58 protein-coding genes and 1 tRNA gene (2 of these 59 running past the window's edge) are annotated in these 55169 nt (G+C 57.2%); 25 read left to right on the top strand and 34 right to left on the bottom strand.

Going from position 1 to position 55169, the window contains the following annotated elements:
* From ACR0AY_RS13865 to ACR0AY_RS13850, 4 genes are all read right to left on the bottom strand, one after another.
* A protein-coding gene (locus ACR0AY_RS13865) for an amidohydrolase family protein (RefSeq protein WP_170514103.1) crosses the window boundary here: on the bottom strand, nucleotides 1-1491 show its 5' portion. 384 nt of this gene lie to the left of the window's left edge; only the first 1491 of its 1875 coding nucleotides appear in the window; it begins with the start codon at nucleotides 1489-1491; its stop codon lies off the left edge, out of view.
* Nucleotides 1492-1561: 70 nt separating this feature from the next.
* Complete coding sequence (locus tag ACR0AY_RS13860) at nucleotides 1562-2740, bottom strand: carbohydrate porin (RefSeq protein WP_170514100.1); 1179 nt, start codon at nucleotides 2738-2740, stop codon at nucleotides 1562-1564.
* Nucleotides 2737-3441: a DUF3299 domain-containing protein gene (locus tag ACR0AY_RS13855; RefSeq protein WP_480454288.1), complete on the bottom strand. Its 705-nt coding sequence runs from the start codon at nucleotides 3439-3441 to the stop codon at nucleotides 2737-2739. Before ACR0AY_RS13855 ends, ACR0AY_RS13860 begins: the two co-directional genes overlap by 4 nt.
* 86 nt (nucleotides 3442-3527) lie before the next feature.
* On the bottom strand, nucleotides 3528-4940 hold the full coding sequence (locus ACR0AY_RS13850; protein ID WP_480439322.1) for an amidohydrolase family protein: 1413 nt from the start codon (nucleotides 4938-4940) through the stop codon (nucleotides 3528-3530).
* A gap of 124 nt (nucleotides 4941-5064) precedes the next feature.
* On the opposite strand from ACR0AY_RS13850, the gene ACR0AY_RS13845 reads away from it, so the two are divergent.
* Nucleotides 5065-6069, top strand: coding sequence for an AraC family transcriptional regulator (locus tag ACR0AY_RS13845; protein ID WP_170395978.1), 1005 nt, complete (start codon nucleotides 5065-5067; stop codon nucleotides 6067-6069).
* A 111-nt stretch (nucleotides 6070-6180) separates the two neighbouring features.
* On the opposite strand, the gene ACR0AY_RS13840 is transcribed toward ACR0AY_RS13845, so the two are convergent.
* Nucleotides 6181-6516: a hypothetical protein gene (locus ACR0AY_RS13840; RefSeq protein WP_170514092.1), complete on the bottom strand. Its 336-nt coding sequence runs from the start codon at nucleotides 6514-6516 to the stop codon at nucleotides 6181-6183.
* A 440-nt stretch (nucleotides 6517-6956) separates the two neighbouring features.
* On the opposite strand from ACR0AY_RS13840, the gene ACR0AY_RS13835 reads away from it, so the two are divergent.
* Nucleotides 6957-7199 carry a zf-TFIIB domain-containing protein gene (locus ACR0AY_RS13835; RefSeq protein ID WP_170395975.1) on the top strand — a complete coding sequence of 81 codons (243 nt, stop codon included), beginning with the start codon at nucleotides 6957-6959 and terminating at the stop codon, nucleotides 7197-7199.
* A gap of 62 nt (nucleotides 7200-7261) precedes the next feature.
* Complete coding sequence (locus tag ACR0AY_RS13830) at nucleotides 7262-7513, top strand: hypothetical protein (RefSeq protein ID WP_480454286.1); 252 nt, start codon at nucleotides 7262-7264, stop codon at nucleotides 7511-7513.
* Nucleotides 7514-7621: 108 nt separating this feature from the next.
* On the opposite strand, the gene ACR0AY_RS13825 is transcribed toward ACR0AY_RS13830, so the two are convergent.
* From ACR0AY_RS13825 to ACR0AY_RS13810, 4 genes are all read right to left on the bottom strand, one after another.
* A complete protein-coding gene (locus ACR0AY_RS13825; RefSeq protein WP_170514086.1) occupies nucleotides 7622-7960 on the bottom strand; it encodes an abortive infection family protein in 339 nt (112 codons plus the stop codon).
* Between the two features lie 111 nt (nucleotides 7961-8071).
* Nucleotides 8072-8536, bottom strand: coding sequence for a hypothetical protein (locus tag ACR0AY_RS13820; protein ID WP_170514083.1), 465 nt, complete (start codon nucleotides 8534-8536; stop codon nucleotides 8072-8074).
* A 9-nt stretch (nucleotides 8537-8545) separates the two neighbouring features.
* Nucleotides 8546-10732, bottom strand: a complete 2187-nt coding sequence (uvrB, locus tag ACR0AY_RS13815) for an excinuclease ABC subunit UvrB (RefSeq protein WP_480454284.1) — start codon at nucleotides 10730-10732, stop codon at nucleotides 8546-8548.
* 77 nt (nucleotides 10733-10809) lie between these two features.
* Nucleotides 10810-11280, bottom strand: a complete 471-nt coding sequence (locus ACR0AY_RS13810) for an SRPBCC family protein (RefSeq protein ID WP_170514077.1) — start codon at nucleotides 11278-11280, stop codon at nucleotides 10810-10812.
* Between the two features lie 153 nt (nucleotides 11281-11433).
* Between ACR0AY_RS13810 and ACR0AY_RS13805 the strand changes: the two genes are divergently transcribed.
* Both ACR0AY_RS13805 and ACR0AY_RS13800 read left to right on the top strand, forming a co-directional pair.
* On the top strand, nucleotides 11434-11745 hold the full coding sequence (locus ACR0AY_RS13805; protein ID WP_010442452.1) for an ETC complex I subunit: 312 nt from the start codon (nucleotides 11434-11436) through the stop codon (nucleotides 11743-11745).
* Nucleotides 11746-11758: 13 nt separating this feature from the next.
* The gene (locus ACR0AY_RS13800; RefSeq protein WP_480454282.1) at nucleotides 11759-12241 is read left to right on the top strand and encodes a GNAT family N-acetyltransferase; all 483 of its coding nucleotides are present in this window, start codon (nucleotides 11759-11761) and stop codon (nucleotides 12239-12241) included.
* A 102-nt stretch (nucleotides 12242-12343) separates the two neighbouring features.
* On the opposite strand, the gene ACR0AY_RS13795 is transcribed toward ACR0AY_RS13800, so the two are convergent.
* Nucleotides 12344-12421: transfer RNA gene (locus ACR0AY_RS13795), tRNA-Arg, on the bottom strand.
* Between the two features lie 214 nt (nucleotides 12422-12635).
* On the opposite strand from ACR0AY_RS13795, the gene ACR0AY_RS13790 reads away from it, so the two are divergent.
* A complete protein-coding gene (locus ACR0AY_RS13790) occupies nucleotides 12636-13343 on the top strand; it encodes an ORF6N domain-containing protein (protein ID WP_170514072.1) in 708 nt (235 codons plus the stop codon).
* Between the two features lie 5 nt (nucleotides 13344-13348).
* Here the strand turns inward: ACR0AY_RS13790 and ACR0AY_RS13785 are convergent, their stop codons facing one another.
* The 5 genes from ACR0AY_RS13785 to ACR0AY_RS13765 form a co-directional block, all read right to left on the bottom strand.
* Nucleotides 13349-13702: an MmcQ/YjbR family DNA-binding protein gene (locus ACR0AY_RS13785; RefSeq protein ID WP_170514068.1), complete on the bottom strand. Its 354-nt coding sequence runs from the start codon at nucleotides 13700-13702 to the stop codon at nucleotides 13349-13351.
* 148 nt (nucleotides 13703-13850) lie between these two features.
* Nucleotides 13851-14066, bottom strand: a complete 216-nt coding sequence (locus tag ACR0AY_RS13780; protein ID WP_170514064.1) for a hypothetical protein — start codon at nucleotides 14064-14066, stop codon at nucleotides 13851-13853.
* A gap of 33 nt (nucleotides 14067-14099) precedes the next feature.
* Nucleotides 14100-14579, bottom strand: coding sequence for an excalibur calcium-binding domain-containing protein (locus ACR0AY_RS13775; RefSeq protein WP_480454280.1), 480 nt, complete (start codon nucleotides 14577-14579; stop codon nucleotides 14100-14102).
* Nucleotides 14580-14615: 36 nt separating this feature from the next.
* Nucleotides 14616-15023, bottom strand: a complete 408-nt coding sequence (locus tag ACR0AY_RS13770; RefSeq protein ID WP_170395959.1) for a universal stress protein — start codon at nucleotides 15021-15023, stop codon at nucleotides 14616-14618.
* Between the two features lie 65 nt (nucleotides 15024-15088).
* Nucleotides 15089-15415 carry an antibiotic biosynthesis monooxygenase family protein gene (locus tag ACR0AY_RS13765; RefSeq protein WP_170395957.1) on the bottom strand — a complete coding sequence of 109 codons (327 nt, stop codon included), beginning with the start codon at nucleotides 15413-15415 and terminating at the stop codon, nucleotides 15089-15091.
* 134 nt (nucleotides 15416-15549) lie between these two features.
* Here ACR0AY_RS13765 and ACR0AY_RS13760 point away from each other — a divergent pair, with 134 nt between their 5' ends.
* Nucleotides 15550-16233, top strand: a complete 684-nt coding sequence (locus ACR0AY_RS13760) for a hypothetical protein (RefSeq protein WP_480439317.1) — start codon at nucleotides 15550-15552, stop codon at nucleotides 16231-16233.
* 38 nt (nucleotides 16234-16271) lie between these two features.
* Here ACR0AY_RS13760 and ACR0AY_RS13755 read toward each other — a convergent pair whose 3' ends face one another.
* The 4 genes from ACR0AY_RS13755 to ACR0AY_RS13740 all read right to left on the bottom strand — a co-directional run bounded on the left by ACR0AY_RS13755 (nucleotide 16272) and on the right by ACR0AY_RS13740 (nucleotide 21545).
* Nucleotides 16272-18557, bottom strand: a complete 2286-nt coding sequence (locus ACR0AY_RS13755) for a glycosyl hydrolase family 28-related protein (RefSeq protein WP_480454278.1) — start codon at nucleotides 18555-18557, stop codon at nucleotides 16272-16274.
* 136 nt (nucleotides 18558-18693) lie between these two features.
* Nucleotides 18694-19095 carry a DUF4864 domain-containing protein gene (locus ACR0AY_RS13750; protein ID WP_170514055.1) on the bottom strand — a complete coding sequence of 134 codons (402 nt, stop codon included), beginning with the start codon at nucleotides 19093-19095 and terminating at the stop codon, nucleotides 18694-18696.
* An 81-nt stretch (nucleotides 19096-19176) separates the two neighbouring features.
* The gene (locus ACR0AY_RS13745; protein ID WP_170514052.1) at nucleotides 19177-20799 is read right to left on the bottom strand and encodes a lysine--tRNA ligase; all 1623 of its coding nucleotides are present in this window, start codon (nucleotides 20797-20799) and stop codon (nucleotides 19177-19179) included.
* 251 nt (nucleotides 20800-21050) lie between these two features.
* Nucleotides 21051-21545: a hypothetical protein gene (locus ACR0AY_RS13740; RefSeq protein WP_170514049.1), complete on the bottom strand. Its 495-nt coding sequence runs from the start codon at nucleotides 21543-21545 to the stop codon at nucleotides 21051-21053.
* Nucleotides 21546-21801: 256 nt separating this feature from the next.
* Here ACR0AY_RS13740 and ACR0AY_RS13735 point away from each other — a divergent pair, with 256 nt between their 5' ends.
* A complete protein-coding gene (locus tag ACR0AY_RS13735; protein ID WP_170395941.1) occupies nucleotides 21802-22224 on the top strand; it encodes a tellurite resistance TerB family protein in 423 nt (140 codons plus the stop codon).
* On the opposite strand, the gene dacB is transcribed toward ACR0AY_RS13735, so the two are convergent.
* The 3 genes from dacB to ACR0AY_RS13720 form a co-directional block, all read right to left on the bottom strand.
* Entirely contained in the window at nucleotides 22221-23699 is a 1479-nt protein-coding gene (gene dacB / locus ACR0AY_RS13730; protein WP_170514047.1) for a D-alanyl-D-alanine carboxypeptidase/D-alanyl-D-alanine endopeptidase, read from the bottom strand. The genes ACR0AY_RS13735 and dacB overlap by 4 nt on opposite strands.
* A 67-nt stretch (nucleotides 23700-23766) precedes the next feature.
* Nucleotides 23767-24387, bottom strand: a complete 621-nt coding sequence (locus ACR0AY_RS13725; protein WP_480454276.1) for a nicotinate-nucleotide adenylyltransferase — start codon at nucleotides 24385-24387, stop codon at nucleotides 23767-23769.
* A gap of 32 nt (nucleotides 24388-24419) precedes the next feature.
* On the bottom strand, nucleotides 24420-24890 hold the full coding sequence (locus tag ACR0AY_RS13720; RefSeq protein ID WP_170514041.1) for an MOSC domain-containing protein: 471 nt from the start codon (nucleotides 24888-24890) through the stop codon (nucleotides 24420-24422).
* Nucleotides 24891-25028: 138 nt separating this feature from the next.
* On the opposite strand from ACR0AY_RS13720, the gene ettA reads away from it, so the two are divergent.
* Nucleotides 25029-26696 (top strand): energy-dependent translational throttle protein EttA, encoded by a 1668-nt coding sequence (ettA, locus tag ACR0AY_RS13715; protein WP_170514038.1) that lies wholly within the window; start codon nucleotides 25029-25031, stop codon nucleotides 26694-26696.
* A 52-nt stretch (nucleotides 26697-26748) separates the two neighbouring features.
* Complete coding sequence (locus ACR0AY_RS13710; protein WP_170514035.1) at nucleotides 26749-27285, top strand: hypothetical protein; 537 nt, start codon at nucleotides 26749-26751, stop codon at nucleotides 27283-27285.
* Nucleotides 27286-27607: 322 nt separating this feature from the next.
* Here ACR0AY_RS13710 and ACR0AY_RS13705 read toward each other — a convergent pair whose 3' ends face one another.
* Complete coding sequence (locus tag ACR0AY_RS13705) at nucleotides 27608-28156, bottom strand: REP-associated tyrosine transposase (RefSeq protein WP_170514033.1); 549 nt, start codon at nucleotides 28154-28156, stop codon at nucleotides 27608-27610.
* A gap of 327 nt (nucleotides 28157-28483) precedes the next feature.
* Here ACR0AY_RS13705 and ACR0AY_RS13700 point away from each other — a divergent pair, with 327 nt between their 5' ends.
* Together ACR0AY_RS13700 and ACR0AY_RS13695 are read left to right on the top strand one after the other, a co-directional pair.
* A complete protein-coding gene (locus ACR0AY_RS13700; protein ID WP_010442474.1) occupies nucleotides 28484-28690 on the top strand; it encodes a cold-shock protein in 207 nt (68 codons plus the stop codon).
* Nucleotides 28691-28857: 167 nt separating this feature from the next.
* A complete protein-coding gene (locus ACR0AY_RS13695) occupies nucleotides 28858-29412 on the top strand; it encodes a L,D-transpeptidase (RefSeq protein WP_170408281.1) in 555 nt (184 codons plus the stop codon).
* On the opposite strand, the gene ACR0AY_RS13690 is transcribed toward ACR0AY_RS13695, so the two are convergent.
* Both ACR0AY_RS13690 and ACR0AY_RS13685 read right to left on the bottom strand, forming a co-directional pair.
* On the bottom strand, nucleotides 29409-30023 hold the full coding sequence (locus ACR0AY_RS13690) for an SOS response-associated peptidase (protein ID WP_170514030.1): 615 nt from the start codon (nucleotides 30021-30023) through the stop codon (nucleotides 29409-29411). The two genes, ACR0AY_RS13695 and ACR0AY_RS13690, sit on opposite strands and share 4 nt — an antisense overlap.
* A gap of 9 nt (nucleotides 30024-30032) precedes the next feature.
* Entirely contained in the window at nucleotides 30033-30653 is a 621-nt protein-coding gene (locus ACR0AY_RS13685; RefSeq protein WP_170423816.1) for an arylesterase, read from the bottom strand.
* Between the two features lie 69 nt (nucleotides 30654-30722).
* Here ACR0AY_RS13685 and ACR0AY_RS13680 point away from each other — a divergent pair, with 69 nt between their 5' ends.
* The gene (locus ACR0AY_RS13680) at nucleotides 30723-31418 is read left to right on the top strand and encodes an ATP-binding cassette domain-containing protein (RefSeq protein WP_170395925.1); all 696 of its coding nucleotides are present in this window, start codon (nucleotides 30723-30725) and stop codon (nucleotides 31416-31418) included.
* Nucleotides 31415-33943 carry an FtsX-like permease family protein gene (locus ACR0AY_RS13675; RefSeq protein WP_170514027.1) on the top strand — a complete coding sequence of 843 codons (2529 nt, stop codon included), beginning with the start codon at nucleotides 31415-31417 and terminating at the stop codon, nucleotides 33941-33943. Before ACR0AY_RS13680 ends, ACR0AY_RS13675 begins: the two co-directional genes overlap by 4 nt.
* Nucleotides 33944-33945: 2 nt before the next feature.
* Here ACR0AY_RS13675 and ACR0AY_RS13670 read toward each other — a convergent pair whose 3' ends face one another.
* Nucleotides 33946-34392, bottom strand: a complete 447-nt coding sequence (locus ACR0AY_RS13670) for an RrF2 family transcriptional regulator (protein ID WP_170395922.1) — start codon at nucleotides 34390-34392, stop codon at nucleotides 33946-33948.
* 94 nt (nucleotides 34393-34486) lie between these two features.
* Here ACR0AY_RS13670 and ACR0AY_RS13665 point away from each other — a divergent pair, with 94 nt between their 5' ends.
* Entirely contained in the window at nucleotides 34487-35098 is a 612-nt protein-coding gene (locus ACR0AY_RS13665) for a gamma-glutamylcyclotransferase family protein (protein ID WP_170514025.1), read from the top strand.
* Between the two features lie 15 nt (nucleotides 35099-35113).
* On the opposite strand, the gene gltX is transcribed toward ACR0AY_RS13665, so the two are convergent.
* Both gltX and ACR0AY_RS13655 read right to left on the bottom strand, forming a co-directional pair.
* Nucleotides 35114-36439, bottom strand: a complete 1326-nt coding sequence (gene gltX / locus ACR0AY_RS13660) for a glutamate--tRNA ligase (protein ID WP_170395918.1) — start codon at nucleotides 36437-36439, stop codon at nucleotides 35114-35116.
* Nucleotides 36440-36499: 60 nt separating this feature from the next.
* Nucleotides 36500-36934, bottom strand: a complete 435-nt coding sequence (locus ACR0AY_RS13655; RefSeq protein ID WP_170514021.1) for a DUF1801 domain-containing protein — start codon at nucleotides 36932-36934, stop codon at nucleotides 36500-36502.
* Nucleotides 36935-37050: 116 nt separating this feature from the next.
* Between ACR0AY_RS13655 and ACR0AY_RS13650 the strand changes: the two genes are divergently transcribed.
* On the top strand, nucleotides 37051-37983 hold the full coding sequence (locus ACR0AY_RS13650) for an MBL fold metallo-hydrolase (RefSeq protein ID WP_170395914.1): 933 nt from the start codon (nucleotides 37051-37053) through the stop codon (nucleotides 37981-37983).
* A 3-nt stretch (nucleotides 37984-37986) separates the two neighbouring features.
* Here ACR0AY_RS13650 and ACR0AY_RS13645 read toward each other — a convergent pair whose 3' ends face one another.
* The 3 genes from ACR0AY_RS13645 to ACR0AY_RS13635 form a co-directional block, all read right to left on the bottom strand.
* Nucleotides 37987-39318, bottom strand: a complete 1332-nt coding sequence (locus tag ACR0AY_RS13645) for an NAD(P)/FAD-dependent oxidoreductase (RefSeq protein ID WP_170566385.1) — start codon at nucleotides 39316-39318, stop codon at nucleotides 37987-37989.
* Nucleotides 39319-39467: 149 nt separating this feature from the next.
* Nucleotides 39468-39809 carry a hypothetical protein gene (locus ACR0AY_RS13640; protein ID WP_170514012.1) on the bottom strand — a complete coding sequence of 114 codons (342 nt, stop codon included), beginning with the start codon at nucleotides 39807-39809 and terminating at the stop codon, nucleotides 39468-39470.
* Between the two features lie 218 nt (nucleotides 39810-40027).
* On the bottom strand, nucleotides 40028-41686 hold the full coding sequence (locus tag ACR0AY_RS13635; protein ID WP_170514009.1) for an NAD+ synthase: 1659 nt from the start codon (nucleotides 41684-41686) through the stop codon (nucleotides 40028-40030).
* A gap of 141 nt (nucleotides 41687-41827) precedes the next feature.
* Between ACR0AY_RS13635 and ACR0AY_RS13630 the strand changes: the two genes are divergently transcribed.
* Nucleotides 41828-43333 (top strand): 2-isopropylmalate synthase, encoded by a 1506-nt coding sequence (locus ACR0AY_RS13630; RefSeq protein WP_170514006.1) that lies wholly within the window; start codon nucleotides 41828-41830, stop codon nucleotides 43331-43333.
* Between the two features lie 7 nt (nucleotides 43334-43340).
* Here the strand turns inward: ACR0AY_RS13630 and ACR0AY_RS13625 are convergent, their stop codons facing one another.
* On the bottom strand, nucleotides 43341-44006 hold the full coding sequence (locus tag ACR0AY_RS13625; RefSeq protein ID WP_170514164.1) for an SDR family NAD(P)-dependent oxidoreductase: 666 nt from the start codon (nucleotides 44004-44006) through the stop codon (nucleotides 43341-43343).
* Here ACR0AY_RS13625 and ACR0AY_RS13620 point away from each other — a divergent pair.
* Both ACR0AY_RS13620 and ACR0AY_RS13615 read left to right on the top strand, forming a co-directional pair.
* Nucleotides 43987-44202: a hypothetical protein gene (locus tag ACR0AY_RS13620; protein WP_170423793.1), complete on the top strand. Its 216-nt coding sequence runs from the start codon at nucleotides 43987-43989 to the stop codon at nucleotides 44200-44202. The two genes, ACR0AY_RS13625 and ACR0AY_RS13620, sit on opposite strands and share 20 nt — an antisense overlap.
* Nucleotides 44203-44282: 80 nt before the next feature.
* Entirely contained in the window at nucleotides 44283-45854 is a 1572-nt protein-coding gene (locus ACR0AY_RS13615) for a 2-isopropylmalate synthase (protein WP_170514003.1), read from the top strand.
* A 172-nt stretch (nucleotides 45855-46026) separates the two neighbouring features.
* Here ACR0AY_RS13615 and ACR0AY_RS13610 read toward each other — a convergent pair whose 3' ends face one another.
* Complete coding sequence (locus ACR0AY_RS13610) at nucleotides 46027-46812, bottom strand: 23S rRNA (adenine(2030)-N(6))-methyltransferase RlmJ (protein WP_170514000.1); 786 nt, start codon at nucleotides 46810-46812, stop codon at nucleotides 46027-46029.
* A gap of 154 nt (nucleotides 46813-46966) precedes the next feature.
* Between ACR0AY_RS13610 and ACR0AY_RS13605 the strand changes: the two genes are divergently transcribed.
* The 6 genes from ACR0AY_RS13605 to ACR0AY_RS13580 are packed head-to-tail and all read left to right on the top strand — an operon-like array spanning nucleotide 46967 to nucleotide 53526.
* Nucleotides 46967-48013, top strand: a complete 1047-nt coding sequence (locus ACR0AY_RS13605) for a rod shape-determining protein (RefSeq protein WP_039523195.1) — start codon at nucleotides 46967-46969, stop codon at nucleotides 48011-48013.
* A gap of 56 nt (nucleotides 48014-48069) precedes the next feature.
* Nucleotides 48070-48972 (top strand): rod shape-determining protein MreC, encoded by a 903-nt coding sequence (mreC, locus tag ACR0AY_RS13600; protein ID WP_480454271.1) that lies wholly within the window; start codon nucleotides 48070-48072, stop codon nucleotides 48970-48972.
* Nucleotides 48965-49501, top strand: a complete 537-nt coding sequence (locus tag ACR0AY_RS13595) for a rod shape-determining protein MreD (RefSeq protein WP_480454269.1) — start codon at nucleotides 48965-48967, stop codon at nucleotides 49499-49501. The genes mreC and ACR0AY_RS13595 overlap by 8 nt, the downstream gene beginning before the upstream one ends.
* Complete coding sequence (gene mrdA / locus ACR0AY_RS13590) at nucleotides 49498-51447, top strand: penicillin-binding protein 2 (RefSeq protein WP_480454267.1); 1950 nt, start codon at nucleotides 49498-49500, stop codon at nucleotides 51445-51447. The genes ACR0AY_RS13595 and mrdA overlap by 4 nt, the downstream gene beginning before the upstream one ends.
* Nucleotides 51444-52583 carry a rod shape-determining protein RodA gene (gene rodA / locus ACR0AY_RS13585; RefSeq protein WP_170395892.1) on the top strand — a complete coding sequence of 380 codons (1140 nt, stop codon included), beginning with the start codon at nucleotides 51444-51446 and terminating at the stop codon, nucleotides 52581-52583. The genes mrdA and rodA overlap by 4 nt, the downstream gene beginning before the upstream one ends.
* 10 nt (nucleotides 52584-52593) lie before the next feature.
* Nucleotides 52594-53526, top strand: coding sequence for a 2-hydroxyacid dehydrogenase (locus tag ACR0AY_RS13580; protein ID WP_170513991.1), 933 nt, complete (start codon nucleotides 52594-52596; stop codon nucleotides 53524-53526).
* Here ACR0AY_RS13580 and ACR0AY_RS13575 read toward each other — a convergent pair.
* Nucleotides 53523-55169 carry the 3' portion of a M3 family metallopeptidase gene (locus ACR0AY_RS13575; RefSeq protein ID WP_170513988.1) on the bottom strand. 369 nt of this gene lie beyond the right edge of the window, so only the last 1647 of its 2016 coding nucleotides appear in the window; the start codon falls outside the window, past its right edge; the stop codon is at nucleotides 53523-53525. The two genes, ACR0AY_RS13580 and ACR0AY_RS13575, sit on opposite strands and share 4 nt — an antisense overlap.

The raw sequence follows: 55169 nt of genomic DNA, 5'->3' as shown, positions 1-55169 counted from the left end.
ACTGTTGTTAACAACAAGGGTTCCGTTAACGAGCACGTACGGAAAGCCTTCTGACGGAAGACCTTGCTGACCGAGAGTATAGTTCGCCTTTTCGGTCACAGATTCCGGGTCGAAAATCGTGATGTCCGCGACCATGCCTTCCTGCATACGCCCACGCACCTGCATTGCTCGCAAACCTGAGTCACCTAATCGCTTCGCATGGATGTAACTTAGCTGAGTGAGTGTGAGCATAAGCGGCACATTCGCTTCGCGAGCCAGTCTCAAGACAAGCGCGTGGCTGCCTGCTGACCGAGGATGCCCGGCATAATCTTCGTAGGGAGCATCCCAATTCATCAAGTTGCCCTCGATGTCTAGCCCGGCCATACCGTCGCCCGAGATGCCATAGCCTGCGATAGTAATCCAATCATTCAGCCATTGCTCCCTTGGCGGGCTAAAAACAATTGCCGTCCGTCCCGGTTCATTCTCAGCGAAGCTCAAAAACTCGTCTTTTGTAACGAAGCGATCGAGTTGGGGATCAAAGATGGTGTCTTCGTATTTGTACCCCATCGAACCTTCCCAATTTTCGGGGGCGATGATCGAGGCTCCGTAGTTTCCCGATCCGGCGGTCCAGGGATAGTAGCTGGACCAGACGTTGTAGCCTTGGTCGCGGGCCATCTGGAGCTTTTCCTGATTTTCCCACCACCCATAATCATTGTCATGATGAATGTGCAGCGGGGCACCAAGCACCATCGCATTGACCAAGATTTCATTTACACCCGTCTGTGTTTCTGTCGGCGTCGAAGCACTGGGATGAAATCGGTGATGGACGGAAGTCAGTCTACCGTAACGCGCCGCAGCCCGCTGTGCTTCGAACATCTCATAGGTGGTAATACCTTCGCGGGCGTAACCGATGGTCGATCCCACACCGAGTGCTCCAAGACGTAGTCCCTCATCCAGCTGGGCAGTGATTTCGTTCATCTGCTCACGGTTGCTTGGTACAGAAGACCACCCCTCGACGCCGTCTTCCACAGATTGTGCCCTCAGTGCGAAGAAGTTCCGGAAGTCTATATCTCCACCTTCAAGCACGAGCCCGTCATGGACCCGCATCCGTGCGAATTCTTGTCCAACCACCGTGCCATAATTTGCCTGCGTTGAGCCCTCTCGTGCTTCATACCATTCATCAATGTTAGCGGCTCCGACCTCAAAATCCATTTGAGTTGTGACGCCATCCCTAAGGTTTACTTTAATACCCCAAGGGTCCAACCCGTGTTGCTCAAGGTCGATAAATCCGGGTGCCACAACGTGCCCTGTCGCATCGATGGACTGGCTGCCGTTAATATCTTCGTCGGTGATCGCAGTGATCCATCCGTTGCTTATTCCAACGTTAGCAATCTGGTCGAACCCGGTTTCCGGGTCCATGACCCGACCGTTGAGAATGACGATGTCGTAAGTCTGCGCGGCGCCTAGTGTCGAAAAAACAGACAACGTGCCCGCCAGAAACAAGGTACGCATGGATGGATCCTCCCTTTTTATCGACAAAACTGAATGTTTTGTTATTTTTGGAGTCTGCTTTCGCCCCACCTCAGAAAACGATCCGAGTTCTTAGACCGAACAGCATAATGCTATCCTGCGTGGGGTTCAGCAGCGGGTCAGAAATGAACTGCAGTGATGGCGTGATCTGCAACTCGGGTGATATTGAAAAACGATAGAATGCTTCGAGCGTGAACTGATCACCGTCTATGCCCCTTGCCTCGGCCCAGTTCAGTCCCAGCCCGGCCAGATCGGTATTACGACCGTAATATCCCAGACCTGCAGAAACGGACCGATCATAAAGCGCCGCTGTCCCTTTTGAGGCCCCTGCCCTGAAGAATGGCATCCATTTATTGCCAACAAACCAAGCCGCTGAGAAGGCAGCCCCATAATCTTCAGGGCGGCTACCATCGTCGGCTGCATCCGCATGCCAAAGGGTCAAATGGATATTGTCAAAGTAGATGCGATCAAAGCCGGAGGTGTAACCAAGCTCGAGTGACTTGAAGAGATTGCCATCGCTAAACACATCAAAGTTTGGATCAGACGGGTCGGCGTTTGCGTCTGAGATGCTCGCAACAGCGTAGAAGTTTTCGCTCAGCTTTACCCCACCGGCAATGCCAAGGCCTTGATTGGGTGTGTTAATAGTCGGATTGGTATTGAAAGACAGGTTCTGGAAACCGCTGTATGGGCTGACCAACCCATAAATGTCCACAAAGTCCGTTACATCAATCTGCCCGACTTGCAGTGTCCACGCGCCGTTCTCGGCCCTTTGCGTCCAGAACAGATTGGTCAGCAGCAAACCATTATCGTTGAAGGCTGTCCCAGTGATCGAAAGTGCTCCGCCATCCAGCCCAAGAAACTGTGGTGCAACATCAGTGTAACTGTGCCGATCTTCGATCTTGAATGTCAAAGAGCCGCGTTCAGTTGCCTGCCAACTACCGTAAAAACGCGCAATTCCGCTTGCCGCTTCGCCGGTTCCAAGATCAGCATTCGTGGATTGGCCCAATGCCAGGTAATCAATATTGAAGCGAAAACCGTCCTCGGCCAGTCGGTCTTTCCACTGAAACCAACCTGGTGCGATATTGCGTGGAAAATCGGAACGGTATTGCGGATCGGTTAGCCCATCTCCGGGCTCTAGATCAGCTTCAACCGAAGATGGCCCGGACAGTCCCTGAGCCGACGCTGCGCCAGCAAAGGCAATACTCAATGCGGCAAACAGAAGTCTTATCATTCAGACGCCCTTGCCCCTCCGGTCTTGCGATCTCCTGCCGCCCGGATGCGATCGGCGGCGCGCTGCTTCCATTCCAGCCTGTCTGCTTCAGTTTCCAGAGTTTCGACGCGTTCCGTCTCTAACTGGAAAGTCGCATTCATAGGCATGAGGCCGTCCACAACCATCATATTCTGAACAGAAGGATCGATAGTCAGCGTGCCCGTCAGCCGAACGGGTTCGTGGAAATAGCTGGGCGTCCAGTCGCCGTTCAGCCGTACACGGATCATTTGGTTGGGCGGAGGTGGAGGCATGTGACTGCACATCCCGCGTTCCGGCACCAGATAGGCGACAGGTCGCCCATCCGGATCGCTCGGGGCGGGAATGGCAAAGCCCACGAGGGTGATTGTTTGACCGTCGAATTGCGGATTTCCATTTGTACCGGCTTTTCTTCGACGTTCCGTTACGACCTCTCGCTGATCCAGCAGCCAGTCGACATCAATACCATCTGCCGCCAAGGCATCCTCAGTCTCGGTCAGAAGCTCTTGCCATTTCTGCCTTTCTTCATTGCTACCAGATTCCCGCTGCAATCTGCCGCGCAGCCTTACGACGTAAAGAACATCGTCGAACTGTTCAGCGCTAAGTTCGCGATAGGGGTCTTCAAAGACCTGCGCGGACGGGTCAGGCAGGTCAGACCAGTCTAACGCGGTTCCTGGCGTCGCCATGACAGGATGAGCACACCAAACCAACCCTGCGAATACTATGGAGCGGAAGCAATGTCGCATAAATACTCTCCGGCTGTTCAGACAGGTCAATCCAGCGTGTTTTTGTAGATGACGCCGTCCTTCATGATCAGGCGGATCGTATCTGGGCTTTCAGGCCTCGGGTCGGCACCGAACCATTGATCTCCCGTGCCAACAACCGAGAAGTCTTCAAGTGGGTTACCATCGATGAGCAGGATATCCGCATAAGCTCCTTCCTCGATAACGCCCAGTTTTCCGGCGGTATACGGGTTCATAAAGTCACCTGACAAAGCGACCACCTCACCACCCGTCGATGTCAACGTCACCATCGACGTGTAGGGTCCAAAAAACTCATTGTTCAGGTGCTTCTCGTAGGCAATCTGGATATTGCATGCCTCGACCGAACCAACACAGTCGGTCTGGAACCCTCGCTTCACCGGGCATTCCTTCATATTGTCGATGTAGCCCGCAAATGTGGCCGAGGCGGACTTTGCCTTAGCAAGACTCGACGGGACATTTGCCACTGCCGGAATATCTAGCAATCCGGGATCGAAGGCCGTCAGGTTGGTGGTAATGTATGCCCCTTTTTCGTTCATGACTTGGGCAATTTCACAGTCAAACGAGAAGCCATGTTCGATCGACATCACACCCGCATCTAGCGCGCTCAGGATTGCTTCCTTCCGATAGGAATGCGCCATGACATAGCTGCCATACTCGTTTGCCACCTGTACCGCAGCTTTGATTTCCTCAGGCGATCCAGCCAGCAACTGCCACGGATCGAAGGCCGATACGACGCCACCAGATTGCATGAACTTCAACTGCGTCGCGCCCATGCGGAAATTGTTGCGTGCGAACTTGTAAACGTCATCAACACCGCTAATTTCCTGCGCCAAGTTCAGCCTGCTCATGTTTGTTTCAGACCCGGGCGGTGCAGTGAAATTCGCGAAGTCAGCGTGACCACCTCGCGTTCCGATAAATGCACCAGATGGAAAGTAACGCGGGCCGTCAATTTGGCCTGCGTCAATTGCACGACGTAACCCGCCATTGGCGCCACCCGCATCCCTGACTGTGGTGAAGCCCTGCATCAAATACATCTCGGCCATCCGTGCACCGTGTATGGCAAAGTCCTCCCACGTTGTGTTGGCCTCCATCGCAGGTAACGTCGGCCCCATCAGCATGAGGTGCGCGTGCAGTTCAATAAACCCGGGGGTCAGTGTCCGTCCCTCTCCGTCAATGACCGTAGCATTGGGGGCATCGATCGCTTCGGTTGATACGGCCTTAATCAGATTACCCTCGACCAATACGCTGGCATTCTCGATACGCTGTTCATTGACGCCATCGAAGACATGCACGTTGGTAAACAACGTTTGAGGTTCTTCTTGATCCTGAGCATGCGCGGACGTTGAAAAAGAAAGAGCTGCAGCGACAATTACCGTCGAGCAAAGGGACAATCGTAGGCCGGACATAAGTACTCCCTTCATATTCGTGTTTTGCAAACTGTAGTCCGGAAAATCTTGGCTCGGTTGCCACTTTCGAATTAGGATGTTCGAATGTGATTGAAAAAATGGCCACTTCTTAAAACTAATCCAGACAAGGGTGACGAGCTTGCCTTTCAACTCCACCTCTCAAGAGCATAGCGAGGGCTTTATTCGCCTCTCCTTAGCTGCTCCGTTCCTGCAATATCTCACCGAACGTAAGATCAATCCGCAACCAGCATTGGATCAGGTCGGCCTGAAAGCTGAACTTTTGTCTGACCCAGCCGTGTTCGTGCACTCAGAGTTGGTCTATGGTTTGGTAAATGCCTTCTCAGAAGTGTCAGGAGATCGATACCTTGGACTGAAAGTAGGGGAGACGTTTGACCTGCAAGAGTGGCCTCCGTTCGCTCAGGCCCTGCAATCTACAAAAACGCTGTTCGAGTTTTTTACCCGCTTTGTTGGGCTTGTACCGCAGGAATCCAATTCTGTGCGACATAGCCTTGTCGTTGAAGCAGACAAAGCGACTTATCGAATCGAAAGGCAACAAGAGCCTACTGTGCCACCCATTCAGGTGACCGGATTTGGTGCCGCAATCTATGTACGCCTATTGCAGACCGTCGTCGGAGATGCCTGGGATTCCTCCCGTGTGCGATGGGAAAGCAGATACATCAACGGTCTGCCTATCGACTACAAAGGGATCGAGGTTGGCCTTGGGACCGATCCCGGAATGCAGATTAGCTTCCCTGTAGAATGGTTGTTTTTGCACCATGTCTCTGAGGGCTCTGCCAAGCCCATCGCCTCACCGCGACAAGATGAAGAAGTAACCGTAGTAGCTGCTTTGCGATCTGTTTTACGCGATAAGCTGGATGAAACCGATTTGGGACCAGAGGTGGTGGCTGGATTGTTGGGAATACAGCCGGAACGGTTTCTGAAAGCGCTTCAGCAACAAGGCACAACGCTGCCCCGCGAAATCAAACGGCTGCGTGTCGATGTCGCCAAGGAACACCTCGGAGAAGACAAAATGACAATAGCTGAGATCGGTCTAATGCTCGGCTACTCCGACAAATCCCATTTCACACGCTTTTTCAGGGGCCAGACCGGAATGACACCGACCAAGTTCCGCCTGGGTTCGTAATTATGTTGCAAATGCTTGGATCAGCTGTGCGAACTTGATCTCGGAACAAAAGCAAAGGCGCGACCAGACTGCCGTCTCGACCGCGCCTTAAATCATTCTATTCGAACGCCATTATTGGCCCGTGGTCTCTACGCACGTTCCCTTGCCCCATCCGGACTTGCTGCCAGAGGCAGAGTAATCAAACGTGCCCTTCTCAGGGTGAACGTTATAATTCAGCGTGTAATCCTCACCGACATACAGATAAGTCAGGGTGTCGAGACCGGGAAACACATCCACATCCTTGTCGATATCCCCGATCGTGATGTGGCCCTTTTGCTGGCCATCATACTTCACAAGCCGAGCGGCCATTTCCGGGTGTTCCGCATCCGGTGCCTCACATTCAAACACCCGCTCCTCAGCAACTGCGGCTGCTGGCAATAGGGCAAGAAGAAGAGCTGCCTTTTTCATTGATTTCCAATCTGTATTCGATCTGTTGCACTGCGGCGGCTATTGACGATTTTGGGCGGAATTTTGTCCAAACTCGGGTCGTTCTGCGGTCTCGTTGCACGCATCTCGTTAGACCAATTCACGTTTGGGTTTCGCCTGCGTTTTGAGGTGAGCCCTAAGCACATTTCCATCGCGTTTTGGGGAGTATCCAACCCAGCATTGAGGGCTCGAAGACAGAGACAATGGGTCTATGCGCCCATCAGCTGCTGAGAAATTTCTTAGGGTTCGTCATCGCAACCATTTGGAACCTCAATTTGTGAATTCCAATGCTGAAGGGGGCAGCGCGGGACCGGGCCAACTCTGCCCTATAGCTTTGCCCATAGCGGGACGTGCGGTCGCAGTGGGGTGAAAATCCCTGCGCGCGCTCCCATCTGTTCAGGACAGAAAAAGGAGAGCGTCTGATGCAATGTCCGATTGATGGAACTCAGCTGGTAATCACCGAGCGGAGCGGGGTCGAGATTGATTATTGTCCGCAATGTCGTGGCGTGTGGCTGGACCGTGGAGAACTGGACAAAATCATCGATCGCTCTGCCGACCATACGCCGCCGCCACCGCCGCAGCGGGGTTTTGATGACCGATCTGATCACGGATACCGTAAAAAGAAGAAACGCGGCGGCTTTCTGGATGAGCTGTTTGACTTCTAAGACGTTGGCACCGTGATCTGAGAGGGTTTTATCGGTTGTTGTATGGTCACGGTGGGAGATGGGTGCGAGCACCCATCCTACGCTTTCTGAACACTTTGAAATCCGAAATCATGGGCATGCCAGGCATGCACAGTTTCACCAATGCGATGAACGAGGATGGCACAGGCTTTGTGATCTCGGTTGTGGAAAGCGAGGAGACCTCGAGCGCAAACGCGCCCAAAGTGGCCGAGATCTGGGGTCAGTTTGCGGAATATCTGGAAGGCCCGCCAACGCCGGTTGGATACGATGTGGTTGCCCATTGGGATAAGGGCTGATTGGCAGGGCGGGGATTTCCCGCCCTTTTTATGACGCGGTTTGTAGGATGGGGTTTTACCCCATCACGCATCAGGATGGGTGCCAAAGTGATGGGTTGGAAACCCATCCTACGATTGATTGCAAGTTTTTTGGTCCGCGTTCGGCAAAACACGCTCCGGATAGATGCGGCTCCATGTTTCGATAAGAAAAACTGTGATCGCAGACGCAGTGTGGACAGAAAGACGAGCAATTCTGGCGTCAACTCTCGGACGGCCTTTCTCGCGGCCATGCGCATCGCCAGCGTGTGTTCGCAAGGCGCCGATCCCTTCTATTGCCGCGGAAAGACCGGACAGAATGGCTCTTACATCAGCGGCGACCTGAGGTTCTAAATCTGGTTTGTCCGGAGCCAGGCCTAGCGGTACACGCACTGCTTTATACAGCGGTTTGACTGAAAGCTCTTTCGGCAACGGCAATTCGAGCTCGACTAGAATAGATCGGCAAATACTCTCAATTAACGAACATGCTGCTGTAATCGCATCTTCTGGATCTTCATCTACAAAGTTCTTAGCTCTCTCAATTTACAGAGCAACGGTGTCAAAATTGAAGCTGTTGGCAAGAATTGAAGCTGCGGACACAACTTCGCTCTGACTTCTGCCTTCCACCGCTGCAATCAAACCGTCAAACTCGTTGTCTTGGTCTAAGAACGCAAACTGGGAAACCTCCAACTGCTCAACGTCCATGAAGCCGGATGCGACCATTTGCTGGTTGCGCTGAAACTCTGCTTCACGCTCTTGGTTTTTGTAGTTCCAAAGTGCACGAAGGAGTCTTCCCGCTTGCATCGGGCTGGCTAACTCCAGGTATGCCCTTATTCTATTGGCCTTTGATGTTCCTTTAAACGCGAAGCGATCTGCATAGATGTCTTCGTTCAACTCGTCCTCAAAGAACTCAGCTAATGTTTTGTTGGTAAAGTTAAGCGGATAGCCATCGGCCATATCGAAGAGGCCATCGATAGTTCTCAACTCTGAGTGCTTCAGCTTTACCATGTATCTTCTTCACCTCTTCCGCCGTTTCACATTCCCGCCCCGCTGCCCCGGCCTGCCAGCCGTTGACCGCCCGCGTGATTTCACCGCATCCTCAGATGCTTTCTCGACTGCCCATTGACGCGCCATGGGGTCGTCGGCGACGGCCAGATCGACCGCTTCCAGACGTTTGATCTCATCCCGGATGTTGGCGGCTTCTTCGAATTCAAGATTCTCGGCGGCCTTGCGCATTTGCTCGCGCAACCCGTCCAAGTGCGCTTCCAAATTCGCTCCGTGCATCGGTTTGTCGATGGTGGCGGTGACGCGGTTCATGTCGACATCGCCTTCGTAGAGACCGGCCAGAACGTCCTCGACATTCTTTTTCACCGTCTCCGGGGTGATGCCATGTTCCTGATTATAGGCCAGCTGCTTGGCGCGGCGGCGGTTGGTTTCGCCCAAGGCGCGCTCCATCGAACCAGTGATCTTGTCGGCATACATGATCACTCGGCCATCAGCGTTGCGCGCGGCGCGACCGATGGTCTGGATCAGCGAGGTTTCCGAGCGCAGGAAGCCCTCTTTGTCGGCATCCAGAATGGCGACCAGCCCGCATTCGGGGATGTCGAGCCCTTCGCGCAGCAGGTTGATGCCGACCAGCACGTCGAAGGCCCCTAAGCGAAGGTCGCGCAGGATTTCGATGCGTTCCAGCGTGTCGATATCCGAGTGCATGTAGCGCACTTTGATGCCCTGTTCGTGCAGGTATTCGGTCAGGTCCTCGGCCATGCGTTTGGTCAGCGTGGTGACCAGCGTGCGGAACCCGTTGGCGGCGACTTTGCGCACCTCGTCCAGCAGGTCGTCCACCTGCATCGACACGGGGCGGATTTCGACCTCGGGGTCCAAAAGGCCGGTCGGGCGGATGACCTGCTCGGTGAAGACGCCGCCGGTTTGCTCGATCTCCCACTTAGCTGGGGTGGCCGAGACGAAGACGGATTGCGGGCGCATGGCGTCCCATTCTTCGAACTTCAGCGGGCGGTTATCCATGCAGGACGGCAGGCGGAACCCGTGTTCGGCCAGTGTGAATTTGCGGCGATAGTCGCCGCGGTACATGCCGCCGATCTGCGGGACCGAGACGTGGGATTCGTCGGCGAAGACGATGGCGTTGTCGGGGATGAATTCGAACAGGGTCGGGGGCGGTTCGCCCGGTGCGCGGCCTGTCAGATAGCGCGAGTAGTTCTCGATCCCGTTGCAGACGCCGGTGGCTTCGAGCATTTCCAGATCGAAGTTGGTGCGCTGTTCCAGCCGTTGCGCTTCGAGCAGTTTGCCCTCACCAACTAATTGATCCAGCCGGATGCGCAGTTCTTTTTTGATGCCGATGATCGCTTGGTTCATCGTCGGTTTCGGCGTCACGTAGTGGGAATTCGCGTAGACCCGCACCTGCTCCATTGTGTCCTTGCGTTCGCCGGTCAGGGGGTCAAACTCGGTGATGGTTTCCAGTTCCTCACCGAAGAACGAGAATTTCCACGCGCGGTCCTCAAGGTGGGCCGGCCAGATTTCCAAGGAATCGCCACGCACCCGGAAGGACCCGCGCTGAAAAGCCTGATCGTTGCGGCGGTACTGCTGGGCAACCAGATCGGCCATCACCTGCCTCTGGTCATACTCATGACCCACCTTCAGATCCTGTGTCATCGCCCCATAGGTCTCGACCGAACCGATACCGTAGATGCACGAGACCGAGGCGACGATGATCACGTCATCGCGTTCCAGCAGCGCCCGCGTGGCCGAGTGGCGCATCCTGTCGATCTGTTCGTTGATCTGGGATTCTTTTTCTATGTAGGTGTCCGAGCGCGGCACATAGGCCTCGGGCTGGTAATAGTCGTAATAGGAAACGAAATACTCGACCGAGTTCTCTGGGAAGAAGCCCTTGAATTCCCCGTACAGCTGCGCTGCCAGCGTCTTATTTGGCGCCAGGATGATCGCAGGCCGCTGCGTTTCTTCAATCACCTTGGCCATGGTGAAGGTCTTGCCCGTCCCGGTCGCACCCAGCAGGACCTGATCTCGCTCACCATCATTCACACCGCCTGCCAGCTCTTTGATCGCCGTCGGCTGGTCGCCAGCCGGTGCGAACTCGGTGTGCATGACGAACTCCTTGCCGCCCTCCAGTTTCAGACGCGCGCGCACGTCGTCTGCGGTCAGTTGAGTCTTGTCGGAATGGGCATAAGGCATGGGCGGGCTCCGGGTCAGGCCCCTACATTTGTTCTTATTTTGTCCATCTGCAAGGGCTGATCTGGATTCATTTTCAGCTAAGCGGTCCGGGCTTGGGCGTCGGGGTGCGTTTGAACCTTCACCGCCAAGGCCGACAGGTTCTCGGCCAGTACGCGGCCTATCATCATCTTCAACAGGGTTTGTCCCATTAACCAGCCCAACGGTCCATATTTCATACGAAAATCCATACTCCAGATAACACGGCTGCGCGTGTCGGACAGCGGTGTGATGGCAATCGCCGCCTGTGCTTCGCGCAGAGGCATCGCCATCTGCGACAACCGCACGGTGTAGCCGCGGTCAACCTGCCAATCCGTCACCTCTTCGACCAATGATGTGCCGTTCGCGAAGTGACACCGGCGCTGTGATCCAACACCATCCGATCCGGCAGTCAAAGCATCAACCGATATCACCTGCGGGGCAAACTCATCGATATGCATAAAGCGGCGGAGGATGGCCCAAATCTCATTGGGTCGGGCGTTGATGTCGAGGTGGCGTTCTTGGTGAAGCATCCTGCTGTCCTTATAAGTCTGCGCGCTTTCTACCCCGAACTAATGACAATACCTGTCATTAGGCAGTCCATGCGACCCGCGACAATTGTCATCTTGTCCCGGCGCGCGCTCTGACGCATAAACAAGCCCACCAAGTGAGTACGGAGAGGCGACATGCGCGCACGGATTTACCAGCCTTCGCGAAACGCGATGACCTCGGGGATGGCCAAAACCCGCAAATGGGTTCTGGAATACGCCCCGGCTTCTGCGCGTGAGGTCGATCCGCTGATGGGCTGGACCTCGTCCAATGACACCCAAACGCAGGTGCGTCTGAAGTTCGATACCAAGGAAGAGGCGCTGGACTATGCCAAAGACAACGGCATCGACGCGCAGGTGAGCGAGCCGCACAAGCGCAAGCCGAACCTGCGGGCGCGCGGCTATGGTGAGAATTTCGCCACTGACCGGCGCGCTCCCTGGACCCACTGACAAGGCCCAGTGAATGATCGACATCCGCCAAGCAGACCCCGGCGCCAAGGATCTGCGCCCGATCATTCAAGCGCATCTCGCCCATAGCTGGGACGCGACACCGCAAACCTCAAATCATACGCTGGACATTGATGCCCTGCGCGAGCCGGGCATTCGCTTTTGGGCTATTTATGAGGCGGGTAAGCCCTTGGGTTGTGGTGCGCTTAAGGCGCTGCCGGATGGCACTGCCGAAGTTAAATCGGTGCACGTGGTTGCTGCTGCGCGCGGCCGAGGATTGGCGCGTGTGATCATGAACCATCTTGCCGATCTGGCCCGAGCCGAGGGCGTTTCCGCACTTGTCCTGGAAACTGGCGCAAATCATCTCTCGGAATATGACGCAGCACGCAAGCTATATGAAACATTGGGATATTCCTATTGCGGTCCGATCTACGGCTATGACGCCGATCCAAACAGCGCGTTTATGCGGTTGGACCTTAGGTCCAGCCCAAAACGCTGAGGGAAAAGCTGAATGCACCCGCTTGGTGCAGTCTGACCGACCGCTTTGAATTCAGATATAAGGGCCGTACCCTTGCCCCGTTTCGAAAAACATCTGAAAAAATGGCGAGCCGTGGAGGACTCGAACCCCCGACCTGAGAATTAGAAGTTCCCTGCTCTAATCCAGCTGAGCTAACGGCCCGGTCTTGTTCCGTTTGTATCAGTCAATCCATTAGGATTGTCAACTTGATAGGGGGCAAGCTTGTTCCTTCAAAAAGGTTATTTCCATCAGGGTATTGGCCGAATCTGGCAGACCTCTCGGCAAGAGACATCGAACCTACCTGCAGTTCAAACTTGCAGCCCAGCGCGCCCTGCGTCACGTTTGAAATCACAAATTGTGATTCCAAACGGATATGATGACGAACCCGGAAAACCTGCCCAGCCCTCAAGAGGTCCAAAACGCCATTCATCGGGTGCGCGGTGTACGCGTGGTTCTGGCAGAAGATCTGGCGCAGTTTTACGGAAAATCCGTCAGCGCCTTCAATCAGGCCGTCTCGCGCAATAAGGATCTGTTCGAAGGCTACCGCTTTCAGCTTTCCGACGCTGAGGTCGCGGATTTGCAATCACAGAATGTGATCTCAAAACCCGAAGGCCGCGGTGGCCGACGGGTCAATCCGTGGGTCTATACCGACTACGGCGTAGCTATTGCCTCGACTTTGTTTAAAGATCCGCGCGCGATCAGGATCACGCGGATGATCACCGAAGCCTTTGTTGACGGCACCAATGCGCTAGCGGAAACCCCGCGCAACCCGCCTGAGATTCTGCCACCGCAAAATGCCCCTACGCCGTTGCTTCCAAATGGGGATCAACTGCGTGATCTGGCAGAAAACATCCTTGATTCCGGACAGCAAAGCCTTGTGGACTACATCGCCAATCCCACCACCAAACGGCAGCAGGCGGTGGCAGTGATCATGAAGACCCTCGCTGAAACGGCGGGCGAAGAGGTTCGCACACAACATGACCGTCTGCGCCTCAGCATCGCCGAACGGCTGGCCAGCGGAGACTATGCCGACGATGATGACCGGAAAAAACTGCTTGAGCTGCTGCACGCCATGAAAGACTGACCGCCTTAAAGGCCCAGCTCTGCCCGCGCCTTTCTGGTCAGCTTAGCTACGACCAGATCGTATGAGATTACAATATGATCTCGCAGCGACGCGTCGCTCATGCCACGTTCATCGTAAACCTGCAGCCATTTCATACCTCGCGATGCCAGATAAGGCGCTGGGCGGATACCTGGCTCATCTCCGAGGACCTCAAAGGCTAGATCGGTAGCCTTGAAGGTAAACGCATCCTTTCCGTCGTTCCAACCACAGATGGCAAAGACTTTGCCGCTTACTTTCCAGACATCTGCGTTGCCCCACTGCACGACATGGCTGGTGGCTTTGAGGTCCGAGCAAAAGGCATTGAATTCATCACGAGTCATCGCGGCGACTGTGGCGCTCTGGTCAGGACAAGGCAAGACCCGCATTGCGGGCGCAACTTTCTTTACCCGGCATTAACCTAGCTGCGCCAAATCATAGGTGATGTATAACTGTAATTCTCCCCTCTCGCCTGAGGTTTGGCTCAGTGATCTATTCGCCTCCAAGGCGGTGCAGCAAAGTGGCGTAATCCGTCGCAAGGCGCGCGATATAGAGCGCTTTGCCGGGATGGAGCGTTTTATGGCCGAAATCAATCGTCGCGGTTATCAAGTGGCGGAAAACTCGGGCCAGATCGTAATCTTCTGCAACCGCGCACCCGTGCGTTGGCTCACCTGAGCCACGCAACGCTTTCTTGAAAAGAAAGCGCACCGAAATCTTCTCAAGATTTCGCCCCCCTCCGATTCAAGGCTTCAAAAATTTTGCCGTTCCGACAGTGCGCTGTTTCGGGGTCTGAAGATTCCGGGGATTGGCTTGGATATCTCCCGGCATCGCGACATTGCGTGGTTTCTGCAAGGCAAACGAGCCACAGGCGACACCATCGCCATCGGGATCATTGCGCTTATGGTATCCGGGCCTTCCTTCGCGAAAAGGCCCGAAACCCAGCATCTCCACAGCATCACACCCAGCCAGCGCCACCAGATGGATCACCGCTTCATGACGTTCGTAGTCTGAAACGCGCAGGTAGACACCGATTGCGATCATTCCTGTGGTTAAGGGCAAGGCCAGCACCATCAGTAGAATACGCACCGGAGACAGAGCCTGCCTGCGCAACGCGTCTGCCCGCCGTTGCCGCCGTGTAAGACGAGGGTTCGGATCGGTGTCTTTCGTTGGTTTCCCGGTTGTCATGCCATAGGTCTTACACGCGGTATGTGGCAAAGCCATGGCCGCAATCGGGGTCGGCTTGGAAAAAGCTCGACTTTATCGCACCACATGCACGGCACATTTGGCGTGGCGCACCACATGGGTCGCGGTTGAACCCAACAGCAGGTCCTGCATCCCCGGGCGGTGCGAAGCCAGGATTATCAGGTCAGGCTTATTCACTTCGGCCCAGTCCAGAATCGTTCGCCCGGAATGGCCTTCAACCACCAGCCCCTTCGCATTCGGGACGCGCGCCGCCAGAGCATCAAGCTCGGTCTGGATGGCCTTGCGTGCTTCGGACAGATACTCGGCGGGCATGTACGAGATCGCATAATCCGGAATGTGCTCTACCACATGCAGCAGCGTAACCGCAGCCTCGGGCGTCGACAGTAGCTCTGCCAGCTTCAACGCTGCCGAGCTGTCCCGTTCGGCATCAAAGGAAATGGGAACAAGAATGTTATGATACATGGCTCGCGCCTCCGTAGTTGTGCCGCTATACTGCGCGACCGGTGGCGGCCGTGCATTGACTCAGATCAGGTCTCACCGAATGTCTCGGCGACATCGTACATCACTGGTTCAAAGCTCTTGCACAGCTCGTTAACCCTGCGATTCCGCTCTCGCATCTCCGGTGTGCGCAACATCGCCAGGAAATCCTCGCGGCGCTCCCATTGTGAATAATTGGCAATCCGCGTCTGGGCATCATTCACATGCAATCCGGCTGAAATGAAACCCGGCTGTTTCGAAATGAACTCGGCATAAGCATCGGTCAGCGCCTCAAGAAGGTCCTGGCAGGTTCCGGGGGTCATCTCGAAGGTGGTGATGACAGTCTGATAGCTGTTGGTTTTGGAAATCTGCGGCATAAGGCTCCTCCTTTATAGCTGACCCGAGCCTAGCACAGCTTTTGAAAACGCCACCCTTTTCCTGCACATAGACAATGTTTTTGGATCAAAAAATCTTTCTCAAAGATGAACAAGAAACTAACCATCCGTTAACCATGTCTGCCGATGCTGCCCCCATGGCTCGTCTGGTTCTCGTCATTCCGCTGCTTTTTATGGTGTGCACTCCGGCATGGTCCGGTGCGTGGCTCCGCGAGAAGGGGTCAAGCTTCACCGCGTTATCTGTGACCGCTTTCAAAGAGGAAGACGTCTACAAGTACAAATCCTCGCTTTATACCGAGTGGGGATTGCGGCCGAAACTCACGATCGGACTAGATGCCGAGGAGCATCAGGATTTGTATGGGCACGCGTTGGTCTTTGCCCGCGTGCCGGTTGCAGACATGGGGTCAGCAGGGCGTCTGGCGGCCGAGTTCGGCGTTGGCGCGCACCATCGCCAGTACAGTAGTTGGGCAATGTACAAAGCAACACTTTCCTACGGCAAAAGCATTCAAACCGGATTGGGAGGCGGATGGATCAATGTCGACGCAGCGCTCGAAAACCGCACCCATGAGGCAGTGATCCGCAAATTGGATTTCACGGCCGGTCTGTCCTCGGGTCGACGGTTTGACCCGCTCCTGCAGATCGAAACTTCTTATGTTTCGGACCGACCATGGTACTGGAGGGTGCGACCTTCGCTGATGTATCGCCCAAAGACGGGCAGACTCACCTGGGTTCTGGGTGCCGAGCGCAATTCGGCTGATGATAACATCGGGATCAAATTTGGATTGTGGCGCAGCTATTAAAGATGGGCCGCCTACATACAGGCGGCCCACCACATCAATCAGGTATCAATCCGCAGAATGGTCGAAACCGCACCACGCAAGCCTTCGGACCAGCGCAGGCGGATATCGCTCTGGCCCGATCCCTGTCGCAACTCGACATATGGCGCGGTATAGCGCACCGCATTCAACGATGTCCTGAGGCTTCCCAGAGCAACAACCGCATCACACCCGCGCGCCCTGCCTCCAAACGGCAACCGCCCCTGCGAACTGACGGTCCAGGCTGATGACGGTGAGCTTTGCGTGTGCTGCAGCCGCAATGGATTGGCGCAAGGCGTATCGATGCCATGGAACGTATTGTTCTCGAAACACACCCTCTTGTGCCTTTCCGGGTCGAGATCGGCAAAACTGGTATCGACCCGGTCCACTCGGTCGATCCGCACGTTGTTGACGCGGAACTTGTTGCCGGTCACGGTCAGCCCGTTCAAGAAATGCCCTGTGCCATGGGGGCGGATCACCAGATAGCTGAACCAGGGGGCAACATCGCTGGCATAAAAGATGTTATCCGTGATGCTCAGCGCGCTGAACGAGAAGCTGGTGAAATAATCCGGGTTGGCATCGTGCTCGTTGGTCCATTCGATAAAACAGTTATCGACATAGTTCTCGGCGATGGACGAACTGTTATAGCCGCCGATGATCACCAACCCAGCGTTGCGCACCCCGTTCGCGACGTTGTCGCCCTGGAAGAAGTGGTTGCCCAGCACCAGATTGTTGTCCCCACTTAGCACCGCGAAATGATGGAACCGCGTGGCCCGGTTGTGGCGCAGCTTGACGTCGTTGGCATTGGCATTCAGCGCGATTGAGCTTCGGTCCGGCACGTCCAGACTTTCCTCGGTCGATAGGAACTGACAGCCATCGATCAGCATCCCCTGACATCCGCGCCCGATTGATGTGATACCCCGGTCCTTCGGGCGACTGATGAAACAGTCTTTCAGTACAAAAGTGTTCCCGCCCGGAGACAACCGGATCGCGCTGCACCGACCGTTACACTGGAACTCGATCCCTTCCATGTTGAACTTCTGCAGCGCACTGAAACCGCTGAAATCTAGCAGGTACTTGAACGATGTGAAGGTGAAGGTCTGCGTCCCTGCGGCATCATAAGTCGGCGCACTCAGCGTGATTTCACCGGTGCTTTCGTTTTTCGACCGCACATAAACCTCACGCCCGACCCCGCTGCCGGTGACCAGCGAACCCACCGGTATATTCGCCACATTGGCCACGTTGGTCAGCGTATCAGGATCAGACGGGCTGTAGGTCGCAACCGAGGTGAAGGTTTCGGTATCCCAATTCGAGCTGCTTTTCACATCAAACTGCCCGTTGCGCACCACTCGACGGGTGGCATAACCCGTCCGGTTCGGCACCGCTGCCGCCATATCGATGGGCTCGGTCACCGCGATCTTGCGCCCGCCCAGATCCAGCGATTCATGGTCCGAGCTGTTCAGCAACGCCTGAAACGCCTTTTTAAACGCCAGCATTTCATCACCAAAGGCGGTGATATAGGTCGGCAGATCGAAATTCTTGGTCAGCAGCAACATCTTGTCGACCGGCATCGTGACGGTGCCGTCAAATGCGACCTCGGACGCCATGTTAGTGTTCTCTTCCAGCCGGAACTCACCTTGCGGAATATAAACCTTGCGCCCGTTCGCTGCCTGATCCGCCGCCTCAAACGCTGCCGAGTCATCGGTGACCCCGTCACCCACAGCGCCGAAATCGCGCACGTCGACCAGACCAATCAAATCGCGCAGGAAGACCGAGGTCACATCGGTGATCTCGATATCATCCACCCGCACCACCGCGCCGTTGGTGCCTTCGATATCCAAACCAAAGTGTCCATAAAGCGCCGCATTGCCCCATGGCATGTCCACGCCGGGGCGCAGGCCCGTGCCCACGATGGCCGTCACCTCATGCACGGTGCCATAGCCGGTCAGCTGCACCGCCGGACCCTGCTCGGCCAATCCGTCCACATGCGCATCACCGGCTCCTCCGGCCCAGCCGGCAATCCGCACCTCGGGAAGCGGCCCGCTGATCGCCTTCACCCGCGCCTTGATCTGCAAATAGCAGCCCGGCAACAAAGGTGTCTGCCCCATATAGCGCAGCCGCTGAGGTTCTGCCGTCTTATAAATCTCCAGACAGCCTGCGAAATCCGCATCCGCCGGAACGAACACCCCCGTCCCCGACCCCTCATAGGTCGGAGAGCCCGGCGTGCCGTCGCCACTGGACCAAACCCCAAGACCAGCCGCATAGGCGGGCGGCATGAACACGATGCCGTCGGTGATTGCCTTGTTCATGTAAAATCCCTTTCCCAATCGCGCCAAGCACGCGCGCCAAAACCCGATACCGCCCGAGCCCTGAGCCCAAGCGCATGGGTCTGAGTATCGAAAAGGAATTAATCGCGGCTCTTACCACCGTGACGGTGGTGTTGCCTCAGGCCGCCGGGTCAGAATTGCCCAGCAACTGTACACCGTTGATCTTCCAGCCGTTTTCCTGCTGGATCATCTGGTAGTCCAGCAGATGCACCCGTCCGTCACCATCAGTGATCATGACCTTCTGCCACAGGGCTCCGCTAATCTCGCGCAGCTCCAGAAACCTCACATCCGCAGGCCGCCAGACCATAGGATAGCCGCGGCGCACCATGGTCCCGAAATTCTCGGGATCGCCGAACAGCCGCTGGATATTGGGGCTGGCAAAGGTGAAGGCGGTGGCAAAGTCATCCGCCTTGAAGGCCTGAATCTGCGCCGAGATATTGGCCTCAATCTCGTCACTCTGAGCAAAAACTCCGGATGCTAGTCCGGCACTCAGGGATACAGCAAGCAATAGTCGACGCATGGGGCCACCTCCTGATGCAAGGGTAGCCCCACACTGGATCAGGTCAAATCAGATCGGCGCAACACCAGATCGGATGATGGATTACATCCCCATCCCGGGTGATGGAGCATCGTAGCCCGGGGCTTCATCCATCGTAAGTTCGTTGTTCAGTGCCCGGTCAATTAGCTCTATGGTCTCGTCTAATCCATAAAGCGCGATGAACCCACCGAAGCGCGGGCCCTGCGATGCCCCCAGCAGCACCTCATAAAGCGCCGTGAACCAGCCGCGCATCGGATCAAACCGCTCGCGCCCGATGGAATAGACCACCGATTGCAGCGCTTCATCTTCGATCGGCCCATCATAGGCCTCCAAGGCCGCCTTCAATGCTTCCAGCGCCTCACGTTCCTGATCCGTCGGCGCGCGATGCTGGCGCGTCGGCTTGACGAAATCGTTGAAGTACCTCACTGCAAAGCCCGCCGCCTGATCCAGATCGGGATGGGTCTCGGCAGTGGCCTCGGGCGCATAACGGCGGATAAAGCCCCACAGCGCCTCCTTGTCCTCGGCCCCAGACACGGACGCCAGGTTCAACAGCATCGCAAACGGAACCATCAGGGTGGATTCCGGAACGTCGCCACCATGGATATGCCAGACGGGATTATTCAGCTGAGCCTTCAGGTCCTGTCCCGGATAGGCCCGCAACTGTTGATGATATTCATCATACGCCTTCGGGATCACATCGAAATGCATCCGCTTCGCGGTCTTGGGCTTTTGATACATGAAATAGGCCAGCGACTCGGTGGGCGCATAGGTCAGCCATTCATCGATCGAAACACCATTGCCCGACGACTTCGAAATCTTCTGGCCGTTCTCATCCAGAAACAGTTCATAGCTGAAATGTTCCGGCGCACGACCTCCCAAAGCCCGGCAGATCGCGTCATAGATCTTTTCGTTGGTGGCATGTTCCTTGCCATACATCTCGAAATCAACGCCCAAAGCGGCCCAGCGCGCGCCAAAATCAGGCTTCCACTGCAGCTTCACATTGCCGCCAGTCACGGGCAGCGTCCATTCCTTGCCATCCTCGTCATCGAAGGTGACAGTGTAGGTCTCGGCGCAAACCTTCTTCATCGGCACATACAGAACCCGCCCGGTCTCGGGATGGATCGGCAGGAAGATCGAGTAGGTCTGCTGACGTTCTTCCCGCAGGCTTTTCAGCATGATGGCCATCACGTCGTCATACTTCTCAACGGCGCGCTTCAGGATCTCGTCGAACTGGCCCGAGCGGTAAAACTCGCGCGCCGAATAGAACTCATACTCGAACCCGAAAGTATCGAGGAACCGGCGCAGCATCGCATTGTTATGCTCACCAAAGCTGTCATATTCACCAAACGGGTCCGGCACCGAGGTCAGCGGACATTGCAGATAATCCTGCAGCGCCTCGGGGTTCGGCACATTGCTGGGCACTTTCCGCATCCCATCCAGATCGTCCGAGAAACAGATCAGCTTGGTCGGGATATCCGACAGCGCCTCAAACGCGCGCTTGACCATCGTGGTCCGCGCCACCTCACCAAAGGTCCCGATATGCGGCAGACCCGAGGGGCCATAACCCGTCTCAAACAGCACATATCCCTTTTCCGGAGCGCCCTGCTTATACCGTTTGAGCAACCGCCGCGCCTCTTCAAACGGCCACGCCTTGGACGTCATCGCGGTTTCACGCAGGTCAGACATTTGGATACTCCATCGGGAAACGTGCCAGACACCCCATGCGCCCGGACCGGCCCCTGTTATTGTGCAGGTGCAGTATGAGTCAATAAAGGGGTGGGGATTTCATCGTTCCATACGTCTGAAAACCAAACAAACGGTATATCCCAGAATCCGCCAATATCCGCTACGCGGACAAACCTGCCCATCAATGGATAAACTCAATGCCCGAACTAAGGCTGAGAGCTGACCTACATCGCGAGGTATTTTGACGCTCTTTACCTTACCTGAAGTTGACGCATAAGGACCTCAACCATCGTTTGTGCCTCAGATGCATCTAGCCGACCGTGTTGCAACAAAAACTCTGCGACATCTCTATCTGTGTACCGCCCTGTGAGTATGTCATCGCGCAAGATTAACTTTTGGCGCGCAAATTCGGCGGCATTATCGTGGCAAATAGTGCATTTTTCTTTGAATAGACGGCCAGATTGTTGGATGAACTCGAACTGCTGTATCAGCACATCGACTTCTTCGTCTGACAACTTGCCGTGTCCCGCCCTCAGATAGTCAACGACGGGGCGACCAGAAGCTTTTCCCACAATGCCACTTTCTGACACAATCAATTTTTCGGAAACAAAATCTCCTGCATGCGGCAGGTGACAAGACGCACAGTTCTCTTCGTAGATCAGATGTGGATTCGACTGCTGGGCAATCGAGGAAACTGCCCAAATTCCAAGACCGATTGCTATGCCAATTTGGATAAACTGGTTCATGTTACAAGCGTCCGAGTAGTGCGAAAGACAATCCATTGTCAGAATAGGCGAATTAAAAGTTTCGATCCTTGACAAGTGTCAACTTGTAAGAAGGCTGGCGCTTTCTCGGTAAGTATGGGCTCTAAGCAGATACTCATCTCTCACCCAAAGAGCAACTCACCCATCATGTCGATTGCAACTACATCAAACTACCAGTTGAACCTCCTTGCACCCGCTCCTATCGTGCGGCAACAGACGTTTCATTCAGGACGACACCATGACCGAGCAAACCCCACATCCGATGTCCCCGCAGGATTGCCTTGTGGCGATCATGGTGGCGATTTCCGCTTCGGACGAGAACATCCGAACCGCAGAGCTGGTCAAGATCGAAGGCGCGGTCAACATGCTGCCGGTGTTTGCAGGCTACGACATCGACCGAACCCGCCGCGTCTCGCAGATCGTGTTTGATTTGTTTGAGCAGGTGGACGGGCTGGATGCCCTGTTCGGACTGATCCGTGACAACCTGCCCGAACGCCTGAACGAAACCGCCTACGCGCTGGCCTGTGATGTCGCCGCCGCTGACGGCACTCTGGCCGAAACCGAATTGCGACTGCTGGAAGAAATCCGGTACGAGCTGAGCATCGACCGCCTGCACGCTGCCGCTATCGAACGCGGGGCACGGGCGCGGCATACGACCTAGCTGCCGTAGAGCGTACCCCACCGCTCAATCAGATTGCGCTGCAAAGTGCGAGACCGTCGGTTCCAGGCCCGCGCCCCGTCCGGGCGCTCGCGCGACGCACGCGGGATCGTGGCGCGGTGCGCGGTGTCGGCGGTGAAGATCGCAAACGCCAGATCCACTCCATCTGCCGTTGTCATGTAACCGCCAAGACCCGAGACGAAGTTCAAAGTACCCGTCTTTGCGTCGACCTTGATCGGATGATCCTTGACCGGCTGCCCGTTTTTGTCGGCCAGCGTAAAGGACCGAAGCAACGGCCGCAGCTCCTCTGATTGCCCCGCCGCCACCAGCGTATTGACCAGACCGGCGGGGGCCATACGTGAGGAACCGCTAAGTCCGGAATGATCGACCATCGCGATCCCATCTGCGCCAAAACGCTCTGCCGCCCATAGGTTCATTTCTGCAGCTGACTCCTCAAGGCTCTGCGGCGCAACCCCGCGCGCCTTGGTGGCCGCCAAACCCACCATTTCGGCGGTTATATTGGTCGAATATCTCAGCATCCCCTTCAGGATGCTCTCCAACGGATCGCTCTGATGCACCACCAGTTCGGTCCCTTGCGGTGCTTGCCGCGTCACCTGCACCCGGCCCAGCACGATCCCATTCACGCGTGCCAGCGTGCGGAACACATCTCCGGCATAAAGCGCAGGCTTGCGTACCGGCAGCCAGCGTGCCCCGCCATTGCCTAGCGCGCCTTTGGCCACGGTCCAGCGATCCTGTCGCGCGCTTGGCTGATAGGTGTAAATCGGCAGGCTGCGGCTCTCGACTCGCATCGATGCCATATCTACCGAAGGCGTATAATTCGCGCTGCGCGCATCCATGGTTACACCATAGCCGGTGCCCTCGCGTTTCCACTCGAAATGCACACGGTTGAAATTCAGGGAAATCCCGCTGATCGACGGGCTATAGCCCAGATGATCCGGCTGCCCCGGATCAATGCTGAAGACGTAGGGCAGTGCACCATCATAGACCTTGAACGCGCCCTTCACCTCGGTGATCCCGGCCTTGCGCAGATTGGCTGCCATTGTGGCCAGCGCGTCTGTATCCAGCAGCGGATCACCGCCACCCGCAAGGATCAGGTCGCCTTTCAGAATGCCATTTTCCACCGGTCCATCCGCGATCAAGCGCGTTTCGAACCGATACTCCGGACCCAGCACATCCAGCGCATAAAGCGCGGTCAGCGCCTTGGCGACGCTGGCTGGTGGTAGGCTTTGGCCCTCGCCGAACACCTCCAGCGGCGTTCCGGTTTCCACGTCGGCCACGGCAAAAACAACCTCGCCCCTCAGCCCCGCCGCCTGAACCAGCCGCTCAGCCCCGCTGGGTTGCGGCCCACGTAGAACAGGGCGCAGAGACACCAAAGGCGCCTCGGCCAGACCTGTGCCCGGAACCAGAGACGCCCCTAATCCACCCAGAAACAAACGACGCGAAATTCGATCGACCATGGGTCTATTAGAATCCCAGAGCTTAAATGCAGACAATCACTTGATTAAGATTATGCGCCAAGTGGAGTCATTCGGGCAACACCCCATCGCTCCAATTCCCGCGATTGCGCAACTCGGTCGAACTGACGTCAACCATCGGCACGTTCACAAAACACCACGCCGGAGCATCCGCCCGCCCCAGCAAATGCCGCGCCTGCCCGTCGATACGGTACTTGGCATAAAGCCGAGCCGCCGGAGACATCCGCGCCGAGATCCGATCCCCCGGCCGCGCCACAACGCCCACAGGCACGCTGTCCATGATCTGCCGCCAGTCCTTCCAGCGGTGAAACCGCGCCAGATTGTCCGCGCCCATCAGCCAGACGAACCGAACCTGAGGATAAAGCCTCCGCAGCGCTGCCAGAGTGTCTGCCGTCGCCCGCGTGCCCGTCAGAGCCTCGATATCCGTGACCTCAACGCGCGGATGCTGCATCACATCCAGCGCCGCCGCCATCCGCCGGGCCAAAGGCGCAGGCCCCCGCTCCTTAAGAGGGTTCCCCGGAGACACCAGCCACCACACCCGATCCAGCCCGAACGCCTTCATCGCTTCGCGCGTCACATGCACATGACCTTGATGCGGAGGATCAAATGACCCTCCGAACAACCCCACGACCTGCCCGGGCCCCGCATATGGAATGGTACTGCGTTCCATCCTCTGCTGATGTTCAGAACTGAGAGGTGTTGTCAATCAATCGGCTGCACCACATCGCCAAGCCTGACTCGCCCCGGCTGCACTACTTCGGCACACCATCCCCCATGCCCCCGCACAGCAGAATAGCCGCCTTTGCCCAACGCCTCCTCCATCCGACTGCACGGAGCGCATATCACGGTAAAGCGCAAAACGGCCTCCCCGACCTGCACCTCCCGCCCCTTTAGCGCCGCCAGATTGATCCCCGAAACCACCAGATTGCGCCGCAGGATCTCAGGCATAACCGATCCTTGCCCCAGATAAGAGCCAATCGCCGCCAGATGTTCCTGCTGGATCAAAGTCACCGCCCGCTTGCCCGCCCGGCTGCGGTCGCCGTCGAGCCCATCGGCTGAGACCCAAACCTCGTTGCGCCCATCCAATTCCGCTCTGCGGCCGGGACGTAAACCGATCCATGTCACCCGGCCCGGTTGCGCCCAACCGGCAATCAGTTCCGCAAGTTCTGCCAAAACCCCACCACTCCTTGTCGTGTTGGTTCTACCGGATCAAACGACCACAGAAAATTCACAATACCACCAGCTTGCCCCGCCCGCTCGCCTCGGATATCCAGCGTTCCAACTTGATTTCCCCGACCCAGAGGACGCGACATGGCCGCCTATCAATATGTCTACCACATGCAGGGTGTCTCCAAGACCTATCCCGGTGGCAAGAAGTGCTTTGAAAACATCCACCTGAGCTTCCTGCCCGGCGTGAAAATCGGTGTCGTCGGCGTCAACGGCGCGGGTAAATCGACGCTGATGAAGATCATGGCGGGCCTCGACACCGACTTCACCGGTGAGGCATGGGCGGCCGAAGGCGCCAAGGTCGGCTATCTGCCGCAGGAACCTCAGCTGGATGAATCGCTGACCGTCCGCGAGAACGTCATGCTGGGCGTGGCCGCGAAAAAGGCCAAGGTCGACCGCTTTAACGAAATCGCCATGGAGATCGCCGAGAACTACTCGGACGAGCTGATGGAAGAGATGACCACCCTGCAGGACGCGATCGACGCGGAAAACCTGTGGGACCTCGACAGTCAGATCGATGTCTCGATGGAAGCGCTGCGCTGCCCGCCGGACGATGCCAACATTGCCAACCTCTCGGGCGGTGAAAAACGCCGCGTGGCGCTGTGCAAGCTTCTGCTGGAAGCGCCCGACATGCTGTTGCTCGACGAACCGACCAACCACCTGGACGCCGAGACCATCGCCTGGCTGCAACAACACCTGATCGACTACAAGGGCACCATCCTGATCGTCACCCACGACCGCTATTTCCTGGACGACATCACCGGCTGGATTCTGGAACTCGACCGGGGTCGCGGCATTCCCTACGAAGGCAACTATTCCGCATGGCTGGAACAAAAGGCCAAACGCCTCGAACAGGAAGCCCGTGAGGACAAGTCCAAGCAGAAGACCCTGCAGCGCGAGCTGGAATGGATGCGTCAGGGCCAAAAGGCCCGTCAGGCCAAATCCAAGGCCCGGATCAACGCCTATAACGAGCTGGCCGACCAGTCCGAGCGCGAAAAGCTGACCCGCGCCCAGATCGTCATCCCCAACGGCCAGCGCCTTGGCGGCAAGGTGATCGAGGTCGAGGGCTTGTCGAAACACATGGGCGACAAGCAACTGATCGAAGGGCTGGATTTCGCCCTGCCCCCCGGCGGCATCGTCGGCGTCATCGGTCCCAACGGTGCCGGTAAATCGACGCTGTTCAAGATGCTCACCGGTCAGGAACAGCCCGACAGCGGCACCATCACGCTGGGCGATACGGTTGAACTGTCATACGTCGACCAGTCCCGTGATGACCTGAAAGACAACGACACCGTGTGGGAGGCGATCACCGGCGGCGCCGAGATCATCCAGCTGGGCGACGCACAGGTCAATTCCCGTGCCTATTGCTCGTCCTTCAACTTCAAGGGCGGTGACCAGCAGAAAAAGGTATCTTTGCTGTCAGGCGGTGAGCGCAACCGCGTCCACATGGCCCGCCTGCTGAAAGAGGGCGGCAACGTCTTGCTGCTCGACGAACCAACCAACGACCTCGACGTCGAAACTCTGCGCGCGCTGGAAGACGCACTGGTCGATTTCGCCGGCTGCGCCGTCGTCATCTCACACGACCGCTTCTTCCTCGACCGGATTTGCACGCATATTCTGGCGTTCGAGGGCGATGCGCATGTGGAGTGGTTCGAGGGCAACTTCGAAGACTACGAAGAGGACAAGAAGCGCCGTCTGGGACCGGACGCGCTGGAGCCCAAGCGTTTGAAGCATAAGAAGTTTGCGCGGTGAGGCTGGATGCGGGTCGTATTGTTGAAGCAGCAGAAATGGCGATGCTTTCTTAATGATTAGGTTTGCGACGCGCTGCGCACAGATTTCTGCTTTCCTAGTTTGCGGCGCAAGTGGCGCATTGGCTGAAGCGCCAAAGAGGGTCACCACCTTTGCCGCGCCAGCGGATTTCACCTATTTCTTGCAGAAGCACGACGGTGAGCAGGAAAAGTTTGATTTCTCAGACAAATGGGTAGATCCAGAAATGTCTGATGTGATTGTTGCTTTCATCGAAAACCGCGAAGACATCGATTTTGTTCCGGCAAAACTGTACAGTTCATTCCAAACTGTCTTGTCAATTGTTGATACGCATTTCTATCAGTTATCGAGCAGGGTTTTCGGCGAAACGTTGGACTCTGACGTTTACATTGTGTCTGTTTCCAGATTGCACGACAAGTTGGTTGAGGACGGATTTTCGATAGAGCAGGCTCAAAAGGGTGCATTTGTTTCCTGCTTCGCAGCTGGCTTGGTCGAGGATTTTTATCGCCGAGGAAATCTAGATGCAAACCATCGCAAAATCGGTGACACATGTGCGGAACTTCTAGAAAAATAGCAAGTAGGCCGGGCTTCAGCCCGGCAAGCCGCGTAACAGCCGCGACTTCAAATTTATTTACTATTGAATGGAATCAAACCAGTTAATCCAAGGTTCATGGTGGATGCCGGGCTGCAGCCCGGCCTACAAAATGCGGATTTCTATTCTATGGCTATCGGAACGCGCGCTCGATCATCTCTCCGCTCAGTTCCGAGCAAGCGTAGGATGGGGTTTCACCCCATCACTCACTCAACGACCCTACCCGAAAACCCGCACGATCTGTTCCCGCGCACAAAACCACTTGCAAACTCCAACCTCTCAAATGATGGGGTGAAACCCCATCCTACGGCTCTCCGAACGGTCCCTCGGTGACCACACCGCACCACTCCGGATCAACCCGACCCGCACGAATATCGCGATGGATTGACGAATACGGCCAATCGGTCGGGCGATCGACCAACCCGTGCTTCACCGGATTCCGCCAACAATACGCCATATGATTGCGGTAATCCGGTTCGTCCCGAATGGTGTGCTCCCAAAACCGGCGCTGCCAAATCCCAGCATCCCCTTTCGCAATTTTCGAATCTGTGCGTAGGGTGGGGTTCCACCCCACCACTCCCGACGCCTTCACCCCACGCGTAAACCGCGCCTTAATCGCACCCCACCGTGTCGAATAATCCGCATCCCCCGGCGGCAAGGTCCAAACCGCGTGCAAATGATCCGGCAACACAACAAACGCATCGCACCAGAACGGACGCTCCCTCTGGGTCACCGCAAAGGCGGCCCGCAAATGCGCCACCTCTCGCACCAGCAAATCCGACGACCGGTCGGCCAAAGACACTGTGAAAAAATACTTGGCTCCGGGAATGCGGACGCGTCGATAATCGCTCATGCTGTAACTTGATCATGACGAGGGTTAACGGATTCTGAATGCCACTCCGACGCGCCAGATAAATAACCGGACCTTATCAAAGCTCTGCTAACTAATAACCAGAACCATCGGCGGATTTTTGTACAAGACGGACGATTCCGCCTCAAACCCTTGTACAATCCATACAATCCGCCCTTGCCACACCGTCTGACCGATGCCATATCCAAGAGGCTTACGTTTTTCTATTTCGACCTACTGTCTCCTTCTACGGCGCTCAGTCTATCGATACAGACAACGACGCCGGGCTGCCGCATCCACGTGGGCAGCACTAAACAGGAGACAACGGATATGCCCGCAGGCACCGTAAAATGGTTCAACACCACCAAAGGCTACGGCTTTATCGCACCCGAAGATGGCGGCAAAGACATCTTCGTACACATCTCGGCTGTCGAGCGTTCGGGCCTCACTGGTCTGGCCGACAACCAGAAGGTCACGTACGAGCTGCGCGCTGGTCGTGACGGCCGCGAAAGCGCCGACAATATCGAACTGGCCTAAGCCGTTCAAAGGGCGGGATTTTTCCCGCCCTCTCTGCTATGCCCGCGCCCCGTGTGTGGCATAGGGAATACATCACAATCGGGTTATTCCTCCCCGGTGATTGACCAAATCCGCTATCATTTCAAAACTAGCGTTATGATTTCTTTGGTCATTTGAGGGATGTCACCATGTTCACACGCCGCGTATTTCTGGCCGGTACTGCCGTCAGCCTGCTTCCGGGCGTTGTCAGCGCCAAGAAAGCGGTCGAGTATGATCCCACGCCACAATTCGTGCGGGTCAAAAAGCAATTCCTACCCGGTCAGCTGCTGGTCGTTCCCCGTTCCTTCTACCTTTATTACATAACCGAACCCCGCAAAGCGATCCGCTATGGCTGCGGCGTCGGCAAAGCCGGACTGGAGTTTACAGGAACCGCAACTATCGACGTAAAGAAGGAATGGCCCACCTGGCGACCGACCGATGAGATGATCGAACGCGACCCGGTGGCCTATGGTCGGTTCAAGGACAACGACTATGTCCAACCCGGAGGGAGCGATAATCCACTGGGCGCGCGCGCTTTGTATCTGTTCCAAAACGGAGTCGACACCTATTTCCGCATCCATGGCACCACACAACCGCAAACCATCGGTCGCGCGGCCTCGAACGGCTGCATACGGATGCTGAATCAGCATGTAATCGATCTGTACAACCGGGTGCCGATTGGAACCGTGGTGACCGTGGTCTAAGCCGCCGACCAATCCACATCGTCGGCTTGTTCAATCCTCAGGCGACCTTCTGGCCATGGGCGCATCAGCTTCTGCGCCTCTTCTTCGGATCCATGTAACCAGCAATCCACATCCAGCGACCCCAGCAACACGCCCATACGGTGGTGGATCGGCTTTACATCGGCATTTGGCTCGCAGGTGACTGCGGCGACCTGATCCACACGCTGCCCACCAGGGGCCTCCCAACTATCCGTAATTGCAGCAAATAACAGCGGTATGCCATCCTTCGTTGCGATACGCCATGCAGTTTTGCGCCGTTTCTCTCCGGTCCACTCGTACCAGCCATCAACTGGTATAACTGCGCGCCCAACACCTTCGAATGCGCTTTTGTCAAAAACCGTTTCAGAGCGAGCGTTGATAATGGTCTCCATCACCGGACGTCCGCGCGCATTGACCCTGCCGACCGGGATCATCCCCCAACGCATCATCTTCAAGCCTTCACCGGTCAATACCGTCACCTCCTGACCCGGTTGAATGTTCCTGCGCGGGGGTTGAGGCCCTACGTTATCTTTCACGTTCAGGAACTTAGCAATCTCGCCAATTGGTCGTGTGAGAAAAAACCGGCCTGGCATAGGACCCTCCTAATCGGCAGCGCGCTCCGCTAAAGCCAGTACAAAAGGTCCTAGCGCGTCAACGATCAGCGCAACGCCTTGGGCATTTGGATGGATGCCATCAGATTGCATGAACTGGCGCGCGACTGCAGGATCGCCCTCGGTCGTGAGCCCGTCAAAGAAGCTTTCCGCATAGATCGCGCCATACTGCTGCGCCAGTTCCGGATACATGGCATCGAAACTTTGCTTGTAATCCGTCCCATAGTTCCCGGGGGCTTGCATGCCGATCAGCAGAACTTCGACATTCGCAGCTTCAGCGGTGTTCAGGATTGCCTCAAGATTGGCGCGCGACACATCCGGATCGATACCGCGTAACAGATCATTGCCGCCGAGGGCTACAATCATGCCATCGACCTCTGGCGTCAGAGTCCAATCAACGCGGGAGGCTCCTCCTGCGGTCGTATCCCCGGAAACACCAGCGTTGATAAGCTGAATATCCGCCCCTTCCTCCTGCAACCAGCGTTGCAGTTGGGGCACAAACCCGTCTTGTTGCGGAAGTCCATATCCTTGTGTCAGGGAATCTCCGAGCGCCGCAATCACCACCGGCTCAGCCGTCGCGGCAAATCCGCAACAGATGAACACGCCTGACATCAAACCCTTGCGCAGCTTCTGTATCGCGCCATATCCCAATGGACTGTACCCCTCTTGATGGCCTGATCGATGACGACACCCGTTCTCACCCTCCAAGATGCCGCATTATCGCTGGATGGCAATGCCGGAAGAGTGGATATCCTGCACGACATCACTTTGACTGTGAGCAAGGGTGAAACTCTGGGGCTTATCGGTCCCTCTGGTTCCGGAAAGTCTTCGCTACTGATGCTGATGGGCGGCTTAGAACAGGCAACTGGTGGACGCGTTACCGCATTGGGCCAAGATTTGACGAAAATGAGCGAGGATGCGCTGGCACGGTTCAGAAGAGATGCCATGGGCGTAGTGTTTCAGAATTTCCACTTGATTCCGACGATGACCGCGCTTGAGAACGTGGCGACCCCGTTAGAACTCGCGGGACACAAAGATGCTTTCCAGCGCGCCGCGGCCGAGTTGGAGGCCGTGGGCCTTTCACATCGTATCGATCACTACCCGGCACAGTTGTCAGGCGGCGAGCAACAACGTGTGGCGCTGGCCCGCGCTTCGGCCCCGCGCCCGCATATATTACTGGCAGATGAACCAACGGGAAATCTGGATGAAACCAACGGTTCAGCAATCATTGATCTGTTATTTGGACTGCGGGACCGTCACGGGGCAACTCTGGTTCTGGTCACGCACAGCCATACGCTGGCTCAGAAATGCGACCGCGTTGTGCGCTTGCGCGATGGGCGTATCGCCGAGGAATCCCAGCGTGAGGCCGCCGAATGAGCCTGCGTCTGGCCGGTCGTCTGGCCCGGCGCGAACTGCGCGGTGGGTTGCGCGGGTTTCGGGTGTTTCTTGCCTGCCTGGCTTTGGGTGTTGCAGCAATTGCTGCGGTTGGCATGGTGCGCCAGGCCATTCAGACCGGATTGCAACAAGAGGGCGCGTCGCTCTTAGGCGGCGATGCCCAGCTGGAGTTCACCTATCGCTTTGCAAACGATAAGGAACGTGACTGGATGGCGGACACCGCGCAAGCAGTGTCGGAGGTCGTCGATTTCAGGTCCATGGCCGTCACGGATGATGGCGCAGGCGCGCAACGGGCGTTAACTCAGGTGAAGGCCGTGGACGGGGCCTATCCGCTGTTGGGATCGGTGGCTCTGGAACCCGCAGTTTCTTTGCCCGAGGCCTTGGCGGGCGCCGATGGGCTGCCTGGCGCCGCGATGGCTCCGTCACTGATTGACCGCCTGAACCTTGCGATTGGGGACCAATTTGATCTCGGCACGCAGAGGTTCGTTTTGATGGCCTCGCTGGAACACGAACCGGATGGTGCGGCAGATGGGTTCTCGCTGGGACCGCGCACGTTGGTTCGAACCGAGGATTTGCAATCATCGGGCCTGCTGGCTCCGGGTACTTTGTTTTCCACCAAATACAGGATGAACTTGCCGCAAACCGCCGAGTTGGAGGCGCTGTCGCAGCAGGCCAGGCAGGCCTTCGAGGGAACCGGCATGCGCTGGACTGATGCCCGCAATGGTGCGCCGGGGATATCCGAGTTTGTAGGGCGCCTCAGCGCGTTTCTGGTGCTGGTTGGTCTATCCGGATTGGCGGTTGGGGGGATCGGAGTATCGGCTGCCGTGCGCGCCTATCTATCCCAGAAAACGGAAACCATTGCGACATTGCGGACTTTGGGCGCTGATCGGGCCACAATCTTTCAGACATACATGATCCAGATCGCCGTTCTTTCAGGCGTTGGTATCGTCATGGGTTTGACCCTGGGCGCGGCGCTTCCAATGCTGCTGGCACCGGTTATCGAAACCCAACTGCCGATCCCTGCTGTATTCTCGCTATATCCGCAGCCCCTGTTCGAGGCCGCACTTTATGGTGTGCTAACCGCGTTCCTGTTTACGCTTTGGCCTCTGGCCAGAACCGAGGAGGTGCGTGCGGCAACATTGTTCCGGGATGCGCTGACTTCGGCAAGCAGCTTCCCGCGCTTGATCTATGTAATTGCGACTGCAATTGGCCTGGCCGTACTGATCGGAGCCGCCGCTTGGTTCAGCGGTTCAACCCGGTTGACCCTCTGGACAAGCGCAGGTCTGGCGGGGGCGCTCACTTTGCTGACCTTTTCTGCCATTGCCATTCGCAAATTGGCCCGCGCGGGCGCTCCTTGGGCCAGAGGGCGTCCAGCCCTGCGGTGGGCGTTGTCCGCCATCTCTGACCCACGCGAAGGCGCAGCATCGGTGGTCCTGTCCCTTGGGCTCGGCCTTTCGGTCCTTGCGGCGGTGGGGCAGATCGACGGCACGCTACGCAATGCGATTTCGGGCAACTTGCCTGAGGTCGCACCCTCGTATTTCTTCGTCGATATCCAGAAGGATCAGATGCCCGGGTTCAGCGAACGTCTCGACACCGACCCTGCCGTCAGTCGGGTAGAAAGCGCTCCGATGCTGCGTGGGATCATTACCAAAATCAATGGCCGACCCGCGCGCGAGATTGCAGGCGATCACTGGGTTCTAGACGGCGACCGAGGCGTAACCTACTCTGCCCGCCCCCCACGGAATGCCCGCGTGACTGACGGGGTTTGGTGGCCAGAGGACTACAGCGGCCCAGCGCAAGTCAGCTTTGCCGCAGAAGAGGCCGACGAGATGGGCCTGAAACTGGGCGATGAGTTGACCGTTAATATCCTGGGCCGCGATATCACAGCTGAACTCACATCGCTGCGCGAAGTTGATTTCTCCACTGCAGGAATGGGTTTTGTCATGTCGATGAACCCCTCTGCCTTGGCTGGTGCCCCGCATAGCTTCATCGCTACCGTCTATGCCGAAGAACAGGCCGAGGCCGCCATTCTGCGTGATTTGGCCAGTCAATTCCCCAACATCACGGCAGTCCGGGTCAGAGACGCCATCGACCGGGTATCAGGCCTGCTGGCAGGGCTTGCAGCAGCCACTTCATATGGCGCAGGGGTTTCTCTGTTGACCGGGTTTTTAGTGTTGATCGGTGCGGCGGCAGCGGGCGAACCGGCGCGTAGGTACGAGGCAGCGATCCTCAAGACTCTGGGTGCCAACCGTGGGCGCATATTGCGCAGCTTTGCCCTGCGGGCAATCCTTTTGGGAGCAGCCGCAGGTTGCGTTGCTTTGCTGACCGGAATTCTGGGCGGTTGGGCCGTGGCTACTTATATATTCGACACAGAGTTCGCGGTCATCTGGCCATCCGCGCTTGGGATCGTCATCGCCGGTGTTGGCGTTACCTTAGGCGCGGGGATGGTCTTTGCCCTGCGCCCGCTTTCAGTACGCCCTGCGCGTATACTGCGCGCCAGCGACTGAGTTCAGCGCATACAAGCGACAGGCTGCAATATTTTCAGCAATTGGTCATTGTCGCAAACCAACGCATCGAGCGTGATTTCGTCCAGCGACGCATAAAACACCTCAGCCGCATCTTGCAGCGCCAACCGGAGGCGGCAGGCATCGGTCAGTGGGCAGGTGTTGTCAGCATCCGCAAAACACTCGGCAATCGGCAACCCGCCTTCGACATGGCGAAACACGGACCCGACCCGGATCTGATCCGCCGGGCGTGCCAGCGTCATGCCGCCATTGCGGCCGCGTTGTGTGCTGAGATAGTCTAGCTGGCTCAGTTGGTTGATCACCTGTGCCAGATGGTTTTCTGAAATATTACAGACATCGGCGATCTCGGCCTTCGTGACCAGCCGTTCCTGATGTGCGGCGCAATACATCAAAACACGCACCGCGATATTCGTCCGTTTGGTAATCCGCATTAGGGCCTCCCGAATCTCAAGGTGAAGCTTTATTGCATGTCTCGTAAAAAGACTGTTTGACATACATCAATCGTCAAAGAAGGACGCGACCCGCATGGCAGACCCTTATTTCTTCGGCTATGGCAGCCTCGTGAACCTGTCGACGCATGATTTCCCCGACCCGCGCCCAGCGCGACTGAAAGGTTGGCGACGCGCATGGCGGCACACGGATCTGCGCCCGGTGGCGTTTTTGACCGCTGTGCCGGATGCTGATTCCGAGATCGATGGTATGATCGCCCATGTTCCTAAAAACGACTGGGCCGCGTTGGATGAAAGAGAATGGGCCTATGACCGCGTTCCAGCCACACGGTCGGTCACGCACACTCTGACGCAAGAGGTGGAAATCGCTGTCTACGCAGTCCCGCATGATCGACACACCGCGCCCAGCAATCACCATCCCCTATTGCTCAGCTATATTGATGTTGTCGTGCAAGGGTATCTGCGGGCTTTTGGACCAGAGGGCGCCGATCGCTTCTTTGCAACAACCGATGGTTGGGATGCTCCGATTTTGAACGACCGCGCCGAGCCCCGTTATCCCCGTCACCAACAATTGAAGCAGGCCGAGACCGAATTCGTGGATGACCGCCTGCAACGCGTTTCGGCGCAAGTTTTGCGACCCGGAGAACAAAGAAAGGCAGGTGATTTACCTGCCTCCTTCGTATTCTAAGCACTGACCCTGAAGTCAGCCGCGAGCGCGGATCACCTGCAACAGCGGCAGCAAGGTCGCCATTTCGGGCCCGCGCTCCATCCCCGTCAGCGCTTTGCGCAGCGGCATGAACAGGCCTTTGCCCTTGCGGCCTGTGGCCTCTTTCACGGCCTTGGTCCATGTGCCCCAAGTTTCCCCATCGAATGGGCCTTCGGGCAGCAACGAGACAGCCTGAGCAATGAACTCACGGTCCTCGTCAGCGATCAGGGGTTCGGCCCCATCACGGCACAATTCCCACCATCCCTCCAGATCGCTCAGCGTCGTGATGTTTTCGCGCGCCATGGTCCAGAAAGGCTCGGCCAGTTCAGCAGGTACACCTGCTTTAGCAACGGCATCGGCCACATCGGTCAGCGGCAGCGATTGTAGATGCTTCGCAGTCAGCGGGAACAGGTCCTGCACGTCGAACTTGGTTGGGGCTGCACCGAAGCGTGTAACATCAAAGCCGTCGATCAACTCTGCCATATCCGAGCGCAGCTCAACCGGATCTGACGACCCCAGACGCGCCATCAGACTCAGTAAGGCCATTGGCTGCACGCCCTGCTCTCGCAGATCGCGCAAGGCCAGAGTGCCCAAGCGTTTCGACAACGCCTCTCCCTGCGGGCCAGTCAGCAACGAGTGGTGCGCAAAACGCGGACAGGTCCCGCCCAAGGCCTCGATGATCTGAATCTGCGTTGCGGTGTTGGTGACATGGTCCGAGCCGCGCACGACATCGGTTACGCCCATCTCGGTGTCATCGACCACAGAGGCAATCGTATAGAGAACCTGACCATCGCCCCGGATCAGCACCGGGTCGGATACTGAAGCTGCATCGATCGAGATGTCGCCCAAAATGCCATCGTTCCATTCGATACGCTCGTGGTTCAGTTTGAACCGCCAGACGCCATTGCCACGCTCAGCGCGCAGGGCTTCTTTCTCGGCATCGCTGAGGTTCAGCGCTGCACGGTCATAGACCGGCGGCTTGCCCATGTTCAGTTGCTTCTTGCGCTTGAGGTCCAGCTCGGTGGGCGTCTCGAACGCCTCATAGAACCGGCCCATCTCGCGCAGCTTATCGGCGGCCTCGGCGTAGCGGTCCAGACGCTCCGACTGTCGCTCAACCCGGTCCCAATGCAGGCCCAACCACTCCAGATCCTGCTTGATCGCGTCGACATATTCTTCCTTAGACCGCTCGGGATCGGTGTCATCAATGCGCAGAATGAACGTACCGCCAGCCTTGCGGGCGATCAGATAGTTCATCAGGGCGGTGCGCAGGTTGCCCACATGGATGTAACCGGTGGGCGACGGGGCAAAACGGGTCGTGGTCATGGAAGTCTCCTGTTGGCGCGGCTCATCTCACATGGGCGCGATTTTGTCCAGCAGGGGCTTTCAGGTCGGTTCAACCGGCCAAATGCCATCTAAGCGTTCGAGCCCGGCTTTGATGAGTTCACGAAGCACGTCGAGATCAATATCCGGTAGTTTATTCACATAGAGGCAGGATTTACCCAGCTTGTGCTTGCCCAGTCTCGATAAGATATCTCCGAAGTCGGCATACCCTGGCATGATGTAGATGGAATGCGCCGCCTTGCGCGGAGAGAACCCAGTTGCGAGAAAGTCGCCCTCGCGCCCTGACGCATAGCGATAATGATATCGACCATAGCCAATGATCGACGGGCCCCACATTACTGGCGCATAACCTGTGGTTTCACGAAACAGCCTGTCCAGCACGTGCGCCTCATCCGCCTTGCGGGTCGGCTGAATACTCGCCAGAAAATCAGCAACGTTTTGCCCTGTGGGTACAGTTTTATTCGCAGATCGCGGCATGAACAAAAATTAACACGTAATGTTCAACCACGCAGCCCATATAACAGTGCCATAGTATGGCCACAGGCCCAGACTGACCTAATTCACTCAAACATGCTCTGACAGGGAGAACGACCATGACCATCAGATTGACTCGCCGGGCGGCGCTTGGAACGGTTGCGGCTCTGCCGCTTGCGGCAGCTACGTCGCCTGTTCTGGCCGCAGGTACCGAGACCAAAGCCAACTCTACAATAGCAAAATCGTTTCAACTGGGCGATTTCACCGTCACCACCTTGTTGGATGGCAGCCTGCCTCGTGATGGTGCGCAAGACATTTTCGGCGGCGGCGCCTCGGATGAAGATTTCGCCCGTGTATCGGCTGACAACTTCATCTCGCCAGATGTTGCGCAGTTCTTCTTCACACCAACGCTGGTTAATACGGGGTCCGAGATGATCCTGTTTGATACTGGGCTTGGCCAAGGTGGAATTCAGGCCGCGCTGGCCGACGCCGGCGTAACGCCTGATCAGATCGATGTGGTGGTCATTACCCACATGCATCCCGATCATATCGGTGGTATGACAACCAATGATGCCGCGACTTTTGCCAATGCGCGTTATGTAACAGCAGCACCCGAATACGACTTTTGGTCAGCGCAAGACGCGGGCAACCGAGTGGGTGATATGGTTGCAGCCAAAGTCACCCCGATGGCAGAGAAGATGACCTTTATCGGGGATGGTGGTGAAGTCGCATCCGGCGTCACCGGTATGGCAGCGTTTGGTCATACTCCGGGCCATATGGTCTATCACCTAGAAAGTAACGGTCAGCGTCTGGTCCTGACGGCGGATCTTGCAAATCACTATGTCTGGTCATTTGCACATCCTGAATGGGAAGTGCGATTCGACATGGACAAAGCCGCTGCAACGGAATCGCGCCGGAATGTGCTGGGCATGTTGGCTGCGGACAAAGTGCCTATGATCGGCTATCACATGCCTTTCCCAGCCGCTGGGTATGTCGAATCCCGTGGCGACGGGTTCCGGTTCGTGCCGGTCAGCTATCAAATGATGGGTTAGAGGCTAAAAACCAGCATCCGGCCGCACTTTTGACCCATCCGTGAAACGGGACAGGCGAAAGGCGGTCGGATCAACGCAAGGCGTGCTTTCCGTAACAAGGTCCGCCACTAATCGACCGGCGGCAGGACCGATGCCAAAACCGTGGCCAGAGAAACCGGTCGCAATATGCAGGCCCTGCACCGCGTCCACTTTCGAGATGACCGGGATCGCATCCGGGGTCACATCGATCAGGCCGGCCCAGCTTTGCACGATCTCCGCACTATCAAGCGCAGGCAACGCCTTGCGGGCGTTGGCCCACGCCCTTCGCAACACTTTCTGGGAAGGTTCCGGGTCGAGTACTCGGCAATGTTCAAACGGTGTCACATCGGTCGGCAGCCAGCTTCGGTCTTCATTCGCCTCGACCATCCAGCGTCTCGAAAGGCGAAACCTTAAGGACCGCCACTCTTGCCGGAATGCGGGCAGAAACTGCAACCCGAGTCGGAAACTGTCAGGAACGATGTCCACTGTATTCTCGTGACCCGAAGCTATGGTGTATCCCCCGTCCGAGCGCTTTCGAATGGCAAAATCATCACTCCAAAGCGACACCTCTGGCCCTTCTGCAACCGGAGAGGTCCGCATGACCGTATTGAGCACTTTGAGCTGTGGCAGAGCGATTCCAGCGTTCCCCGCAAACAGCCGAGACCAGGCTCCGCCTGCAAGTACGACTTGACTACACCTTACGCGGCCGCGTTCGGTGAAAACACCTGCGATCCGGCCCGCAGCAACATCGACACTTCGCACCGCGCATTGCGTCATGATCGCGGCCCCACGGTCGCGCGCCGCCTCGGCGATTGCGGGGGCCGCCCATTGCGGCTCGGCCCGCCCGTCCTGCGGCATGTAAAGCGCTGAGCGCAGTTTCATACTGTTATCCAAAAGCAACCCGCCCAGTTCAGGGCCGGATACCATGCGAGCACCTGTTTGCAGCCCTTCAACATGGTCCAGCCATCGCGTCAGGTTTTCATCGTCTCGTGCGCCAGATGCGCCAAACACGATTCCTGATTGAACATAGCCTGTGGCGCGTCCCAATCGCGCATCCAGCCCTTGCCAGATTCTAAGCGCCTCTTGCATCAGGGGGATCTCGCGCGGATCACGTGTCCCAAGGCGCACCCAGCCCCAATTGCGCGAGCTTTGCTCGCCCGCAATCCGGCCCTTCTCGCACAACAGAACGGAAACACCTCGCTCAGCAAGCTCGAAGGCAGCCGAAGCCCCGATGATTCCACCACCTATGACGACAACATCTACGTGTTTGGGAAGTGTGAGATCAGATTCGACGGGTGTCGGTGTGGGGCCTGGCATTAACCGCTCGGTGCTCGTTCATCGGAGCGACATCCAGCCTGAAGGCGATTTCACTGGCAATGTAGAAATCGGTTGGTCCCGGGCAATTGCCGGAACCTGTGGCCAATTGGCCAATGCGCGGCGAATTACGCCGCGCAGATGCGTTCAGATTACGCCGCCCCGGAAAGTTGCGCCCATTTCTGGCGCAGTACCGTGCTGAGCTTGGGATCGGACTTTGATGCAAGCGATTCCTGTGGCTGCAACACCGGAAATTCCGATCGCAACGGAACCGGGCCTGCCACCACGCCGGGCGTCGGCTCTTCCTGGCTCATAATGTCTGCAATCGCAGCATCCAGCGCCTGTTCATCCAACTTGCGCGGCGCTGATTCCATAGGCTTCAACTGCAACGGAGAATGAAGCGGCTTATCGTATCCATTCATCATTTGACCACCAATACCTTTACTGACATCCCAAACACGGATGCCTTTTCCCAGTTCCACAATCCCGGTCATCGGCTCTGAAAATGGCAGGCCAACCTACCGGATTGCGTCACATCCGCCCCATATGAGGCAGACCCCTGTCGTAAATGTGGCAAAAAAAGGACGCGCGTACAAGCGAAACATAGTCTTTTCATCGCACAACTGGCTGAAATGGATAAACAAACTGCCGCAGAAATCCGCATTACCATGCACTTTCGAAACAATGGTAAATTCTTCAATCAGAGCGGTGCTTACGTTCTATCCCGCCAGCGATTTACAATCGGATAGCGGCGATCCAGCCAGAAGGCCCGCGGTGTCAACCGTGTGCCAGGCGCGGACTGGAAGCGCTTGTATTCACTAATGTAAATCAGATGTTCGACCCGCCGGGCCTCGGCCTCGTCAAATCCGGCTGCAACGCAGTCGGCGATTGAGCCATCCTGATCCACCAAAATATCAAGAATCGCATCGAGAACGGGGTAGTCCGGCAGGCTGTCGCTGTCTTTCTGGTCTTCACGCAATTCAGCACTTGGCGGCTTGTCGATCACCGAAGGGCGTATGACCTCACCCTCGGGACCCATCATCCAGTCGCGATGATTGGCGTTGCGCCAGCGGCAGGTCTCGAACACGCGAGTTTTGTACAGATCTTTGATCGGGTTATAGCCACCGTTCATGTCACCATAGATAGTGGCGTAGCCGACTGCGACCTCGGACTTGTTGCCGGTGGTCAGCAGCATCTCGCCAAACTTGTTCGAGATCGCCATTAGCAGAAGACCGCGCAGGCGAGACTGGACATTTTCTTCGGTCAGGTCCTCATTCCGCCCTGCAAAAAGCGGAGCCAAAGTGTTGGTTACCGCTGCGCGTCCCTCAGAGATCGGCACAAAGTCGTAGTGCACGCCCAGCGCCTTGGCGACGGCTTCGGCATCATCCAAAGAACTTTGGCTTGTATATTCCGAAGGCAGCATTACGCAGCGTACATTTTCCGCACCGATCGCATCCACGGCTATTGCGGCCACCAGCGCCGAGTCGACGCCGCCCGACAACCCCAGCACAGCTTGGCCAAACCCCGTCTTGCCCATGTAATCGCGCAGAGATTGCACCATCGCGCGATAGTCCTGCTCCCATTCGTCGGGTTGCGGCACGACTTCACCAGCCACAATACGCCATCCGTCATCTTGGCGCGACAGATCGATATGGCTGACGGCCTCATCGAAGACGGGCATGCGGAACGCAAGCTCTCCACCCGGGTTCAATCCAAACGTAGCACCGTCGAAAACCTGATCATCCTGCCCGCCGACCATGTTCAGGTAGATTACCGGCAGACCCGTTTCGACCGTGCGAGCCACCATGTGGTTCAACCGGATATCGTATTTGTTTCGAAAATAGGGCGAGCCGTTGGGGATCAGCAGAAACTCGGCCCCGGTTTCTTCCAGTGTCTCGGCGACATCCTCGTGCCAGCCATCCTCGCAAATAGGGCTGCCGATACGAACATTTCCAACCGCATAAGGGCCGCCCATAGGACCCGCATCATAAAGGCGTACTTCATCAAAGACGGTTTCATTGGGCAAATGATGTTTAAGAACTTTGCTGACAATCCGCCCACCTTTAAGGATCAGGTAGGCGTTGTAAAGCTTCCCATCTTCAACCCAAGGACCGCCGATGGCCAACGCCGGGCCGCCGGCACAGTCTTCAGCCAACGCCTGCACCGCATTCATCGCGGCCCGATGAAACGCGGGCTTCATCACCAGATCCTGGGTATTGTAGCCGGTTATGAACATCTCGGGCAGCGCCACAAGATCAGCCTGCGCCGCGCGCCCTTGCTGCCAGGCTGCAGCAGCCTTGGCGGCATTACCGTCGATATCCCCAACCGTTGGGTTCAATTGCGCCAGAGTGATGCGGAAACGATCGGCCATTTTTGCCCTCTTGCCCTCATGTCTTTCAGGGATTTAGCAGATCACACCGCGAGTGAAAGGCAAATGCGCCAAAAGCCGTTGCTCTGCCCTCGGCGGTATCTTAGTTTTGCGCCAACACAAACACCGCAGGCAGGTACAAAAATGAAAGCGATCCGCACATCCCTTACCGCTGCAACGCTTACAATGCTGGCGTCTTTTGCTATCGCCCAACAGGACGGTCAGATTGTCATCGCTGATGATGATGTCGGAGGTGTCTACGAGGGCACGTTCGAAAACGGGCTGCGCCATGGCACCGGCACTTACCGCCTGCCGAACGGTTTTGAATATTCCGGTCAATGGGTCGAGGGCGAGATTCAAGGACAAGGCACCGCGCGCTACGCCAATGGCTCTGTCTATGAAGGGACATTCACCAAGGGCCAACCAGAAGGGCGCGGCAAAATCGTCTATTCTGATGGCCAGTCCTATGAGGGCGAGTGGGCCAACGGCACGATAAACGGTACCGGTATCGCGACATATTCCAACGGCTCGCGATACGAGGGCGGCTTCAAGGACGCCAGATATCACGGTCACGGCGTGCTGACCGGCCCGGATGGCTCGGTTTATGAGGGCGACTGGGTAAACGGCCAGAAAACCGGCAGCGCCAAGATCACCTACGCCGATGGAAGTACCTATGAGGGCGACTTGAATGGCGGGCAACGGCATGGTCAGGGTAGTCAGGTCTGGGTCGACGGCATGACTTATGCTGGGTCCTGGGCCAACGACCAGATGGCCGGAACAGGCCGTTTGGTTCAACCAAACGGAGATGTCTACGAAGGCGAAATGGTCGAAAATCGCCGACAGGGCAAAGGCAAATCCATCTATGCCAACGGTGCGACCTATGAAGGCGACTATGCTGATGACCAGCGCCATGGTCAGGGCACCTATAGTGGTAGCGACGGATTTGCGTACACAGGCGCCTGGCAAAAGGGCCAGATTGAGGGCCTGGGTGAGATGCTCTATCCCGATGGTTCGGTCTATATCGGCGACTTTCTAGATGACCTGCCTCATGGCAAGGGGCAAACGACATACCCCGACGGATCAGTTTACGACGGCAACTGGATCGCCGGGATTTTTGAGGGCACCGGCACGGCAACCTATCCCAACGGAACGGCTTATACGGGCCAGTTCAAAAACGCCCGCTTCGACGGCAAAGGTATTCTGACCTTTGCAAATGGCTATCGCTATGATGGCGATTGGGTAGACGGTGTCCGACAGGGCAAGGGCAAGGCTACGTTTCCGGACGGGATCATTTACGAAGGCGATTTTCTGAATGGCAAGCGTCACGGCAAGGGAACACTGACCCGACCGGGCGGATACAGCTACACAGGCGACTGGGCCGACGGCAAGATCACTGGCTTTGGAACCGCCACCTATGAGACCGGGGATGTCTATGAGGGCAATTTCCTGGAAAACAAACGCCATGGTGACGGCACGATGCGTTTCGCAGGCGGCGAGGTTGAGACCGGCGTCTGGGAAAATGACACGCTGGCGACCGAGACAGAGATTGCGCCCGAAACACCCGCTTCGAGCGCCGAAACCCCTGAGCCCGACTCTACCCCCGACGCGCCCGCCCCTGACGCGACGGACCCGGATACAAACGACGGCTAAATCAGCCCTACCAAGGCACGCGCTTACCAGCCCAATCGTAAAAACTGCCCGAGTCAGCTGGGGTGAGTCCATTGATGACGGACAGCAGATTGGCTGCGGCCTCATTGGGTTCAACAGCCGGGTGGCGGGCAAGGTACTTTTCGGTAAAGGCCGTTTTGACTGTTCCGGGGTGCAAAGCGACACAAACGGCCTGTTTGTGCGTGCGCGCCAATTCGATGGCAGCCGTATGTACTATCTGATTCACAGCCGCCTTGGCCGCACGATAACTGACCCACCCACCCAGCCGGTTGTCCCCGATTGAACCAACTCGGGCCGACAGCACGGCGATCACCGATCTGCGGTCGCGTGGCAGCAGGCGGTGCACGTGCTTTAACACCAAGGCCGGACCAACTGCGTTCAGCGCGAACTGGTCCATCATCGCCTTCGCGGACAAGGTGCGCATAGATTTTTCCGGACCCATACCGTTAATCTCAAGCGCCCCTGAGGCCACCATGATCAGATCAAACGGATCAGAAAGGGACGCCAGCATACGCTCGGCGCCATCCGGGTCAGTCAGGTCAAACCCATCCGTTGATCTGGCCAGTCGGGTGACTTTGACACCATCCGTTGTCAGGTGATCGTTCAAAGCGCGCCCGATACCGCCAGAAGCTCCGATGATTAATGCAGTTTTCATGCTCGAGAAGTTAGCCGAAAGCTTCATCGCTTCAACTCCACCGTCAATTTTGTTCCCCCGTAAATTTCCCGCTTTTCATTCGCCGCGCGCCCTGTATAAGCTGATCCCCATGATCAACCGCGCAGATATCGCTTTTGCAAACGCCGCACCCAGCGGCGCGTTGCTGCGTGGTCTACTGATCCTAATCCGCCTCTGAGCGTGCCATCCGGCGCGCCCGCTCAGAGGAGGACGCCCGCGCGCCAAGAGGCTTTAGGACAGAAGAAGAAAGAGAACCCCATGACAAACGTGACCGACCAAGACCGAGTCGTGATCTTCGACACCACCTTGCGCGACGGCGAGCAGAGCCCCGGCGCGACCATGACCCACAACGAAAAGCTCGAAATTGCCGAGCTTCTGGATGAGATGGGCGTCGACATCATCGAAGCCGGATTCCCCATTGCATCGGAAGGCGACTTCAAAGCGGTGTCCGAGATCGCCGAGCGCTCGAAGAACAGCCGCATCTGTGGTCTGGCCCGCGCCAATTTCGCCGATATCGATCGGTGTTGGGAGGCGGTGAAACACGCCGAGAAGAACCGGATCCACACCTTTATCGGAACCTCTCCGCTGCACCGGGCGATACCAAATCTGACGCAAGACGAGATGGCCGACAAGATCCACGAAACGGTCAGCCACGCGCGCAACCTTTGCGAAAACGTGCAGTGGTCGCCGATGGATGCGACCCGGACCGAATGGGATTATCTGTGCCGTGTGATCGAGATTGCAATCAAGGCTGGCGCCACCACGATCAATATCCCCGATACTGTCGGTTATACTGCCCCGGTCGAGTCTGCAGATCTGATCAAGCGCCTGATCGAGACGGTTCCCGGCGCGGATGAGGTAATCTTTGCCACCCACTGCCACAACGACCTTGGCATGGCGACAGCAAACTCTCTGGCAGCGGTCGCAGGTGGTGCGCGTCAGATCGAATGCACCATAAACGGGTTGGGTGAACGCGCAGGCAACACCGCGCTGGAAGAAGTTGTGATGGCGTTGCGCACACGCAACGACATCATGCCGTGGCATACTGGCATCGACACCACCAAGATCATGCATATTTCACGCCGGGTCGCGACCGTGGCCGGATTTCCGGTGCAGTTCAACAAGGCCATCGTTGGAAAGAACGCATTTGCCCATGAAAGCGGCATCCATCAGGATGGCATGCTGAAGAACCGCGAAAACTTCGAGATCATGCGCCCTGAAGACATTGGGCTCTCTGGCACCTCTTTGCCGCTGGGCAAGCATTCGGGCCGCGCTGCGCTGCGCGATAAGCTCGAAACGCTGGGGTATGAGGTTGGTGACAACCAGCTCAAAGACATTTTTGTGCGCTTCAAGGATCTGGCCGACCGCAAGAAAGAAGTCTTTGACGATGACCTCATCGCGTTAGTGAGCGTCGACGACGAAGCGGACGATCATCTTCAACTGGTGTCGATGAAAGTGACCTGCGGTACCGGAGGTCAGGCCGAAGCGACGGTCGAGCTGGAGGTAGAGGGTGCAGACAGGATCGCCACGGAAAACGGTGACGGCCCAGTCGACGCAACCTTCCGGGCGATCCGGGCGATCTATCCCAACACTGCGCGGCTGCAACTGTATCAGGTGCATGCGGTAACCGAAGGTACGGACGCGCAAGCCACGGTTTCGGTCCGTCTGGAAGAGGATGGTATGATCGCCACCGGTCAGTCTGCAAATACAGATACGGTGGTTGCGTCGGCCAAAGCCTATATCCACGCGCTGAACCGCCTGATCATGCGTCGTGAAAAGGCTGGTCCGGGAGCAGATACACGCGAGATCAGCTACAAAGACCTGACCTGATTGAAGGGTAAGGCGAATGGCTCCCGCGCCCGCGGCGGCCCGGCTTCGCCGACCCTTCTTGGGTTTTGGGCCCGGCAGCGCGCCACTGGCGCGCTGCCGGGCCCAACGCGTTTGACGGCATCTTTGATGCGGGCAAACAGGACGGGAGCTTTCCCTGTGTAATTCTTGCTTATCAAAGCTGAGCGAACAGCTCCGACAAGCGGCGCGTTTCGTCTTCGATCCCGAAGGGTGCATTCAACATGAACATACCTGATCCGACCATGCGATGACCTTCCCGCGCCGGAGGGAACGTCACCTCATGGCAAATCGTTTTGGGATATCCAGCGGATTTCAGAGACGAAATCATAGCCTTGTGACGTGCATCCGTCAGGATTGGATACCAAAGTGCGATCACACCCACATTCCATTTGCGGTGCAGCTTCGCGATCACCCCAGGCAAACGGTCATACTCGGCTTTCACTTCATAACTGGGATCGATCAGCATCATGCCCCGCCTCGGGGTCGGAGGCAGCAACGATTGGGCCAACTCAAGCCCATCCTGCCGATAGACCTTCGCCCCGAAAGGAGACAGCGCCAGTGAAAGTGCCGTATGTTCCTGCGGATGCAGCTCGGCGAAATGCAGGCTATCCTGTTTTCGCAGCAGGTTGGCCGCAATCAGGGGTGAACCGGGATACGCTTGCACGCCGTGACTGGCCTGTATGGTATCCAGCACCCGCGCCATTGGATGATCGGAATCAAACCAACCTTCGCGCCTGACGCGCCCGATCCCGGCGACAGCTTCACCCGTTCGAACCGCCTCAGCCGCGTCAAGGTGATATAGTCCACGCCCGGAGTGCGTTTCGATATAGCTGAGGGGTTTGTCCTTTTGGGTCAAATAACGCAGCGTCCACGCCAATAAAGCGTGCTTTTGCACATCAGCCAGATTTCCAGCGTGGTAAATGTGTTGATATGAGAGCATTATGCCTTCTAAAGTCTCCATCAATAAGGCGGAAAGGTACTGATTGTCGCGGAATCAGCCCTTTAACCGGGCGAGTTGGCACCCTATAAGGCATCCGACCCGGAACCGTCGAGTCGCGGGCAGTGGAAATTCTGACAAACGGGATCGGGGAAATATGGGCATCTTTGGCAATCTGGGCGGCCTGTTCACAGCCGACATGGCTATCGACCTTGGAACAGCTAACACGCTGGTTTATGTCAAAGGGCGCGGAGTGATCCTGTCTGAGCCCTCGGTCGTTGCCTACCACGTCAAGGATGGGGTCAAGAAAGTCCTTGCTGTTGGCGAGGACGCCAAGCTGATGTTGGGCCGGACCCCCGGCTCCATTGAAGCCATCCGTCCGATGCGCGAGGGTGTCATCGCGGACTTCGATACCGCCGAAGAGATGATCAAGCATTTTATCCGCAAGGTGCATAAACGCTCAACCTTCTCGAAACCCAAGATCATCGTTTGCGTCCCTCATGGCGCAACCCCGGTTGAAAAACGCGCAATCCGCCAGTCGGTTCTGTCTGCAGGCGCGCGCCGCGCGGGCCTGATTGCCGAACCGATTGCCGCTGCGATTGGTGCAGGAATGCCGATCACCGATCCAACCGGCAACATGGTTGTGGATATCGGCGGCGGGACCACCGAGGTTGCGGTTCTGTCGCTGGGCGACATCGTCTATGCCCGCTCAGTCCGCGTTGGTGGCGACCGGATGGATGAGGCGATCATCTCGTACCTGCGGCGTCAACAGAACCTGCTGGTGGGTGAATCAACTGCGGAACGGATCAAGACCACCATCGGTACCGCACGGATGCCAGACGACGGGCGTGGCCAGTCGATGCATATTCGCGGGCGCGACTTGTTGAATGGTGTACCGAAGGAAATCGAGATCAGTCAGGCTCAGGTGGCCGAAGCACTGTCTGAACCCGTGCAGCAGATTTGCGAGGCGGTGATGACAGCTCTGGAAACCACGCCGCCCGATCTGGCGGCTGATATCGTGGACCGGGGTGTTATGCTGACCGGAGGCGGAGCTTTGCTGGGCGATCTGGATCTGGCGCTGCGCGAGCAGACCGGTTTGGCAGTTTCTATTGCTGATGAAAGCCTGAATTGTGTGGCTTTGGGCACGGGCAAAGCACTCGAATACGAAAAACAACTGCGCCACGCGATTGACTACGAAAGCTAAGGCGCGCACCCTGATGGGGTGAGAACTCGGGCACGAGCAGCACGGGAAGGTAACCTGTGGGAAAGGACCGATCACAGCGCGATGAATACACGACACCCCTGCGCCGATTGCTTCTGGGGATCGTTGTTCTGTGCCTGCTTGGTATTTTCCTCGTCTGGCGCATTGACAGCCCGCGCGTCGAACGGTTCCGCGCGCAGGTGGTGGACACGGTTGTCCCCTCGATGGAGTGGGCGATGGTTCCGGTCACTGTGCTGGTGAACCTGTCTCGTGATTTCCAAAGCTATCAGCGGCTGAGCGAGCAGAACCAGGAATTGCGCAGCGAGCTGCGCCTGATGCGCGCCTGGAAAGAGGCCGCGCTGCAGCTGGAACAGGAAAACGCCCGACTGCTGGATCTCAACAACGTACGGCTCGATCCGCGCCTGACCTATGTCACAGGAGTTGTGATGGCCGATAGCGGCTCACCCTTCAGGCAATCTGTGCTGTTGAACGTAGGCGAGCGTGACGGGATAGTGGATGGCTGGGCCACGATGGATGGGATCGGCGTGGTCGGACGTATTTCGGGCGTGGGCCCCGATACCGCCCGCGTAATTCTGATGACCGATGCCTCAAGCGCGATCCCGGCGACAATCCAACCTTCGGGGCAGACGGCGCTGATCGCAGGTGACAATACTTCGGCCCCTGCAGTGGAGTTTCTGGAAAACCGGGAACTCGTGCGCCCTGGTGACCGGGTTGTCACGTCGGGCGATGGCGGTGTGTTCCCCGGTGGCTTGCTGATCGGTCAAATTACGGTTGATCCCGGTGGCAGGCTGCGTGTGCGGCTATCGGCGGATTTCGAGCGGCTCGAGTTTCTGCGCGTACTGCGCTATCAGTCGGCCCCACCGATCACGGAATCCGGTGATATCGTCGGCCCCCGTCAACCCGAAGCATCCTTGACCCCATCCGAGGTCAATGATGGATAGGTCGGTCTCAGATCTGTGGGCCAAGCGCGGTCTCTATGTCGCGCTGGCGGTATTTGTGGTGTTTCTGCACCTGTTGCCGCTGGATACAAAACCTGATCGCCTGCCCTTTCCTGACATACTGATCGCTCTTACTTACGCTTGGGTTTTGCGGCGGCCGGAATATATTCCGATCCTGATCATTGCCATCGTCATGTTCATGGCCGATCTGCTTTTGCAACGCCCACCCGGGTTGCTTGCTGCGTTGGTGGTTCTGGGTGCAGCCTATCTGCATTCCGCTGCGGCTGGCATGAGAGACAGTGGGTTTGTGGGCGAATGGGCAACCGTCGGGGCAGTGATCACGGTTGTGTTTGTGCTCAATCGACTCATTCTTGCTATCCTCTCGGTGCAACAGGCAACTCTGGGACCGGTAGTGGTGCAAGTTATTCTGACAATCGCAATCTATCCTGTGATGGTTTTGATGAGCCAAACTGTGTTTGGCGTAAGGCGCAAATCTGTTGCCGACAGCACGATGCCACGGGTGCGGCCATGAAGCAGCGCAAACCAAAGCCCAAGGGCCTTGCTTACAAACGTTTGCCGCGCCGCGCCTTGATCCTCGGTGGGCTACAAGCGGCCTTTATCGGGGGGCTGGCAGCCCGGATGCGGTTCATGCAGGTGGATCAAGCGGATGAATACCGTCTGCTGGCCGAAGAAAACCGGATCAACATCCGTCTGATCCCACCAACCCGGGGCCGGATATATGACCGGAACGGGCAGATCATAGGATTAAACTCTCAGTCCTATCGCATCGTCATCGTGCGCGAGGATGCAGGCGATATCGACAAGGTTATCGCCAAGCTTTCGGAACTGATCCCATTGACCGAGGATGAGATCCAACGTGCCAAAACCGAGATGCGTCGCTCGGCACCGTTTCTGCCAGTCACGCTGGCTGATCAGGTAACTTGGGAAGATATTTCAAAAGTCGCAGTCAATGCCCCTGCTTTGCCTGGCGTCACGCCCGAGGTCGGCATGACGCGCCAGTATCCGCGTTACGAGGATTTTGCCCACGTCGTCGGCTATGTCGGCCCGGTCAGCGATTACGATCTAAGCCAAATTGAAGACCCTGAACCGGTACTACGTATCCCGAGGTTTCAGATCGGTAAGGTCGGGCTGGAAGCCAAGCAAGAGATCACCTTGCGCGGCAAGGCGGGCGCCAAGCGGGTTGAGGTCAACGCCACAGGCCGGGTGATGCGCGAGCTGGACCGTCAGATCGGCGAAGCCGGGGCGGATCTGCAGCTGTCAGTTGACGCCAACCTGCAGCAATACGCGCAGGCGCGTTTGGCTGGGGAAAGCGCCGCTGCGGTCGTGATCGATTGCGAAACCGGCGACATCCGCGCCATCAGCTCGGCCCCCAGCTTCGATCCGAACCTGTTCGTGCGTGGGATCTCGGTGGCGGACTATCAGATGCTAACGCAGGACAAGTATCGCCCGCTTGCCAATAAAACGGTGCAGGGCACCTACCCTCCTGGATCGACTTTCAAAATGATTACCGCCATGGCTGCGCTCGAAGCCGGGGTGATCAGCCCTTCCAGCACGGTGTACTGTCCGGGTCACATGAAAGTGGGCAGCCGCCGCTTTCACTGCTGGAAACGCGGCGGGCACGGGACGGTTGACCTTGAAACTTCGCTGAAGCGCAGTTGCGACGTCTACTATTACGACGTGGCAATACGCGTCGGGATCGACAGGATTTCCGAGATGGCACGCACCTTCGGACTGGGTATCAAACATGACATTCCGATGTCTGCCGTTGCTGCCGGGCTTGCCCCCAATCAGGAATGGAAGCAGCGGGTTCACGGACAGGACTGGCTGGTAGGCGACACCGCAAACGCGTCGATCGGTCAGGGGTTCATGCTTGCCTCACCGCTTCAATTGGCCGTGATGACCGCGCGTTTGGCGACAGGTCGCGCCGTGCAACCACGCCTTGTTCGATCAATCAATGGGGTTGAGCAACCCTCGGGCGCGGGTGAACCGCTGCAGGTGAACCGCAACAACCTTGAGCAAGTGCGCAAAGCCATGTTCACAGTCTCGAATAACAGGCGTGGCACCGCGTATCGCAGTCGCATCATCGCCGATGAGTTCCGCATGGCAGGCAAAACCGGCACCAGTCAGGTGCGCAATATTACCAAGGCAGAACGCGCCGCAGGTGTGATCCGAAACGAAGACCTGCCATGGGAGCGTCGAGACCACGCCCTGTTCGTCAGCTTCGCCCCCTATGACAATCCGAAATACGCTGTGGCTGTGGTGGTGGAACACGGCGGCGGCGGCTCCAAAGCCGCGGCCCCAGTGGCGCGCGATATCATGCTGCAGGCACTCTACGATGGCACGCCACCGCTCGAGGCGTATCCGGCCGGAGACCGAGAGCGCATCAAAGAACAACAGAAACGGCTGGAGGGTGACCGTCGCCCCAAAGCGCGTCCTGACGAGAAGGACCGCGCATGAGCTATCTTGAATATGCCGTCAAATCCACGCCGTCAGGGTTTCGCAAGTTCCTTTATATGAACTGGCCGCTCACCCTGTTGCTGATCAGCGTGGCAAGCGCGGGGTTCCTGATGCTCTACTCGGTCGCGGGTGGATCCTGGATGCCGTGGGCGGAACCGCAAATGGAACGGTTCGGTCTGGGCTTGGCAGCCATGTTTATCATCGCGCTTGTGCCTATCTGGTTCTGGCGGAACATGTCGGTTGTGGCCTATCTGGGCGCGATCGGTCTACTGATCGTGGTCGAACTGTTTGGAACGATCGGCATGGGGGCGCAGCGCTGGATTGATCTGGGCTTCATGCGGCTGCAACCCTCAGAAGTAATGAAAGTGGCGTTGGTGATGGTGCTGGCCGCCTATTACGACTGGCTGCCGGCGCACAAAACCTCGCGCCCGCTCTGGGTGATTATCCCGGTCATTCTGATCCTGATCCCTACATTCATGGTGCTGCGCCAGCCCGACCTAGGCACATCGATCCTGTTATTGGCTGCTGGTGGTGGTCTGATGTTCCTTGCCGGGGTGCATTGGGCCTATTTCGCTGCCGTGATTGCAGCGGGGGTTGGCCTGATTGCTGCAGTGTTCAACAGCCGAGGGACTGAATGGCAGTTGCTCAAAGATTACCAGTTCCGACGCATCGATACGTTTCTGGATCCTTCAACCGATCCGTTGGGAGCGGGATATCACATCACGCAATCGAAGATCGCTCTGGGTTCGGGGGGCTGGAATGGGCGCGGTTTCATGCAGGGAACGCAATCACGTCTTAACTTCCTGCCCGAAAAACACACCGATTTCATCTTCACCACCTTGGCTGAAGAGTTCGGCTTTGTCGGCGGCATCACACTGTTGATCCTTTACGGTCTGATCCTGATCTTCTGCATGGTCACGGCGCTGTCGACCAAGGATCGTTTCTCGTCTCTGGTGACACTTGGGATCGCGCTGAATTTCTTCCTGTTCTTTGCCGTCAATATGTCGATGGTGATGGGGCTGGCCCCAGTGGTCGGAGTACCGCTGCCGATGGTCAGTTATGGCGGCTCGGCCATGCTGGTCCTGATGGCCGCCTTTGGCATCGTTCAAAGCGCCCATATACATCGTCCCCGCTGAAAGGTTTCCCATGCCCGTGAATGTCCTGTTTTCCGCGCGCCCTGAGTTGTGGCCCGAGTATGAAGCTCTGATGCATCAATACTTGTCGGACGCAGGGCTAGATTTTCATCTGGCCACGGACATCCCTGCCGGTCAGGTCGACTACATCGTTTACGCCCCGAACGGAGGGGTGCAGGATTTCACCCCCTTTACACGGCTCAAGGCGGTGCTGAGCCTCTGGGCGGGGGTTGAGAAAATCTCGGGTAATGAAACCTTGACCGTTCCGCTGGCGCGTATGGTTGACGGGGGGTTAACGCAAGGCATGACGGAATGGGTGGTGGGCCATGTGCTGCGCTATCACCTTGGGATGGACCAACACATTACGTTACAGGATGGGGTCTGGACACCTGATGCGCCACCACTGGCCCAGCAACGCACCGTCTGCATCTTGGGTTTGGGCGCATTGGGTGAGGCATCGGCCCACGCGTTGGCAGCGTTGAATTTCCATGTCATCGGTTGGAGCCGTACCGCCAAGACTATTCCCGGCGTGACCTGCCTGCATGGTAAGGACGGGCTGCGCGATGCACTGTCCCAGGCCGAGATAGTGGTTTTGCTGCTGCCAGATACTCCGGCGACCGAAAACACGCTCAACGCCGAAACACTGGCGCTGTTGCCGAAAGGGGCCAAGATCATCAATCCGGGTCGCGGGCCGCTTATCGATGATGAGGCCCTGCTGGCCGCGCTGAATTCAGGGCAGGTCGGGCACGCCACGCTGGATGTCTTCCGCACCGAACCCCTGCCGACCGAGCATCCCTATTGGGCACATCCCAATGTGACGGTGACGCCACATATAGCCTCGGAAACCAGACCTGTTACCGCAGCTCAGGTGATCTGCGAGAACATTCGCCGAGGTGAAGCGGGTGAACCCTTTCTCCACCTCGTTGACCGAAAGCTTGGGTACTAGGCCGCGATCAGCCCGCGGCCTTTCAGCAAGGCTTCGACGCCAGGCAGACGTCCACGGAAGGCCAGATACAGCTCTTCCGCCTCGCGGGATCCGCCAGTTGACAGGATGTGTTCCTCCAGTGCCTTGGCGCGTTCGGGATCAAACGCACCGCCCGCTTCTTCAAAGGCAGCAAAGGCGTCGGCATCCATGACTTCGGACCACATATAACTGTAATAGCCCGAGCTATAACCGTCGCCCGCAAAGACATGGGCGAAATGCGGGGTGGCGTGGCGCATTCCAATGGCCCGAGGCATGCCGATTTCGGCCAGCACCTCGGCCTGTTTCTCCATCGGATCAGCGGGGGCAGCCCCCTCATGAAACGCCAGATCGACCAGGGCCGAAGCAACATATTCCACCGTCTGGAACCCCTGATCGAAATTGGCGGCCTGTAGCACCTTCTGCAACATCTCCTGCGGCATCGATGCGCCCGTTTCGGCATGAGTGGCGAACTCAGCCAATATCTCGGGCACTTCCAGCCAATGTTCGTAAAGCTGGCTGGGCAGTTCAACGAAATCACGCGCCACCGAGGTGCCCGAGATACTCTCATAGGTCACATTGGACAGCATCTGGTGCAGGGCATGGCCGAACTCGTGAAACAACGTTCGGGCGTCATCATAGGACAAAAGCGCTGGTTCACCTTTGGCAAAGTTACAGACGTTGATCACGACCGGAGCCTGTTCTTTCGGGTATTTCGCCTGCCCGCGCATTGCGCTGCACCATGCACCCGACCGTTTCGATCCGCGTGCAAAGTAGTCACCGATGAACACCGCAATATGCTGCCCGTCACGGGTCACCTCCCATGCACGGCAATCGGGATGATAGAGCGGCACATCAAGCGGCGCGAACTCCAGCCCGAACAGCCGTGTGGCGCAGGCGAAAGACGCCTCGATCATCCGGTCCAGTTGCAGGTACGGCTTCAGCGCCGCTTCATTGAGATCATGTTCGGCCTTGCGGCGTTTCTCGGCATAGTAGCGCCAATCCCACGCTTCCAGCGGGTCATTTACGCCCTCCTCTTGCATCATTGCCGTCAGCACCTCGGCATCTGCGTCGGCGCGGGATTTGGCGGGCTCCCACACATCCAGCAGCAACTCTCGCACGCGATCTGGTGTGCGGGCCATCTCGGTCTCAAGCTTGTAGGCGGCGAAGCTGGCATACCCCAGCAGCTTGGCGCGTTCTTCGCGCAGGCGCAGGATGTCCGCCGCAATCTCGCGGTTGTCGGTCTCACCTCCATTTGCCCCCCGTGCAGTCCATGCGCGATAAGCCTTTGCACGCAAATCCCGGCGGGGCGAGAATTGCAGAAAGGGCACGATAATCGACCGAGAGAGGGTCACCACCGGGCCATCCGCCCCCTTTTCCTGACCCGCTGCGCGCGCTGCATCGATAACAAAATCCGGCAAGCCTTGCAGGTCTTCTTCGGTCAAGTCCATGAACCAGTCGCGTTCATCCGCCAGCAAGTTCTGCGTGAAGGACGTGCCCAGAGACGCCAAACGGGCCTTGATCTCTTGCATTCTCGCATCGTCGGCGCCGGTCAACGCCGCCCCCGCCCGCACGAACCCGCGATGAGACAGCATCAAAACGCGCGCCTGTTCATCGGTCAGGTCCAG

It is taken from the genome of Ruegeria sp. A5 (assembly GCF_056543005.1).
Note: the sequence above shows the minus strand (reverse complement) of the source record. Positions and strands in the feature narration are given on the sequence as shown.

What these genes read in the sequence shown, in the direction of transcription:
- ACR0AY_RS13835 (WP_170395975.1), top strand. Translation starts at nt 6,957, where the DNA reads ATGCAATGTCCGATTGATGGAACTCAGCTGGTAATCACCGAGCGGAGC.
- ACR0AY_RS13775 (WP_480454280.1), bottom strand. Translation starts at nt 14,579, where the DNA reads ATGGCTTTGCCACATACCGCGTGTAAGACCTATGGCATGACAACCGGG.
- ACR0AY_RS13580 (WP_170513991.1), top strand. Translation starts at nt 52,594, where the DNA reads ATGCCCGTGAATGTCCTGTTTTCCGCGCGCCCTGAGTTGTGGCCCGAG.
- ACR0AY_RS13625 (WP_170514164.1), bottom strand. Translation starts at nt 44,006, where the DNA reads ATGAAAACTGCATTAATCATCGGAGCTTCTGGCGGTATCGGGCGCGCT.
- ettA (WP_170514038.1), top strand. Translation starts at nt 25,029, where the DNA reads ATGGCCGCCTATCAATATGTCTACCACATGCAGGGTGTCTCCAAGACC.
- ACR0AY_RS13675 (WP_170514027.1), top strand. Translation starts at nt 31,415, where the DNA reads ATGAGCCTGCGTCTGGCCGGTCGTCTGGCCCGGCGCGAACTGCGCGGT.
- ACR0AY_RS13670 (WP_170395922.1), bottom strand. Translation starts at nt 34,392, where the DNA reads ATGCGGATTACCAAACGGACGAATATCGCGGTGCGTGTTTTGATGTAT.
- ACR0AY_RS13745 (WP_170514052.1), bottom strand. Translation starts at nt 20,799, where the DNA reads ATGTCTGACCTGCGTGAAACCGCGATGACGTCCAAGGCGTGGCCGTTT.
- uvrB (WP_480454284.1), bottom strand. Translation starts at nt 10,732, where the DNA reads ATGCCTTATGCCCATTCCGACAAGACTCAACTGACCGCAGACGACGTG.
- ACR0AY_RS13650 (WP_170395914.1), top strand. Translation starts at nt 37,051, where the DNA reads ATGACCATCAGATTGACTCGCCGGGCGGCGCTTGGAACGGTTGCGGCT.
- ACR0AY_RS13760 (WP_480439317.1), top strand. Translation starts at nt 15,550, where the DNA reads ATGTCTGCCGATGCTGCCCCCATGGCTCGTCTGGTTCTCGTCATTCCG.
- ACR0AY_RS13805 (WP_010442452.1), top strand. Translation starts at nt 11,434, where the DNA reads ATGCGCGCACGGATTTACCAGCCTTCGCGAAACGCGATGACCTCGGGG.
- ACR0AY_RS13685 (WP_170423816.1), bottom strand. Translation starts at nt 30,653, where the DNA reads ATGTCAGGCGTGTTCATCTGTTGCGGATTTGCCGCGACGGCTGAGCCG.
- ACR0AY_RS13725 (WP_480454276.1), bottom strand. Translation starts at nt 24,387, where the DNA reads ATGGAACGCAGTACCATTCCATATGCGGGGCCCGGGCAGGTCGTGGGG.
- ACR0AY_RS13595 (WP_480454269.1), top strand. Translation starts at nt 48,965, where the DNA reads ATGGATAGGTCGGTCTCAGATCTGTGGGCCAAGCGCGGTCTCTATGTC.
- gltX (WP_170395918.1), bottom strand. Translation starts at nt 36,439, where the DNA reads ATGACCACGACCCGTTTTGCCCCGTCGCCCACCGGTTACATCCATGTG.
- ACR0AY_RS13860 (WP_170514100.1), bottom strand. Translation starts at nt 2,740, where the DNA reads ATGATAAGACTTCTGTTTGCCGCATTGAGTATTGCCTTTGCTGGCGCA.
- dacB (WP_170514047.1), bottom strand. Translation starts at nt 23,699, where the DNA reads ATGGTCGATCGAATTTCGCGTCGTTTGTTTCTGGGTGGATTAGGGGCG.
- ACR0AY_RS13690 (WP_170514030.1), bottom strand. Translation starts at nt 30,023, where the DNA reads ATGCCAGGCCGGTTTTTTCTCACACGACCAATTGGCGAGATTGCTAAG.
- ACR0AY_RS13855 (WP_480454288.1), bottom strand. Translation starts at nt 3,441, where the DNA reads ATGGCGACGCCAGGAACCGCGTTAGACTGGTCTGACCTGCCTGACCCG.
- ACR0AY_RS13735 (WP_170395941.1), top strand. Translation starts at nt 21,802, where the DNA reads ATGACCGAGCAAACCCCACATCCGATGTCCCCGCAGGATTGCCTTGTG.
- mrdA (WP_480454267.1), top strand. Translation starts at nt 49,498, where the DNA reads ATGAAGCAGCGCAAACCAAAGCCCAAGGGCCTTGCTTACAAACGTTTG.
- ACR0AY_RS13680 (WP_170395925.1), top strand. Translation starts at nt 30,723, where the DNA reads ATGACGACACCCGTTCTCACCCTCCAAGATGCCGCATTATCGCTGGAT.
- ACR0AY_RS13765 (WP_170395957.1), bottom strand. Translation starts at nt 15,415, where the DNA reads ATGCCGCAGATTTCCAAAACCAACAGCTATCAGACTGTCATCACCACC.
- ACR0AY_RS13610 (WP_170514000.1), bottom strand. Translation starts at nt 46,812, where the DNA reads ATGCTCTCATATCAACACATTTACCACGCTGGAAATCTGGCTGATGTG.
- ACR0AY_RS13770 (WP_170395959.1), bottom strand. Translation starts at nt 15,023, where the DNA reads ATGTATCATAACATTCTTGTTCCCATTTCCTTTGATGCCGAACGGGAC.
- ACR0AY_RS13740 (WP_170514049.1), bottom strand. Translation starts at nt 21,545, where the DNA reads ATGAACCAGTTTATCCAAATTGGCATAGCAATCGGTCTTGGAATTTGG.
- ACR0AY_RS13820 (WP_170514083.1), bottom strand. Translation starts at nt 8,536, where the DNA reads ATGGTAAAGCTGAAGCACTCAGAGTTGAGAACTATCGATGGCCTCTTC.
- ACR0AY_RS13800 (WP_480454282.1), top strand. Translation starts at nt 11,759, where the DNA reads ATGATCGACATCCGCCAAGCAGACCCCGGCGCCAAGGATCTGCGCCCG.
- ACR0AY_RS13750 (WP_170514055.1), bottom strand. Translation starts at nt 19,095, where the DNA reads ATGCGTCGACTATTGCTTGCTGTATCCCTGAGTGCCGGACTAGCATCC.
- ACR0AY_RS13605 (WP_039523195.1), top strand. Translation starts at nt 46,967, where the DNA reads ATGGGCATCTTTGGCAATCTGGGCGGCCTGTTCACAGCCGACATGGCT.
- ACR0AY_RS13710 (WP_170514035.1), top strand. Translation starts at nt 26,749, where the DNA reads ATGATTAGGTTTGCGACGCGCTGCGCACAGATTTCTGCTTTCCTAGTT.
- ACR0AY_RS13850 (WP_480439322.1), bottom strand. Translation starts at nt 4,940, where the DNA reads ATGAAGGGAGTACTTATGTCCGGCCTACGATTGTCCCTTTGCTCGACG.
- ACR0AY_RS13645 (WP_170566385.1), bottom strand. Translation starts at nt 39,318, where the DNA reads ATGCCAGGCCCCACACCGACACCCGTCGAATCTGATCTCACACTTCCC.
- ACR0AY_RS13810 (WP_170514077.1), bottom strand. Translation starts at nt 11,280, where the DNA reads ATGCTTCACCAAGAACGCCACCTCGACATCAACGCCCGACCCAATGAG.
- ACR0AY_RS13615 (WP_170514003.1), top strand. Translation starts at nt 44,283, where the DNA reads ATGACAAACGTGACCGACCAAGACCGAGTCGTGATCTTCGACACCACC.
- ACR0AY_RS13705 (WP_170514033.1), bottom strand. Translation starts at nt 28,156, where the DNA reads ATGAGCGATTATCGACGCGTCCGCATTCCCGGAGCCAAGTATTTTTTC.
- ACR0AY_RS13790 (WP_170514072.1), top strand. Translation starts at nt 12,636, where the DNA reads ATGACGAACCCGGAAAACCTGCCCAGCCCTCAAGAGGTCCAAAACGCC.
- ACR0AY_RS13785 (WP_170514068.1), bottom strand. Translation starts at nt 13,702, where the DNA reads ATGACTCGTGATGAATTCAATGCCTTTTGCTCGGACCTCAAAGCCACC.
- ACR0AY_RS13700 (WP_010442474.1), top strand. Translation starts at nt 28,484, where the DNA reads ATGCCCGCAGGCACCGTAAAATGGTTCAACACCACCAAAGGCTACGGC.
- ACR0AY_RS13640 (WP_170514012.1), bottom strand. Translation starts at nt 39,809, where the DNA reads ATGACCGGGATTGTGGAACTGGGAAAAGGCATCCGTGTTTGGGATGTC.
- ACR0AY_RS13655 (WP_170514021.1), bottom strand. Translation starts at nt 36,934, where the DNA reads ATGCCGCGATCTGCGAATAAAACTGTACCCACAGGGCAAAACGTTGCT.
- ACR0AY_RS13635 (WP_170514009.1), bottom strand. Translation starts at nt 41,686, where the DNA reads ATGGCCGATCGTTTCCGCATCACTCTGGCGCAATTGAACCCAACGGTT.
- ACR0AY_RS13755 (WP_480454278.1), bottom strand. Translation starts at nt 18,557, where the DNA reads ATGAACAAGGCAATCACCGACGGCATCGTGTTCATGCCGCCCGCCTAT.
- ACR0AY_RS13665 (WP_170514025.1), top strand. Translation starts at nt 34,487, where the DNA reads ATGGCAGACCCTTATTTCTTCGGCTATGGCAGCCTCGTGAACCTGTCG.
- rodA (WP_170395892.1), top strand. Translation starts at nt 51,444, where the DNA reads ATGAGCTATCTTGAATATGCCGTCAAATCCACGCCGTCAGGGTTTCGC.
- ACR0AY_RS13695 (WP_170408281.1), top strand. Translation starts at nt 28,858, where the DNA reads ATGTTCACACGCCGCGTATTTCTGGCCGGTACTGCCGTCAGCCTGCTT.
- ACR0AY_RS13630 (WP_170514006.1), top strand. Translation starts at nt 41,828, where the DNA reads ATGAAAGCGATCCGCACATCCCTTACCGCTGCAACGCTTACAATGCTG.
- ACR0AY_RS13620 (WP_170423793.1), top strand. Translation starts at nt 43,987, where the DNA reads ATGATTAATGCAGTTTTCATGCTCGAGAAGTTAGCCGAAAGCTTCATC.
- ACR0AY_RS13840 (WP_170514092.1), bottom strand. Translation starts at nt 6,516, where the DNA reads ATGAAAAAGGCAGCTCTTCTTCTTGCCCTATTGCCAGCAGCCGCAGTT.